The organism is Sphaerisporangium krabiense, from assembly GCF_014200435.1.
Classification (GTDB): domain Bacteria; phylum Actinomycetota; class Actinomycetes; order Streptosporangiales; family Streptosporangiaceae; genus Sphaerisporangium; species Sphaerisporangium krabiense.
The window spans coordinates 2,407,263-2,464,933 of sequence record NZ_JACHBR010000001.1; the positions used below are offsets into that span (position 1 = coordinate 2,407,263).

50 protein-coding genes and 1 tRNA gene (2 of these 51 cut by a window edge) are annotated in these 57,671 nt (G+C 70.6%); 33 read left to right on the forward strand and 18 right to left on the reverse strand.

Features of this window, described 5'->3' with window-relative positions; translation table 11 throughout:
- Positions 1 to 632: the 5' portion of a transglycosylase domain-containing protein gene (locus tag BJ981_RS10535; RefSeq protein ID WP_184610349.1), read on the reverse strand. 2,008 nt of this gene lie to the left of the window's left edge; the window shows 632 of its 2,640 coding nt (coding positions 1-632); the start codon lies at positions 630 to 632; its stop codon lies beyond the left edge, outside the window.
- A gap of 261 nt (positions 633 to 893) precedes the next feature.
- Positions 894 to 1,424 carry a DUF5318 family protein gene (locus BJ981_RS10540; protein ID WP_307837832.1) on the reverse strand — a complete coding sequence of 177 codons (531 nt, stop codon included), beginning with the start codon at positions 1,422 to 1,424 and terminating at the stop codon, positions 894 to 896.
- 23 nt (positions 1,425 to 1,447) lie between these two features.
- Between BJ981_RS10540 and BJ981_RS10545 the strand changes: the two genes are divergently transcribed.
- Together BJ981_RS10545 and BJ981_RS10550 are read left to right on the forward strand one after the other, a co-directional pair.
- Positions 1,448 to 2,104, forward strand: a complete 657-nt coding sequence (locus BJ981_RS10545) for a PadR family transcriptional regulator (protein WP_184610352.1) — start codon at positions 1,448 to 1,450, stop codon at positions 2,102 to 2,104.
- 13 nt (positions 2,105 to 2,117) lie between these two features.
- Positions 2,118 to 3,197, forward strand: a complete 1,080-nt coding sequence (locus tag BJ981_RS10550) for an inositol-3-phosphate synthase (protein WP_184610354.1) — start codon at positions 2,118 to 2,120, stop codon at positions 3,195 to 3,197.
- Positions 3,198 to 3,372: 175 nt separating this feature from the next.
- Here BJ981_RS10550 and idi read toward each other — a convergent pair whose 3' ends face one another.
- The gene (idi, locus tag BJ981_RS10555) at positions 3,373 to 3,963 is read right to left on the reverse strand and encodes an isopentenyl-diphosphate Delta-isomerase (RefSeq protein WP_239139354.1); all 591 of its coding nucleotides are present in this window, start codon (positions 3,961 to 3,963) and stop codon (positions 3,373 to 3,375) included.
- Between the two features lie 628 nt (positions 3,964 to 4,591).
- On the opposite strand from idi, the gene BJ981_RS10560 reads away from it, so the two are divergent.
- Positions 4,592 to 5,887: an MFS transporter gene (locus BJ981_RS10560; RefSeq protein WP_184610357.1), complete on the forward strand. Its 1,296-nt coding sequence runs from the start codon at positions 4,592 to 4,594 to the stop codon at positions 5,885 to 5,887.
- Positions 5,888 to 5,919: 32 nt separating this feature from the next.
- Here the strand turns inward: BJ981_RS10560 and BJ981_RS10565 are convergent, their stop codons facing one another.
- Positions 5,920 to 7,233 (reverse strand): adenosylmethionine--8-amino-7-oxononanoate transaminase, encoded by a 1,314-nt coding sequence (locus BJ981_RS10565; RefSeq protein ID WP_184610358.1) that lies wholly within the window; start codon positions 7,231 to 7,233, stop codon positions 5,920 to 5,922.
- A 110-nt stretch (positions 7,234 to 7,343) separates the two neighbouring features.
- Positions 7,344 to 8,780 (reverse strand): CCA tRNA nucleotidyltransferase, encoded by a 1,437-nt coding sequence (locus BJ981_RS10570; RefSeq protein ID WP_184610360.1) that lies wholly within the window; start codon positions 8,778 to 8,780, stop codon positions 7,344 to 7,346.
- Positions 8,781 to 8,923: 143 nt separating this feature from the next.
- On the opposite strand from BJ981_RS10570, the gene BJ981_RS10575 reads away from it, so the two are divergent.
- The 8 genes from BJ981_RS10575 to trxA all read left to right on the forward strand — a co-directional run bounded on the left by BJ981_RS10575 (position 8,924) and on the right by trxA (position 18,198).
- The gene (locus tag BJ981_RS10575) at positions 8,924 to 9,502 is read left to right on the forward strand and encodes an aminoacyl-tRNA deacylase (protein ID WP_184610361.1); all 579 of its coding nucleotides are present in this window, start codon (positions 8,924 to 8,926) and stop codon (positions 9,500 to 9,502) included.
- Between the two features lie 46 nt (positions 9,503 to 9,548).
- Positions 9,549 to 11,732, forward strand: coding sequence for a DUF6049 family protein (locus BJ981_RS10580; RefSeq protein WP_184610363.1), 2,184 nt, complete (start codon positions 9,549 to 9,551; stop codon positions 11,730 to 11,732).
- Positions 11,729 to 13,342 (forward strand): murein biosynthesis integral membrane protein MurJ, encoded by a 1,614-nt coding sequence (gene murJ / locus BJ981_RS10585; protein ID WP_184610365.1) that lies wholly within the window; start codon positions 11,729 to 11,731, stop codon positions 13,340 to 13,342. The genes BJ981_RS10580 and murJ overlap by 4 nt, the downstream gene beginning before the upstream one ends.
- Before the next feature lie 181 nt (positions 13,343 to 13,523).
- Positions 13,524 to 15,026 (forward strand): protein kinase family protein, encoded by a 1,503-nt coding sequence (locus BJ981_RS10590; RefSeq protein WP_184610367.1) that lies wholly within the window; start codon positions 13,524 to 13,526, stop codon positions 15,024 to 15,026.
- Positions 15,027 to 15,039: 13 nt separating this feature from the next.
- Positions 15,040 to 15,684: an RNA polymerase sigma factor SigM gene (gene sigM / locus BJ981_RS10595; protein ID WP_184610369.1), complete on the forward strand. Its 645-nt coding sequence runs from the start codon at positions 15,040 to 15,042 to the stop codon at positions 15,682 to 15,684.
- Positions 15,674 to 16,660, forward strand: a complete 987-nt coding sequence (locus tag BJ981_RS10600) for an anti-sigma factor family protein (RefSeq protein WP_184610371.1) — start codon at positions 15,674 to 15,676, stop codon at positions 16,658 to 16,660. Before sigM ends, BJ981_RS10600 begins: the two co-directional genes overlap by 11 nt.
- Before the next feature lie 261 nt (positions 16,661 to 16,921).
- Entirely contained in the window at positions 16,922 to 17,863 is a 942-nt protein-coding gene (trxB, locus tag BJ981_RS10605) for a thioredoxin-disulfide reductase (protein WP_184610373.1), read from the forward strand.
- Positions 17,864 to 17,874: 11 nt separating this feature from the next.
- On the forward strand, positions 17,875 to 18,198 hold the full coding sequence (gene trxA / locus BJ981_RS10610; RefSeq protein ID WP_221314684.1) for a thioredoxin: 324 nt from the start codon (positions 17,875 to 17,877) through the stop codon (positions 18,196 to 18,198).
- A gap of 129 nt (positions 18,199 to 18,327) precedes the next feature.
- Here trxA and BJ981_RS10615 read toward each other — a convergent pair whose 3' ends face one another.
- Positions 18,328 to 18,930 carry a GNAT family N-acetyltransferase gene (locus BJ981_RS10615; protein ID WP_239139355.1) on the reverse strand — a complete coding sequence of 201 codons (603 nt, stop codon included), beginning with the start codon at positions 18,928 to 18,930 and terminating at the stop codon, positions 18,328 to 18,330.
- A gap of 391 nt (positions 18,931 to 19,321) precedes the next feature.
- Here BJ981_RS10615 and BJ981_RS10620 point away from each other — a divergent pair, with 391 nt between their 5' ends.
- The 3 genes from BJ981_RS10620 (at position 19,322) to BJ981_RS10630 (ending at position 22,730) form a co-directional block, all read left to right on the forward strand.
- Positions 19,322 to 20,554 (forward strand): aminotransferase-like domain-containing protein, encoded by a 1,233-nt coding sequence (locus tag BJ981_RS10620; RefSeq protein ID WP_184615896.1) that lies wholly within the window; start codon positions 19,322 to 19,324, stop codon positions 20,552 to 20,554.
- Between the two features lie 107 nt (positions 20,555 to 20,661).
- On the forward strand, positions 20,662 to 21,618 hold the full coding sequence (locus BJ981_RS10625; protein WP_184610377.1) for a D-alanine--D-alanine ligase family protein: 957 nt from the start codon (positions 20,662 to 20,664) through the stop codon (positions 21,616 to 21,618).
- Between the two features lie 65 nt (positions 21,619 to 21,683).
- Positions 21,684 to 22,730, forward strand: coding sequence for a threonine aldolase family protein (locus BJ981_RS10630; RefSeq protein WP_184610379.1), 1,047 nt, complete (start codon positions 21,684 to 21,686; stop codon positions 22,728 to 22,730).
- Positions 22,731 to 22,781: 51 nt separating this feature from the next.
- On the opposite strand, the gene BJ981_RS10635 is transcribed toward BJ981_RS10630, so the two are convergent.
- From BJ981_RS10635 to rpmH, 8 genes are all read right to left on the reverse strand, one after another.
- A complete protein-coding gene (locus BJ981_RS10635) occupies positions 22,782 to 23,729 on the reverse strand; it encodes a ParB/RepB/Spo0J family partition protein (protein WP_184610380.1) in 948 nt (315 codons plus the stop codon).
- A gap of 139 nt (positions 23,730 to 23,868) precedes the next feature.
- The gene (locus BJ981_RS10640) at positions 23,869 to 24,684 is read right to left on the reverse strand and encodes a ParA family protein (protein ID WP_184610382.1); all 816 of its coding nucleotides are present in this window, start codon (positions 24,682 to 24,684) and stop codon (positions 23,869 to 23,871) included.
- A gap of 251 nt (positions 24,685 to 24,935) precedes the next feature.
- Positions 24,936 to 25,625, reverse strand: a complete 690-nt coding sequence (gene rsmG / locus BJ981_RS10645; protein ID WP_184610384.1) for a 16S rRNA (guanine(527)-N(7))-methyltransferase RsmG — start codon at positions 25,623 to 25,625, stop codon at positions 24,936 to 24,938.
- 331 nt (positions 25,626 to 25,956) lie between these two features.
- Complete coding sequence (locus tag BJ981_RS10650; RefSeq protein ID WP_204070364.1) at positions 25,957 to 26,469, reverse strand: Jag family protein; 513 nt, start codon at positions 26,467 to 26,469, stop codon at positions 25,957 to 25,959.
- A gap of 24 nt (positions 26,470 to 26,493) precedes the next feature.
- A complete protein-coding gene (gene yidC / locus BJ981_RS10655; RefSeq protein ID WP_184610386.1) occupies positions 26,494 to 27,462 on the reverse strand; it encodes a membrane protein insertase YidC in 969 nt (322 codons plus the stop codon).
- A 4-nt stretch (positions 27,463 to 27,466) separates the two neighbouring features.
- On the reverse strand, positions 27,467 to 27,724 hold the full coding sequence (yidD, locus tag BJ981_RS10660; protein WP_239139369.1) for a membrane protein insertion efficiency factor YidD: 258 nt from the start codon (positions 27,722 to 27,724) through the stop codon (positions 27,467 to 27,469).
- 95 nt (positions 27,725 to 27,819) lie between these two features.
- Positions 27,820 to 28,191, reverse strand: coding sequence for a ribonuclease P protein component (gene rnpA, locus BJ981_RS10665; protein ID WP_221315014.1), 372 nt, complete (start codon positions 28,189 to 28,191; stop codon positions 27,820 to 27,822).
- Positions 28,192 to 28,311: 120 nt separating this feature from the next.
- The gene (gene rpmH, locus BJ981_RS10670) at positions 28,312 to 28,449 is read right to left on the reverse strand and encodes a 50S ribosomal protein L34 (protein WP_012895733.1); all 138 of its coding nucleotides are present in this window, start codon (positions 28,447 to 28,449) and stop codon (positions 28,312 to 28,314) included.
- Between the two features lie 548 nt (positions 28,450 to 28,997).
- On the opposite strand from rpmH, the gene dnaA reads away from it, so the two are divergent.
- From dnaA to BJ981_RS10720, 10 genes are all read left to right on the forward strand, one after another.
- Positions 28,998 to 30,959 (forward strand): chromosomal replication initiator protein DnaA, encoded by a 1,962-nt coding sequence (gene dnaA / locus BJ981_RS10675; RefSeq protein WP_184610392.1) that lies wholly within the window; start codon positions 28,998 to 29,000, stop codon positions 30,957 to 30,959.
- Between the two features lie 603 nt (positions 30,960 to 31,562).
- Positions 31,563 to 32,696 carry a DNA polymerase III subunit beta gene (dnaN, locus tag BJ981_RS10680; RefSeq protein WP_184610394.1) on the forward strand — a complete coding sequence of 378 codons (1,134 nt, stop codon included), beginning with the start codon at positions 31,563 to 31,565 and terminating at the stop codon, positions 32,694 to 32,696.
- A 19-nt stretch (positions 32,697 to 32,715) separates the two neighbouring features.
- Positions 32,716 to 33,738: a phosphogluconate dehydrogenase (NAD(+)-dependent, decarboxylating) gene (gene gnd, locus BJ981_RS10685; protein WP_275422306.1), complete on the forward strand. Its 1,023-nt coding sequence runs from the start codon at positions 32,716 to 32,718 to the stop codon at positions 33,736 to 33,738.
- A gap of 190 nt (positions 33,739 to 33,928) precedes the next feature.
- Positions 33,929 to 35,176 (forward strand): DNA replication/repair protein RecF, encoded by a 1,248-nt coding sequence (gene recF / locus BJ981_RS10690; protein ID WP_184610397.1) that lies wholly within the window; start codon positions 33,929 to 33,931, stop codon positions 35,174 to 35,176.
- Positions 35,166 to 35,705, forward strand: coding sequence for a DciA family protein (locus tag BJ981_RS10695; RefSeq protein ID WP_239139356.1), 540 nt, complete (start codon positions 35,166 to 35,168; stop codon positions 35,703 to 35,705). The genes recF and BJ981_RS10695 overlap by 11 nt, the downstream gene beginning before the upstream one ends.
- 346 nt (positions 35,706 to 36,051) lie before the next feature.
- Entirely contained in the window at positions 36,052 to 37,995 is a 1,944-nt protein-coding gene (gene gyrB, locus BJ981_RS10700) for a DNA topoisomerase (ATP-hydrolyzing) subunit B (protein WP_443729007.1), read from the forward strand.
- Between the two features lie 51 nt (positions 37,996 to 38,046).
- Complete coding sequence (gene gyrA / locus BJ981_RS10705; RefSeq protein WP_184610401.1) at positions 38,047 to 40,557, forward strand: DNA gyrase subunit A; 2,511 nt, start codon at positions 38,047 to 38,049, stop codon at positions 40,555 to 40,557.
- A 200-nt stretch (positions 40,558 to 40,757) separates the two neighbouring features.
- Positions 40,758 to 41,585 carry a DUF3566 domain-containing protein gene (locus BJ981_RS37925; RefSeq protein WP_239139357.1) on the forward strand — a complete coding sequence of 276 codons (828 nt, stop codon included), beginning with the start codon at positions 40,758 to 40,760 and terminating at the stop codon, positions 41,583 to 41,585.
- Between the two features lie 197 nt (positions 41,586 to 41,782).
- Positions 41,783 to 41,859, forward strand: a tRNA-Ile gene (locus BJ981_RS10715).
- A gap of 156 nt (positions 41,860 to 42,015) precedes the next feature.
- Positions 42,016 to 42,291, forward strand: coding sequence for a hypothetical protein (locus tag BJ981_RS10720; RefSeq protein ID WP_184610403.1), 276 nt, complete (start codon positions 42,016 to 42,018; stop codon positions 42,289 to 42,291).
- A gap of 163 nt (positions 42,292 to 42,454) precedes the next feature.
- On the opposite strand, the gene BJ981_RS10725 is transcribed toward BJ981_RS10720, so the two are convergent.
- Positions 42,455 to 43,048: a hypothetical protein gene (locus BJ981_RS10725; protein ID WP_184610405.1), complete on the reverse strand. Its 594-nt coding sequence runs from the start codon at positions 43,046 to 43,048 to the stop codon at positions 42,455 to 42,457.
- 308 nt (positions 43,049 to 43,356) lie between these two features.
- Between BJ981_RS10725 and BJ981_RS10730 the strand changes: the two genes are divergently transcribed.
- The 6 genes from BJ981_RS10730 to BJ981_RS10755 all read left to right on the forward strand — a co-directional run bounded on the left by BJ981_RS10730 (position 43,357) and on the right by BJ981_RS10755 (position 49,447).
- Positions 43,357 to 44,154, forward strand: a complete 798-nt coding sequence (locus tag BJ981_RS10730; protein WP_184610407.1) for a nucleotidyltransferase domain-containing protein — start codon at positions 43,357 to 43,359, stop codon at positions 44,152 to 44,154.
- Positions 44,155 to 44,367: 213 nt separating this feature from the next.
- Positions 44,368 to 45,288 (forward strand): STM4015 family protein, encoded by a 921-nt coding sequence (locus BJ981_RS10735; protein WP_184610409.1) that lies wholly within the window; start codon positions 44,368 to 44,370, stop codon positions 45,286 to 45,288.
- On the forward strand, positions 45,285 to 46,400 hold the full coding sequence (locus BJ981_RS10740) for an STM4014 family protein (RefSeq protein ID WP_372436935.1): 1,116 nt from the start codon (positions 45,285 to 45,287) through the stop codon (positions 46,398 to 46,400). Before BJ981_RS10735 ends, BJ981_RS10740 begins: the two co-directional genes overlap by 4 nt.
- On the forward strand, positions 46,397 to 47,203 hold the full coding sequence (locus BJ981_RS10745; protein WP_443729008.1) for an STM4013/SEN3800 family hydrolase: 807 nt from the start codon (positions 46,397 to 46,399) through the stop codon (positions 47,201 to 47,203). Before BJ981_RS10740 ends, BJ981_RS10745 begins: the two co-directional genes overlap by 4 nt.
- Positions 47,200 to 48,483, forward strand: coding sequence for an STM4012 family radical SAM protein (locus BJ981_RS10750; RefSeq protein ID WP_239139358.1), 1,284 nt, complete (start codon positions 47,200 to 47,202; stop codon positions 48,481 to 48,483). The genes BJ981_RS10745 and BJ981_RS10750 overlap by 4 nt, the downstream gene beginning before the upstream one ends.
- 103 nt (positions 48,484 to 48,586) lie before the next feature.
- The gene (locus BJ981_RS10755) at positions 48,587 to 49,447 is read left to right on the forward strand and encodes an STM4011 family radical SAM protein (RefSeq protein ID WP_239139359.1); all 861 of its coding nucleotides are present in this window, start codon (positions 48,587 to 48,589) and stop codon (positions 49,445 to 49,447) included.
- Positions 49,448 to 49,518: 71 nt separating this feature from the next.
- Here BJ981_RS10755 and BJ981_RS10760 read toward each other — a convergent pair whose 3' ends face one another.
- From BJ981_RS10760 to BJ981_RS39085, 3 genes are all read right to left on the reverse strand, one after another.
- Positions 49,519 to 50,703, reverse strand: coding sequence for a DUF6745 domain-containing protein (locus tag BJ981_RS10760; protein WP_239139360.1), 1,185 nt, complete (start codon positions 50,701 to 50,703; stop codon positions 49,519 to 49,521).
- Positions 50,704 to 50,758: 55 nt separating this feature from the next.
- Positions 50,759 to 51,079 carry a DUF8820 family protein gene (locus tag BJ981_RS10765; protein ID WP_184610417.1) on the reverse strand — a complete coding sequence of 107 codons (321 nt, stop codon included), beginning with the start codon at positions 51,077 to 51,079 and terminating at the stop codon, positions 50,759 to 50,761.
- A gap of 164 nt (positions 51,080 to 51,243) precedes the next feature.
- The gene (locus tag BJ981_RS39085) at positions 51,244 to 51,780 is read right to left on the reverse strand and encodes a PLDc N-terminal domain-containing protein (RefSeq protein ID WP_239139361.1); all 537 of its coding nucleotides are present in this window, start codon (positions 51,778 to 51,780) and stop codon (positions 51,244 to 51,246) included.
- 151 nt (positions 51,781 to 51,931) lie between these two features.
- Between BJ981_RS39085 and argG the strand changes: the two genes are divergently transcribed.
- The 3 genes from argG to BJ981_RS10785 form a co-directional block, all read left to right on the forward strand.
- Positions 51,932 to 53,380, forward strand: a complete 1,449-nt coding sequence (gene argG, locus BJ981_RS10775; RefSeq protein WP_184610418.1) for an argininosuccinate synthase — start codon at positions 51,932 to 51,934, stop codon at positions 53,378 to 53,380.
- A gap of 97 nt (positions 53,381 to 53,477) precedes the next feature.
- Positions 53,478 to 54,164 carry a flavin reductase family protein gene (locus BJ981_RS10780; protein ID WP_184610420.1) on the forward strand — a complete coding sequence of 229 codons (687 nt, stop codon included), beginning with the start codon at positions 53,478 to 53,480 and terminating at the stop codon, positions 54,162 to 54,164.
- 139 nt (positions 54,165 to 54,303) lie between these two features.
- Positions 54,304 to 57,671, forward strand: the 5' portion of a protein-coding gene (locus BJ981_RS10785) for an NIDO-like domain-containing protein (protein WP_184610422.1). 148 nt of this gene lie beyond the right edge of the window; only the first 3,368 of its 3,516 coding nucleotides appear in the window; it begins with the start codon at positions 54,304 to 54,306; the stop codon falls past the right edge of the window.

Below are 57,671 nucleotides of genomic sequence, written 5' to 3' on the forward strand. Positions count from 1 at the left end.
GAGTAGTAGAAGACGCTGCCCTGGGCGACGGCCTGGTCCTGGGCCTCCTTGTCGGTCGGGAGGTCGGTGTTGGCGTAGGCGACGGCGATCATGCCGAACACGCCCGCGGCCAGCACGGCGAACCCGACCATCACGATCTTCCAGTTGGGGAGGAAGCGCCGCCAGCCCGTGCGGCGGCGCGGCGGCTCGTCGTCGCCCTTCGACCGCCGCCTGCCCGGACCGCCCGACCCGTCGCCGGGACCACGCCCGCCCGGTCCGTCCCCGGGGCCACGTCCGCCCGGCCCGCCAGGGCCCGCGGGCGGAGGGCCGCTTCTGCCTCTGCGGCTCGGGCCGCCCAAGTCACGGCTGACCACCGTGTCGGCGCTCTCCCGGCGGGGGGCCGGCTGGGGACGCGACGGGACCTGGCCCATCGACTGGGTGTCCTCGAAGGCGGCCTCCGGCCGGCGCCGGGCGTCGGCGGGACGCGGCTCGGCGCCCCGCGGCCTCGGCCGTCCCTGCGGGCGGGAGTCCGCGGCGCGCGGGTCGCCCATGGCGGGACGGGGGCGTGGGTCGCCGGGCCGTGCCGGAGCGGTGCGGCCGGACGGCGTCCCCCACTGCCCGTCGTCGTCGGACGGGGCGGGACGCCGGGGCATGTGCTCCGGGGCCGATGCGGAAGGCGGTGCCGGGTATCCGCCGGTGGGCGCGCCCCCTTCGGGCGAGCGACGGCGCCGCCCGGGACGAGCCGATCCGCCGGGGCCCTCACCCGAGGTGGGCCGGTCGGACGGCTCGGGGCCATAGCTGCTGTAACTCACGCGTCCTCGTTGGGTCATCTGGCGATCTGGAGGGTTCTTCGACGTCCGTGCGCGACGGCGCGCGGGAGGGCGTGCCGTCCCGGGCGGGAAGCCGACCACGGCCTAGGTCTCGGGGATCCGCCCGTCCACGCCGGAGCCGCCTGGTGGCCCGCCGTTGCCTAGGACGAAGGAAACCGTCAGGTGATTCCATGAACAACCTTGGCAGACCTCGACAACGTAGACCCGGAATTCCTCGTATTCATGGGCCATCTGAACAAGGTCTGACGTGGCTTTTACACGTCCTGTGCCACGACCTAGCTGGTCGCCGTACACATATGTGACATGGGTCACGTTCCGGTGCTCGCAGATGGGGCAGACGCGTTTCGTGGGCTCCCCGTGGTACCGCGCGGCGCGCAGGAGGTACGGATGAGCGTCGCAGACATCACGCCTGGTCATGCGACCGGAGCGCAGCGACTGGAGGGTCGCTCGCTTCGCGAGGCCGTAATCAACGACCCCTCGCTGTGACCACATGAGCGTCAGACTACGACTTTTTTCACTATTCCGCCCATCTGGTTGACGGTTTGCTCGATTGCAGACTATGCCAGCCAGACGTATCCTCAGGATGTATCGAGTCGATACATCAGCAAGACACATCGGTGCGAGAGGGGGCGGTTCCAGTGGCGATCGGCAGAGGCGGGGTCCTGGAACTGGCCGTTCTCGGCTCGCTTCACGAAACACCCTTGCATGGCTATGAGCTGCGCAAACGGCTCAACGCCCTGCTCGGTATGTTCCGGGCGTTCTCCTACGGTTCTCTCTATCCGTGCCTGCGGCAGCTCCTGGCCGCGGGGCTCATCGCGGAGGAGCCGCCGGACGGGCACGCCTCCGGCCCGGCGGCTCAGGCCACGCGGGAGACGACTTCTCCGCTCGCCGGCCGCCGGTCGAAGATCGTGTACAAGCTCACCGCCGAAGGCAAGGAGCGCCTGCAGGAGTTGCTCACCCAGGCGGGCCCCTCCTCCTGGGAGGACGAGAGCTTCGGTGTCCACTTCGCCTTCTTCCGCCACACCGAGGCGGAGGTACGGCTGCGCATCCTCGAAGGGCGCAGGAGCCGCCTGGAGGAACGGTTGGAGGGGGTTCGCACGGCCCTGGCCCGCACGCGCGAGCGGCTCGACAGCTACACGCTGGAGCTGCAGCGCCACGGCCTGGAGTCCGTCGAACGCGAGGTCCGCTGGCTCAACGAGCTGATCGATACCGAACGGGCGCAGGCCGTCCGGGCGAAAGAGAACAGGGCACAGGCACCGGACGCCGGGCCCGTTCCCGATAAGACGAATGAGTAAAGGAGCGAGTGCGATGGGTTCCGTGCGCGTAGCCATCGTCGGTGTCGGTAACTGTGCCGCGGCGCTGGTGCAAGGGGTGCATTTCTATAGGGACGCCGATCCGGCCACCCGGGTACCGGGCCTGATGCACGTCCGGTTCGGCGACTACCACGTGGGCGACGTCGAGTTCGTCGCCGCATTCGACGTCGACGCCAAGAAGGTCGGCCGCGACCTCTCCGAGGCCATCGTCGCCTCGGAGAACAACACGATCAAGATCTGCGACGTGCCGCCCACCGGCGTCACCGTGCAGCGGGGCCCGACCTACGACGGGCTCGGAGAGTACTACCTCCAGATGATCGAGGAGTCCGACGAGTCGCCGGTCGACGTGGTCGCCGCGCTCAAGGAGTCCAAGGCCGACGTCCTGGTCTCCTACCTTCCCGTGGGCTCGGAGGAGGCCGACCGCTTCTACGCCCAGTGCGCCATCGACGCGGGCGTCGCCTTCGTCAACGCGCTCCCCGTCTTCATCGCCTCCGACCCGGTCTGGGCGCAGAAGTTCACCGACGCCGGGGTGCCCATCGTCGGCGACGACATCAAGTCCCAGGTCGGCGCGACCATCACCCACCGGGTCATGGCCAAGCTCTTCGAGGACCGCGGGGTCGAGCTGCTGCGCACCTACCAGCTCAACTTCGGCGGCAACATGGACTTCATGAACATGCTGGAGCGCCAGCGCCTCCAGTCCAAGAAGATCTCCAAGACGCAGTCCGTCACCTCGCAGATCCCGCACGAGATGGGCAAGGCCGACGTCCACATCGGCCCGTCCGACCACGTGCCGTGGCTCGACGACCGCAAGTGGGCCTATGTCCGCCTGGAGGGCAAGTCCTTCGGCGACACCCCGCTGAACCTGGAGTACAAGCTGGAGGTCTGGGACTCGCCGAACTCCGCGGGCGTCATCATCGACGCGATCCGCGCCGCGAAGATCGCCATGGACCGCGGCATCGGAGGCCCGATCCTCTCGGCGTCCTCCTACTTCATGAAGTCGCCGCCGGAGCAGTACTCCGACGACGAGGCCCGCGACGCCGTGGAGAAGTTCATCCGCGGCGAGATCGAGCGCTGACCGGCTCTCCTGGCGCCTTCGCCGCGCGCCGGCCCGTGACCCGCACGGCCTGACACGCGGCCCCGCCAAGCCCCGAAGCGCCCGGTTCCACGTGAAACCGGGCGCTTCACCATCTCCACCTCGGCGCCGCTCCAGCGCGGCGACCTGCGTGGAACCTCTGGCCGCCGGACGGTTTCTAGCGCGTGACCCTCGCGGCGGGCGGAAGGCCGGCCGGGTCGGCTTCGGGCCAGGTGGACGGGTCCGGGCCGAGGGCGGCGAGCAGGGGAACCTGCTCCGCGCACCACGGCGAGATGGCCAGCAACCCGCTCATGACGTCGTCGGCGAACTCCTTCCACGGCATCCAGCGGACGTCGCCGACCTCGTCCGGATTGGGCCGTGGCGCCTCGGTGACCAACACCCGGTAGACGGGGCACATCTCATGCTCGACCGTGCCGTCGCTCATCTCGGCGCGGTAGGCGAAGCCCGGCAGCACGAGCACGACGCTCGCCGCGGTGATCCCCAGCTCGTACGCCAGCCTGCGCGCCACGGCGTCCGCGGGCTTCTCCCCCGGCAGGGGATGGCCGCAGCAACTGTTGGTCCACACACCCGGCCAGGTGCGCTTGTGGGACGCCCGCCGGGTCAGCAGCACACGCCCCTCGCCGTCGAACACATAGCTGGAGAACGCCAGATGGAGCGGCGTGTCGGCTCCGTGCACGCTGCTCTTGGGCGCGGTGCCGATCGCCTCGCCCGCGGCGTCCACGAGGACGACATGTTCGTCATGGGTCACCTGATCGAGGTTACGTGGTGAGGACGGCCGGGCCTGCTCGGACGACTCGCCGCCGCCGCCAAACGTCGCAGAAGCCTCCGCCACAGGCATGCAAAACCCAACCCCGATACCCCAAGCATCCACCTGCCGAAACTCCACAGCACCACCCCCCCGGTCACTCCCGGTACACCAAGCCCTCCGCCGACCCGCCTCGGGTGAACAAATCCCCAACTCACCAACCCCCATTCAGCCGAGCCGAGCGTCTCCGCCGTGTCGACGCGCGGATCCCCCGGCCGACCGGGCGCGGACTCCGCGACGGCCTTAGCTCAGGAGAGAACGGGCCATAACGGCCCGCAACGAGGAGTCCGTAACGGCTCCGAGTCGAGGGAGCAGGGGACCTGACGACCTGCTCAGAGAACGGCGGTCCGTGATCGGGCTTGCCACCGATCCGTGACGGTCCGACCTCGGGGAACAGGGCCCATGACGGCCGTGGCGTGGGAGCGGAAGACAGGGTTGTCCGGTGCCGTTCCAATGACGGGGCGTGGTGGCATAACCGGGTGCTATGGCCGCTTTGGGATCATCGGCCCCTGAGGGGTATCGGGGATGTTCCCGATGTGGGCGCGGGGACGCGGCCATTAGGCTGACGCGCGTGTCATTCGTCTCCGACCTCCGTGCCGTCCTTCGAGGCCGGGACTTCCGACGTCTCTTCGCCACGCGGCTGGTCTCCCAGTTCTCCGACGGCGTCTTCCAGTTCGCCGTGGCCGGCTACGCCTTCTTCACGCCCGAGAAGCAGACGACCGCCGCCGAGGCCGCGGTGGCGATGGCCGTCCTGTTCCTGCCCTATTCGATCCTCGGCCCGTTCGCCGGGGTGTTCATCGACCGCTGGTCGCGCCGTCAGATCCTGGTGATCGCGCCCATCGTCCGCGGGACGCTGCTGGGCGTGGCGGCCGTGCTCGTCGCGGCCAAGGCCCCGGACTGGTGCTTCTACACGGCCGCGCTGGCGGTGCTGGGCGTCAACCGCTTCTTCCTCTCCGCGCTCAGCGCGTCCCTGCCGCATGTGGTGGACTCCGAGCGCCTGCTCGTCGCCAACGCCGTCACCCCGACCTCGGGCACGGTCGTCACGTTCATCGGCGCCGGAGCGGGTTACCTGCTGCGCCTGGCCTTCGGGGCCGGGCAGGGCGGGACGGCCCTGTTGCTGGTCAGCTCCGGGCTGATCTTCGGAATGAGCGCGTTCATCGCCGCGACCATGGCGAGGTCCCTGCTCGGGCCGTCGTTCGACCCGAGCCTGCCACAGGCGCGCGAGGCCCTGCGCAACGTGATCACCGGCCTCGTGGACGGCGTGCGGCACATCGTCCACATGCGGGCGCCCGCCGCCGCGCTCGGCAGCATGGCCGCTCACCGTTTCTTCTACGGCATGACCTTCGTCATGACCGTGATGCTGTACCGCTTCTACTTCACCACCGACGCCGAGGCCGGCCTGAGCCATCTCACCGGGGTGCTCGCCACCTCGGGCATCGGCTTCTTCATGGCCGCCGTGATCACCCCGTGGGCCACCGAGCGTTTCCGCCCGGAGTCCTGGATCCCGATCATGCTGGCCACGGCCGGCGTGCTCGGGCTGGTGCTGTGCCTGCCCTTCCGGCAGCTCGGCTTCCTGGTCGCGGGCTTCGTCCTCGGGGTGGCGGGCCAGAGCGTCAAGATCTGCACGGACACGATCGTGCAGCGCGACGTGGAGGACGCCTACCTCGGCCGGGTCTTCGCCATCTACGACATGCTCTTCAACGGCGTGTTCGTCATCGCCGCCGGCGTCGCGGCGCTGATGCTCCCCGCCAACGGCAAGTCCTACCCCGTCCTCGTGGTCGCCGCCATCGGCTACCTCCTCAGCGCCCTGGCCTACCGCCTGATCACCGCCCCCAGAACCCGCACCGCCCAAGAAGTCCCCCAGTAACCTCCGGCTCCCCACCGCACGTGACGGGATGGTCAGGCGGGGAGGGCGTGGGCGGCGGCGAGCATGGCCTGGGTGATCCTGGCCAGGTCGTCGGGCAGGGTGCCGTAGGGCGGCATCGTATATATGAGGTGTCCGAAGGGGCGGAGCCAGACGCCGTGCTCCATGACGATGTCCTGGACCTTGGCCACGTCGACGGGAGCGCGGGTCTCGATGACGCCGATCGCCCCGAGGACCCGGACGTCCTTCACCCCGGGAGCGCGGGCGGCCTCGGCGAGCCCCTCGGCCAGGCCGTCCTCGATACGGCCCACCTCGTGCCGCCAGGGCCGTTCGCCGAGCAGCGTCAGGGAGGCGTCGGCCACCGCGGCGGCCAGCGGGTTCCCCATGAAGGTGGGGCCGTGCATCAGCACGCCCACGCGCTCGGCGACCTCGGCCGTGCACAACGTGGCCGCCATCGTGAGATAGCCGCCGGTGAGCGCCTTGCCCACGCACATGATGTCGGGGGTGACGCCCGCGTGGTCGCAGCCGAACAGCTCGCCCGTGCGGCCGAAGCCGGTGGCGATCTCGTCGGCGATCAGCAGCAGGCCGTGCGCGTCGGCCAGCTCGCGCAGCCGCCTCAGATAGGCGGGGTGGTAGAAACGCATGCCCCCGGCCCCCTGGACGACGGGCTCGACGATCACGGCGGCCAGCTCGCCGGCGTGCCGCGCCACCAGCTCGTCCAGATGCCGGAGGTATGCCTCGTCGACCGGCCACGCGCCGCCGCCGGCCCCCTCGTCAGGGCTCTGGCCTGAGGAGCCGAGGGGACGGCCGTAGCCACCCGGCGGGCGGTCGGCGAAGACGTGCCGCGGCAGCACGCCGGTGAACATGTGGTGCATGCCGTTGACCGGGTCGCACACGGCCATGGCGCCGAACGTGTCGCCGTGGTAGCCGCCCCGGACGGTGAGCAGGCGGCTCCGGCCCGTCGCCTGGACGGCCATCTTTATCGCCACCTCGACCGCCACCGAGCCGGAGTCGGCGAGGAAGACGCGCTCCATGCCGGTCATGGCGGCCAGGCGGCGCGCGACCCGCACGGCCGGCTCGTGGGTGAGCCCGCCGAACATGACGTGGGCCATGGTCCCGACCTGGTCGCGGACGGCGGCGTTCAGGCGCGGGTGGTTGTGGCCGTGAATGGCCGCCCACCAGGACGACATGCCGTCGATCACCTCACGACCGTCCGACAGCCGCAGCCGCACCCCCTCGGCCCCGGCCACCGGATGGGCGGGCGTGGCAGGGGCGGCGGGGGCGTAGGGATGCCACAGGTGCCTGCGGTCGAGCTCACGTATCGTTTCGGCGTCCACGCGGGAAACCATAGCCGGGCGCGCTCAGGCCGTTCCGGACCTCACCCGCGCCTGTGGACGACCCGCCGAATCCGCGCCCGCCCTGTGGACAACCCGCCGCCACGACGAAGGCGGGCGAGGCGTCACCCGGTCAGGCCCTGCTCCCGCGCCCATTCCAGCAGGGCCTCGCGGGCGGCGTCCTTGCCCAGCACGCCCTTGTCCAGGCGCAGGTCCAGCAGGAACTTCCACGCCTTGCCGACGACGGGCCCCGGACCGATGCCGAGGGCCTCCTGGATCTCGTTGCCGTCGAGCTCCGGCCGCATCTTGGCCAGCTCCTCCTCGTCGGCGAGGCGGGCGATGCGCTGCTCCAGCTCGTCGTAGGTGCGCGAGAGGGCCTGGGCCTTGCGCCGGTTCCTGGTGGTGCAGTCGGCGCGGGTCAGCTTGTGCAGGCGGTCGAGCAGGTGCCCGCCGTCGCGGACGTACCGGCGCACGGCCGAATCGGTCCACTCGCCGGTGCCGTAGCCGTGGAAGCGCAGGTGCAGCTCGACCAGGCGGGCGACGTCGGACACGACGTCCTTGGGGAAGCGCAGCTCGGTCAGCCGCTTCTTGGCCATCTGGGCCCCGACCACCTCGTGGTGGTGGAAGGAGACCCGGCCCCCCTCCTCGTACCGGCGTGTCTTGGGCTTGCCGATGTCGTGCAGCAGCGCCGCCCAGCGCAGCACGCGGTCGGGTCCTGCGGCCTCCTGGGCGATGGCCTGCTCGAGGACGATCAGCGAGTGCTCGTAGACGTCCTTGTGCCGGTGGTGCTCGTCGATCTCCAGGCGGAGCTTGGGCAGCTCGGGCAGCACGTGGGCGGCGAGACCGGTGTCGACGAGCAGGCCGAGGCCCTCGCGCGGCCCGGCGCCGCAGATCATCTTGTCCAGCTCGTCGCGGATGCGTTCCGCGGAGACGATCTCGATGCGCCCGGCCATCGCCGTCATGGCCGCGACCGCGGCGGGGTCGACGGTGAAGCCGAGCTGGGAGGCGAAGCGCGCCGCGCGCAGCATGCGCAGCGGATCGTCCTCGAACGACTGCTCGGGGGTGCCGGGCGTGCGCAGCACCTTGGCGTCGAGGTCGGCCAGCCCGCCGTACGGGTCGACGAACTCATGGCCGGGAAGCCGCACGGCCATCGCGTTCACGGCGAAGTCGCGGCGCGCGAGGTCGGATTCCAGGGTGTCCCCGTAGACGACCTCGGGCTTCCTGGACTTGGCGTCGTACGCCTCGCTGCGGTAGGTGGTGATCTCCAGCAGCCAGCCGCCCTTGCGCACGCCGACGGTGCCGAAGTCGATGCCGATGGTCCAGATGGAGTCGGCCCAGCCGCCGACGATCTCCAGCACCCTCTCGGGACGCGCGTCGGTGGTCAGGTCGAGGTCGTTGCCGATGCGGCCGAGGAAGACGTCACGGACCGACCCGCCGACCACGGCGAGCTCGTGCCCGTGCCCGGCGAACAACGCGCCGAGCTCATCGGCGATCGGGGCGATTCGCCGGAACAGGTCGATCACGGCCCTCTGCTGACTAACGCTCAGATTTGAGACGGACAAGCTGGGTAGGTCCTTCGGTTACGAAACAGAATCTCCGCGCTGGCCCTGGTGTGACCCGCCGGGGACGAAAACCAAGCGATCACCAGGTGACGGTCGGTCGCGGATCTGTCGGGGGCACCCGGACATGACAAGGAGCACGAGAGATGAAAGACGCCCTCGCGATCCACCGCTGGCTCCTGTCCCACCAGATCCACCATGAGATCGTACGGCTTCCGCGCGCGTTGACGTGCGTCGACGATCTCCCGGACATCCTCAGGGCGGACCCTTCCGCGTGCATCCGGGTCACGGTCTTCGAGGTCACGACCCGCAGTTCCCGCGCGCCGGTCGCCGTGGTGACCACGGTCGCCCGGCCGCCGCGGCCGGGCGCCGTCGGCGCGGTCCTCGGCGCCAGAAGGGTACGTCCCGCGCCCGCGTTCCTGGTCAATTCGGCCACCGACTACGCGGCCACATCGGTGTCGCCGCTCCTTCTTCCGGAAGATTTGACCGTGCTGATCGACGAGTGCCTGACCGAGCGGGAGACGCCCGACAGGCTCGTCTACACGGCCACCGGGGAGCGGCGTACGGCGCTGCGCCTGCGCGTCCTGGACCTGCTCGGACTCATGCGCGGCAGGTACGCCGACCTCCAGGGGTCCCGCCATCGGACGGTGCGGGTGCCCGGGGCCCGCGAGCCCCGCCCGGTGATGGGGCTGCCGAGGTGCGACTCGCCGCCCGCCCTGCTTTAGGCCATACCATTCAGGGCGTGCGCCGAACTCCACCCCTGGCCGGCACGTGACCCGCGGAGCCGCCCTGATCTCCGTCCTGACCGCCGCCTTCCTCCTCGTCCCGGCGGCGGTCGCCGGTGCCGCGCGCACGACGGAGACACAGGCGGAGCCGGCGACGATCGCCGCCAAGAGCCGTCAGGACGCGCAGATCGTGGTGAGCTCCATCACCCCGCAGGTGCCGCGTGACCCGTCCACCCCGGTCAAGATCTCCGGCACCGTGACGAACACGAGCTCCGCGCCGATGTCGTGGGTCTCCGTCCACCTGCGCTTCTCGCGCCAGCCCTTCGCCGACCGCGCGTCGATGCAGGCGTTCGCCGACGGCGGCCAGATCCTCGACTCGATCCGGCGCAGCGTGCCGGTGACCCAGCTCCCGCCCTCGGGCAAGGTGCCGTGGGAGTTCACGGTGACCCCCGCCGAGCTGCAGATGTTCCGCTTCGGCGTCTACCCGATCACGGTCGTGCTGGCGAACGGCGCGGGCCAGCAGATCGCCGCGCAGCGCGGCTTCCTGCCGTACGCGCCGGGCGACCAGAACGTCGTCCGCACCAAGATCGCCTGGGCGCTGCCCGTCGTCGACCAGCCGCACCGCGGCGACGACGCCACCTTCGTGGACGAGGGCCTGAAGCAGGCGCTCGCCGACAACGGCCGCCTCGGCAAGATCCTCAAGATCGCCGAGACGCCGGCCAAGGGGGTCACCTGGTTCGTCGACCCCGCCCTGCTCGACGACGCCCGCGCCATGTCGCAGGGCTACTCCCTGATGAGTCCCAAGGCCACGGCCAAGTCCCTGGCCGAGGGCACGGCCACGTCCAAGAAGCCGGCCGACCAGAACGCGGCGCAGTGGCTGCGGCGCCTCCGCGCGGCCCTGACCGACGTCCCCGTCTCGGCCACCCCGTACGCCGATCCGGACGTGGCGGCCGTCAGCCACCAGGGGCTCGACTCGATCACCCGCACGGCCCTGGACACGGGCACCGCCGTCGCCACCGAGCTGCTCGGCAAGGACGTCACCACCGGCGTGAACTGGCCGGTCGGCGGCGTCATCGACCACGACGGCCTGGACGCCCTGTCGGTCGGCGACGTCCGCACCGTCCTGCTGTCGTCGGCGGCGCTCCCGCCGAACCCGCCGGTCGCCCACACCCCCGACGCGGCGGCCACTCTGGAGACCGTGGACGGCACGGTCGGCGTCGTCATGGCCGACGACGTGCTGAGCCGGCTCCTCACGGCCAACCCCGCCGACGCCGGCGGTCCGGCCCTGCTCACGCAGCGTTTCCTCGCCGAGACCGTCATGATCGGGGCCGAGCGGCCGCAGGAGGCCCGCACGGTCGTCGCCGCGCCGCCCCGGCGCTGGAACCCCGACCCCGCCCTGGTCACGAGCCTGCTCAAGGCCGTCGGCTCCGCCCCGTGGCTGAAGCCGGTCACGCTCGACTCGGTCAAGCCGGCCAAGGTCGCGCTCCCCCGCGCCGATCTCGCCTACACCGACAAGGACAGGCAGGCCGAGCTCGGCAAGCCCTACCTCTCCGGCGTCAGGAAGCTGAGCAGGCGCGCCGACCTGACGGCCGTCGTCACCGGCGACCGGCGGCGGGTCTTCGACACGGCGCTGCTGCGGCTCGCCTCGGCGGCCTGGCGCGGCCACACCGGCGAGGCCGCGCCGCTGGTCAAGCAGGTCGACGCGGCGGTGACCACGCGCACGAACGCCATCTCGGTGACCACCGGCGAGCAGGAACGCATGCTGGCGGGCAAGAACGGCGTCGTGCCGATCAGCATCCGCAACGACCTCCCCGACCAGGAGGTCACCGTCGGCGTGAAGATCACCTCGGGGGACCGCAAGCTGCTCACCATCGGCTCCTACGAGTCCCCGGTGACGATCAGCCCCGGCAAGACGCGCCCCATCGACATCCCCCTGATCGCCAACGGCGGCGGCCAGGCGACCATCAAGGTCCAGCTCACCAGCGAGAACGGCGTGCGCTACGGCGCGCCCGTCGCGGTCACCGTTCGCACGACCGGCTACACCGGCATCGCCCTGGTGATCGTCGGCGCCGCCCTGGCCGTCATGCTGGCCGCCGTCACATTGCGCTTCGTGCGCCGGCGGCAGGCCCGGCGCCCGTCCGGCCGGCGCAGAGGCGCGGGCCCGCCGCCCGAGGCCGTCCCCGAACCCGTCCGGCCGGAAGCCGCCCAGCACCGAGAGGGGCCCGCATGAGCCGCGTGTTGCGCGCGAGCGCGATCATGGCCGCCGGCACGATGGTCTCCCGGGTGACCGGTTTCGTCCGGACGGCCGTGCTCGCCTCCACCATCGGCGTGCTGGCCCTGGGCGACGCCTACAACGTGGCGTTCATGATCCCGATGATGCTGTTCGACTTCCTCATCGGGGGCGTCCTCAGCAGCGTCGTGGTCCCGATGATCGTCCGGGCCCAGAAGAGCGACGCCGACGGCGGGCGGGCGTACGAGCAGCGGCTGATGACCGTCGCCACCCTCGCGCTGATCGTGATCGCCGCGCTCGGCGTGCTGTTCGCCCCGCTGCTGGTGGACGTCATCACCACCGACCTGGACCCGGTGAAGACCCACGTCACGGTCACGCTGACGCGGTACATCCTCCCCCAGATCGCGTTCTTCGGCATCGGGGCGATCGCCGGCGCCATCCTCAACACCCGCGACCGGTTCGGGGCGCCGATGTGGGCGCCGGTGCTCAACAACATCGTGGTCATCGCGGTCGGCGTCGCCTACCACGTCGTGAGCGGCGCGGGCGCGAACATCCGTGAGGTGACCTCCTCCGACCTCGCCCTGCTCGGCCTCGGCACCACCGCGGGCATCGTCGCCCAGTCGATCATCCTCATCATCGCCGTGCACCGGGTGGGGTTCCGGTTCGTGCCGCGGTTCGACCTGCGCAACGCCCGGCTGGGCGAGATCGGCAGGATGGGCGCCTGGACGCTGGCGTTCGTGGCGTTCAACCAGATCGGCCTCACCATCACGACCAACCTCGCCACCGGCGCCACCGCCAAGGCGGGCGCCGCGCACGTCGCCGGCATCGCCTCCTACAGCTACGCCTACCAGTTCTTCCAGCTCCCGTACGGCATCATCGCCGTCTCGGTGATCACGGCGATGCTGCCCCGCATGAGCCGGTACGCCCACGAAGGGCAGTTCGGCGCCATCCGGCAGGAGTTCGTGTCCGGGGTCCGGCTCGTCTCGGCGGCCATCGTGCCCGCGGGCCTGATGCTCATGGTGCTCGGCCCTGCAGTGGCCGTGCTGGTCTTCGCGCACGGCAGCACGTCGGTGGACGACGCGCTGAACATCGGCACCGTGCTGCAGGTGTTCGGGCTCGCGCTGGTGCCCTTCTCGATCTACCAGTTGCTGCTGCGGGTGTTCTACAGCTTCGGCGACACCAGGAGCCCCGCGCTGATCGCCCTGGGCAACGTCGTCGTGAACGCCTCGGTGGGGTTCGTCCTCTATCTCACGCTGCCGCCGCACCTCATCGTCATGGGGCTCGCGCTGTCGTTCACGCTCGCCTACGTCCTCGGCGGGGTGGTGGCCTGGCGGCTGGCGGCGGCCAAGGTCGTGGGCGGGCTCGGCGGCAGGGACGTCGGCGTGGCCCTGTCGCGCATGTACCTGGCCTCGATCCCGGCGGCGGCCCTCGCGCTGGCCGTCCTGTGGGCCACCAAGCAGTTCGCGGGCATCACGCCCCTGAGCTCGGCGATCATGCTGGCGGTCGGCGGCGGCGCGGGGGCGCTGATCTACCTGTTCACCTCGCAGCGGATGCGCATCGCCGAGATCACTTCGATCATTGGACTTGTGGCCGGCCGGGTAGGCCGCTAGGCATAGGAACCTGGAAAGTCCGGTTCGCCCTTGTTCCAAGGGCAACACGGGCGGGACCCGCTCCGGACTACCATGGTGCCGGTGCGCGGTGGAGACCCGGGCACGGGCCGGCTACAGGGAGCAGGAGGGGCGTGGGGGTTTTCGCACGGACATCACCCACGGCCGAGGAGAGGAACGCCGTATGAGCGCCCCTGCCGTGGAGCCCGGCGGCCGACTGGCCGACCGGTTCCGCCTGGAGGACCGTGTCAACGAGTCCGGTGGCGCCACCTTGTGGAAGGCCATCGACGAGGTGCTGGCGCGGCCCGTCTGCGTCCTCACGCTCGCCGAGGACTTCGAGCGCGTCGCCGAGGTCGTGACCGCGGCCCGGGGCGCCAGCCGTCTCACCGACCCCCGTCTCACCCAGGTCTTCGACGCCGCGGAGGAGGACGGCCAGGCGTACGTCGTGAGCGAGTGGGTCACCGGCGAGACGCTCACCGACATGGTCTCCGGCGGCCCCATGGCGCCCGAGCGCGCGGCGGCGCTGGTGGCGGAGGCCGCCGAGGCCGTCGCCCACGCCCACCAGGCCGGCCTCGCCCACCTGTGCCTCACCCCCGACCGCCTGATCTGGACGGCCGGCAACACCGTCAAGCTGCTCGGCCTGGCCGTGGACGCCTCGCTCGCCGCGATCGAGAGCGAGGACCCCGCGCGCGAGGACGCCGAGGGGCTCGGCCGGCTGCTCTACACCGCGCTGACCGGCCACTGGCCCGGCCAGGGCGACGTCGGCCTGCCGCCCGCCCCGCTCGACGACGGCAAGGTGTGCACGCCGCGCCAGGTCACGGCCGGCGTGCCCGGGTTCCTGGACGCCATCACCTGCCGCGCCCTGCTGCAGGAGCCGCGCCGGGGCCTGCCCGCGCTCACCACCCCCGCCGAGGTGGCCGAGGCCCTCGCCGAGGTCCCGCGCCCCGCGCCGGTGCCGGTCGCGGCGATGCCGCCGGCCGTCGGGCTGCGCGCGGAGGCCCCCGACGACCTCGACCAGGGCAGGCCGGTCCGTCAGCACGAGCCGTTCCATCCGCCGGCGCAGCCTCCGCCGTCCGGGTCCCGCGGCGTGGCGGGACGGGTCCTGGTGACCGTGGTGATCCTCCTGGTGATCGCCGCGGTGGGCATCGGCGCGTGGATGCTCGGCCAGAGCCTCGGCAAGCAGGCGCCGGAGGCCAAGCCGTCGGTGACGGCCTCCCAGGCCCCCGCGGCGAAGATCGTCGCGGTGAAGCCCGCGAGCGCCACCGGCTTCGACCCCCTCGGAGACGACCTCACCGAGCATCCCGAGCTCGCCAACCTCGCGATCGACGGCAAGGCGTCCACCGAGTGGCACACGCTGAGCTATTCGAGCCCTGAGCTCGGGCGCCTGAAGGAGGGCGTCGGCCTGCTGCTGGACATGGGCAAGGCGACGCCCGTGTCGGACGTCGTGGTGTCGCTGGGCGACGCGCCGGGCGCCGGCATCCAGCTGAAGGTGGGCGACAGCCCGGAGCTGCGGGCGCTGAGGACGGCCGCCAAGCAGGAGAACGTCTCCGGCACGGTGACCCTGACACCGGAGAAGGCGACCACTGGTCGGTACGTTTTGATCTGGTTTACGCGCCTTCCAGCCTTCGGGCCGAAGTTTCGTGGCACCATCTATGAGGTAGTGGTGAACTCTCCCGGATCGGCCTAACAGGACACGCGTTGTGAACCTTCCCCCCGATAGCCCACCGGCGGCACAGCAGGCCGCAGGGTCCGCGTCGTCCGACGCCGACCTGCTGACCCGCCATATCGGCGGTGATCCACACGCATTCAGCGAGATCGTCCGCCGCCACCGAGACCGCATGTGGGCCGTGGCCCTGCGCACTCTCGGTGACCCGGACGAGGCGGCCGACGCCGTGCAGGACGCCTTCGTCTCCGCCTACCGCAAGGCCGAGAGCTTCCGCGGCGAGGCGGCGGTCACCACCTGGCTGCACCGCATCGTCGTCAACGCCTGCCTCGACCGCATGCGCCGCAAGTCGATCCGCCCGGTCGCCGACGACGAGCTCGTCGAGGCCGCCGAGCGGGACACCCCGATCCCCGACCACACGGGCGACCGCGACGTGTCCATGGAGGTCACGGCGGCGCTGAAGCTCCTGCCCGCCGACCAGCGGGCCGCCCTGGTGCTCGTCGACATGATGGGCTACTCCGTGGAGGACGCCGCCCAGGTGCTCGACGTGCCGACCGGCACCATCAAGAGCCGCTGCGCGCGGGGCCGCGCCAAACTTGCCCCGATTCTTTCGCATCTGCGGAACCGTTCCGACCTAACTCGCGTCTCATCCGCGAAGGGAGCAGAACTTCGTGACGGGTGATACGCACTACGACTTCGAGGTCCTCGCCGAACTGGCAGAGGGTCTCCTCGACGTCGACACAGCCGCGCGGGTCCGCGAGCATCTCGCGGTATGCGACCCCTGCGGGGAGAGCCTCGCCGAGCTGGCCGCGGTCCGCGAGTTGCTCGCGGCCATGCCGGTGCCGGCGATGCCCATGGGTGTGGCGCTTCGCATCGACAAGGCCCTGAACGCCGAGGCGGAGTCCCGGCGGGAAGGCGGCCTGAAGCTCGACGAGGCGCCCGACTGGGACCGCATCATGGCGGGTTCCCCCTGGGAGACCCCTGCGGCGCCGCCCGAGGTGGCGCCCGCGGCCGTGGAGAGCACCGAAGAGGTCGTCCCGCTCGGCGTCGTCGCCGACGACGGCACGATCGTCCCGGCCAGGCGCAGGCGCGCGTCCCGGCGGCGTCCGTGGGCCATGCCCGTGGCGGCCAGCGTCGCCGCCGCCGTCGTGATCGGAGGGGCGGGGCTGACCTCCAGCCTGCTGTCCGCCTCCGGTGGCGAGCGAGGGTCGGGCGGCTCGACCGTCGCCCTGCCGGAGCCGACGGCCCAGACGCCCACCAGGCAGGCGACCAGAGGAGTGACCGGCCCGGGCTCGACCAGCCCCGGTTCGACCCAGCCGCGTGGCTACGTGGTCGGCAAGAGCGACTACAACTACTCCAGCAGCGTCCTGGACGGCCCGCTGGTCACGTACTTCGGCGCGACGGGACCGATCGTGGAGGGCTCGGCGTCCGCCGACCCCACCGTCGACCGCTGCGTGTCGAAGATCTCCGCGCGCGTGGGCAAGCGGCTCCACACCAAGCCGCCCACGCCCATCGGCGTCGACCAGGGGTTCTACGAGGGCAACGAGGCCACGGTCATGGCCTTCTGGAAGGACCGTTTCCGCAACGCCGTCTGGGTGTACGTCGTCAACGACGACTGCGCCAACGTGCGGCCGCCCGCGGTGAGCCGCTGGCAGTAGTACCGGTAACCAAGGGAAACCAAGGAATACAGGGCGCCCTGCCCGCCGACACGTGATCGAAGTCCCCCGGGGAAGTACCCTCGGGGGACTTCGTCGTGTCGGCGGGCGGTGCCTGGGGGGCCGGGAATGGCCGGCGCCTAGGATCTGTTGAGGCGACTGGCACCGACGACGAGGCGGCAACGACCGGCGGGTGCGGCGGCGCAGGGGTCCCGGACCTGCGGTCGAGCCAGTGACCATCCACGGGCAGGAGAGGCTGGAAGCGTGAGCGACGTCCGTAATGTCATCATCATCGGATCGGGGCCCGCCGGTTACACGGCTGCGGTCTACGCCGCGCGCGCGGACCTCAATCCGCTCGTGTTCGAGGGCTCGGTCACCGCGGGTGGCGCGCTCATGAACACCACGGATGTGGAGAACTACCCCGGCTTCCCCGACGGCATCCTGGGCCCGGAGCTGATGGACAACTTCCGCAAGCAGGCGGAGCGCTTCGGCGCCGAGCTCGTGGCCGACGACGTCGTCGAGGTCGACCTCACGCAGAGCCCCAAGGTGGTCAAGACCCACACCGACACCTACCTGGCCAGGACGGTGATCGTCGCGACCGGGTCCGGCTACCGCGAGCTCGGCCTGGAGAACGAGAAGCGGCTGTCCGGGCGCGGCGTCTCCTGGTGTGCCACCTGTGACGGCTTCTTCTTCCGCGACCAGGACATCGTGGTGGTCGGCGGTGGCGACACCGCGATGGAGGAGGCCACCTTCCTGAGCCGGTTCGCCCGCTCGGTGACGGTGATCCACCGCCGCGACTCGCTCCGCGCCAGCAAGATCATGCAGGACCGCGCGTTCGCCAACGAGAAGATCGGCTTCGTCTGGGACAGCGTGGTGACCGACGTGCTCGGCGACACCCGTGTCACCGGCGTGAAGGTGCAGAACCTCAGGACCGGTGAGGAGACCGAGCTCCCGGTGTCGGGCGTCTTCATCGCGATCGGGCACGACCCGCGCAGCGAGCTCTTCAAGGGCCAGCTCGACCTGGACGACGAGGGCTACGTCGTCGTGGACGCCCCCACCACCAAGACCAACATCGATGGCGTCTTCGCCGCCGGCGATGTCGTCGACCACACCTACCGCCAGGCGATCACGGCCGCGGGCACCGGCTGTTCTGCGTCGATCGACGCCGAGCGCTGGCTCGCCGACCACGCCACCGCACACAGTTAAGGGAGAGAACCTTGGGCGAGATCAAGTCCGTGACCGACGCCACGTTCGAGGCCGAAGTCCTCAAGAGCGACAAGCCGGTGCTCGTGGACTTCTGGGCCGAATGGTGCGGTCCGTGCCGCCAGGTCGCGCCGATCCTGCAGGAGATCGCGACCGAGCACGCCGACAAGCTCAGCATCGTCAAGATCAACATTGACGAGAATCCCGAGACTCCGCGGGACTACGGCGTACTCCAGATTCCGACCCTGAACGTCTACAAGGGTGGAGAGGTCGTGAAGCAGATCATCGGCGCCAAGCCGAAGGCCATGCTGCTCCGCGAGCTCGACGGCGTCATCTGACGCCCCTGCGGCCCGGTAAGAGCCGTACCACCGCTCTCTGAGCGGCACCCACTCAGGAGCCCTCCGTGCCAGACGGCGCGGGGGGCTCTGCGTATGTCCGGATGTCCGCGACGAAGGGCTGAGATCCCCTCAGACCGGGCGAAGGGCGCGTTCCGGGGTCATGGAGCCCAGGAGCCGTTCCAGGGCCACCTCGACGTCCTCACGCCATGAGGCGGCGGTCTTCAGCTCCAGCCGCAGGCGGGGAAAGCGCAAATGCGGCCTGACGGTCTTGAAACCCACCGCGAGCAGGTATTCGGCGGGGAGAACGCAGCCCGGCTGTTCCCATTTCAGGTCGCCGAACGCCTCGATCGCCCGCACGCCGCGCCGCGTGAGGTCTTTGGCCACGCCCTGGATCAGCATGCGGCCGAGGCCGCCGCCGGAGAACTCGGGCACGATGTGGGCGGTCATCAACAGGACGGCGTCGGCGCTCACCGGCGAGGTGGGGAAGGCGACGGAGCGCGGCACGTACAACGGGGGCGCGTACAGGACGAATCCGGCGGAAACCCCGTCGACGTAGCAGATCTTTCCGCAGCTTCCCCATTCGAGCAGGGTGGCGGAGATCCACGCCTCCTTTTCCAGTCCGGGGTCGCCGGCGAGTTGGGCGCGTTCTCCGCTCACGGGGTCGAGTTCCCAGAAGACGCAGCGCCGGCAGCGACGCGGCAGATCGTCGAGATTGTCGAGTGTGATGTTCACGAGCCGGCGCGACACCTCAGGACCCCCAATCCTTGCGAGACGAGCGCGAGTCATGGCGGAAAAGCCCATGAATTACGGCGTCTCCAGTCTGGCATGGTAGCCGAGTGAAAGCGGAATACGGCGATCTCGCCCTCCGACCCGCATGACCGGCCGCCGCGCCCCGCGATGAAGCGGGTAATTTGTACGCTTCGCGGCAGATGTCCGCTTAGTGGGGCAAATTCATGGGACACGACGGGCCGCTGCCGTACCCTGGTGTCTCCGGCGGGAAACCTGGCCGGCGACAACGAGGAGGTGGACCGTGACGCAAGAGCAGGATCACGGTCGGAGCACGGCGGCCCACGGGTCGCGCATCGACGCCTACATCGACCGGTACGCCGCACGCGCGGCCGGGATGGTGGCCTCCGAGGTCCGAGCTCTTTTCGCCGTCGCGTCGAGGCCCGAGGTGGTCTCGCTGGCCGGCGGCATGCCGTACGTCACGGCCCTCCCCCTCGACAGCGTCGGCGAGCTCGTCGCCGACCTCGTGGCACGGCGCGGCACGGTCGCGCTCCAGTACGGCTCCGGCCAGGGCGACGCGCACCTGCGCGAGCAGATCTGCGAGGTCATGCGCCTGGAGGGCATCGAGGCGGGCGCGGACGACGTCGTCGTCACCGTCGGCTCCCAGCAGGCGCTCGACCTGATCACCCGCATCTTCATCGACCCGGGCGACGTGATCCTTGCCGAGGGCCCGTCCTACGTCGGCGCGCTCGGCACGTTCGCGGCCTACGAGGCGTCCGTTCTCCACGTCGCCATGGACGACCACGGGCTCGTCCCCGAGGCGCTCGCCGAGACGATCGCCTCGCTGGCGCGCCAGGGCCGCCGCATCAAGTTCCTCTACACCATCCCGAACTTCCAGAACCCCGCCGGCGTCACGCTCAGCGTGGCCCGCCGCCGCCAGGTGCTGGAGATCTGCCGCCGGGCCGGCGTGCTCGTCGTGGAGGACAACCCTTACGGGCTCCTCGGCTTCGACGGCGAGCCGATGCGGGCGTTACGAGCGGACGACCCGGAAGGGGTCGTGTACCTGGGGTCGTTCTCCAAGACGCTCGCGCCGGGCTTCCGGGTCGGCTGGGCGCTCGCCCCGCACGCCGTCAGGGACAAGCTGGTGCTGGCGATGGAGTCGGCCGTGCTGTCGCACTCCAGCTTCTCCCAGCTCGCCGTCGGGCAGTACCTGGCCACCCAGCCATGGCGTGAGCAGATCAAGACGTTCCGCGAGCTGTACCGCGAGCGCCGTGACACCATGCTCACCGCGCTGGAGGCGCTCATGCCGTCCGGGTGCTCCTGGACCCGCCCCGCGGGCGGGTTCTTCGTGTGGATGACGCTCCCCGAGGGGCTGGACTCCAAGGCCATCCTGCCGCGGGCGGTCGCCGAGCGGGTGGCGTTCGTGCCCGGCACCGGCTTCTACGCCGACGGGTCCGGCGCCCGCAACATGCGCCTGTCGTACTGCTACCCCGAGCCGCACCGCATCCGCGAGGGCGTGCGGCGCCTGGCGGGCGTGATCGAGCAGGAACTGGTGATCCGCGACACGTTCGGCACCGGCTCGGCGCCCACGCACGCCGGGGTCGACACCCCCGGGCCCGACGTAGCCTGAAGTCGACGCGCGGCGCCCCTCCTGCCGGCGGGGCGCCGCGGCACGTCCTCCGGTCCTCTCGTCTGAGGACCGGTCTGTCTCATCTGCGGAAACGAGAAAGGTGCTCGATGAGCGATCTCGGCCATGTGCTGGTGCTGGCGGGCGGGTTGTCCTACGAGCGCGAGGTCTCGCTGCGCTCGGGCCGCCGGGTGAGCGAGGTGCTCCGCGCCGCCGGCATCGACGTCGAGACGCGCGACACCGACGCCTCCCTGGTGCCCTCCGTCCTCGCCGACCCGCCGGACGCGGTGTTCGTGACCCTGCACGGCGGCAGCGGAGAGGACGGCGCGATCCGCTCGGTGCTGGAGCTGCTCTCGGTCCCGTACGTGGGCGCGGCGCCGGACGCCTGCCGGATCGCCTTCGACAAGCCGACCGCCAAGACCGTCGTACGATCGGTCGGGGTGCGCACGCCCGAGGCGGTCGTCCTGCCCAAGGAGACCTTCCACGACCTCGGCGCCACGGCCGTGCTGGCCCGCATCATCGACCGCCTGGGGCTGCCGCTGTTCGTCAAGCCGTCGCGCGGCGGGTCGGCGCTCGGGGCGTCCATCGTCCGCAAGGCGGACGAGCTGCCGGCCGCGATGGTCGGCTGCTTCGCGTACGGGGACACCGCGCTGGTCGAGCGGTACATCGAGGGCGTGGAGGTCGCGGTGTCCGTCATCGACGCCGGCGACGGCCCCGCGGCGCTGCCGCCCGTCGAGATCGTCGCGGACGAGGGCGTGTACGACTACTCCGCCCGTTACACCGCCGGGCACACCGAGTTCTTCGCCCCCGCGCGGCTGCGCCCGGAGGTCGCCGAGGCGTGCGCCCAGATGGCGATCACCGCGCACACGGCCCTCGGCCTGCGCGACCTGTCACGCACCGACATCATCGTCGACGCCTCCGGTCAGCCCTACTTCCTGGAGGTCAACGTGGCGCCCGGCATGACGGAGACCTCGCTGCTGCCCATGGCGGCGGAGGCCGCCGGGCAGGATCTGTCGCAGATCTGCGCGTCCCTGCTGCGCGCCGCGGTCCGCCGCGCCGCCGCCTAGTGTCCCGGGGCGGGTCCTCGCATCCGCCCCCTCTGACGCCGACCCACGCGGCATAGCCTTGCGGCGTGATCGAAACCCTTTACCCCAAGAGCTTCGCCAGTGACAACCACGCGGGCGCGCATCCCTCCGTGGTGGCCGCCGCCGTCGCCGCCAACGAGGGGGACGCGCCCGCCTACGGGGACGACCGGTGGACGGACGTGCTCGCCGGGCAAATCCGTGCCGAGTTCGGGGACGCGGCCGCCAGCCTGGTCGTCCTGAACGGCACCGGGGCCAACATGCTCAGCCTCAGCCTCCTGCTGGGGCGGCGGTACGAGGCGGTCATCTGCCCGGACACCGCGCACATCGCCACGCACGAGACGGGCGCGGCCGAGCGTGTCCTCGGCGTCAAGCTGATCACGGTGCCGACGCCCGACGGGAAGCTCACGCCCGGGGACGTGACCGCCCGCCTGGGCGGGCGCGGCAACATCAGCGAGGTGCAGCCGAGCGTCGTCTCCATCTCACAGGTGACGGAGCTCGGCACCTGCTACACGCCGGACGAGGTCGCCGCGCTGGCCGACGCGGCGCACGCCCACGGCATGGCGCTGCACGTGGACGGCGCCCGCCTGGCCAACGCGGCCGCCTTCCTCGGGTGCTCGCTGCGCGAGCTGACGACCGACGCCGGCGTGGACGTGGTGAGCTTCGGCGCCAGCAAGAACGGCGCGATGGTCGGCGAGGCGGTGGTGGTGCTGCGCCGCGAACTCGCGCAGGCGGGTCCGTTCCTGCGTCGCCAGACGCTGCAGCTCGCCTCCAAGATGCGCTTCGTCTCGGCGCAGATCTCCGCGCTGCTCACCGACGGGCTCTGGCGCCGGAACGCCGATCAGGCCAACGCCATGGCCCGCCGGCTCGCCGACGGCGTGGCCGGCCTTACCGGGCTGGCGATCCGCTGGCCGGTCGAGTCGAACGCCGTCTTCGCCTCGCTGCCCATGGCGGCGGTCGACGAGCTGCGCGCCCGCTTCGCCTTCCACGTGTGGGACGAGAACACCGGCACCGTCCGCTGGATGACCGCCTTCGACACCACGCCGGAGGACGTGGACACGTTCGTGGCGGCGATCCGCCAGGTGCTCAAGAGCTGACTCCGCTGGGGCGCGTGTTTCACGTGAAACGGCGCCCCAGGACGGCCCGCATCAGTCCTCCAGCGCCGCTCCGGGAGCCATGGCGCTGATGATGCGCTCAAGGTCGTCCATCGAGGCGAACTCCACGACGATACGTCCCTTGCGCCGGCCGAGATCGACCTTCACGCGGGTCTCGAAGTGGTCGGAGAGCCGGTGGGCGAGGTGGGCCAGCGTCGGGTCGGGGGCGTCCTTGGCACGACGGGCGCGCGGCGCCGGCGCGGCGGTCGCCTCCCCCATCGAGACGATCTCTTCCACGGTGCGGACGGACAGGCCCTCGGCGACGATGCGGGAGGCGAGGTGTTCCTGCGCCGCCGGATCGCTGAGCGTGAGGAGCGCCCGGGCATGGCCCGCGCTGATCGTGCCGGCCGCGACGCGAAGCTGGACGTTGCCCGGCAGGTTCAGCAGGCGGAGCGTGTTGGTGATGTGCGAGCGGGACCGTCCGACGCGCTGGGCGAGCTGCTCGTGGGTGGCGCCGAAGTCGTCCAGGAGCTGCCGGTAGGCCGCCGCTTCTTCCAGCGCGTTGAGCTGCTCCCGCTGCAGGTTCTCGATCAGGGCGTCGCGCAGCATCGCGTCGTCCTGGGTGTTCCTGACGATGGCGGGGATCTCGTCGAGCCCGAGGAGCTTGGACGCCCGCCAGCGCCGCTCCCCCATGATCAGCTCGTAGTTTCCCTCACCGAGGGAACGCACGACGATCGGCTGGAGGAGACCGACCTCGCGGATGGAGTCGGCCAGCTCGGTGATGGCGTCCTCGTCGAAGATCTCACGGGGCTGCCGCGGGTTCCTCGTGATCGACTTGACGGGGATCTCCATGAAATAGGCGCCCGCAACGGGCTTCGGCCCGTCGTCCACCGGAGCGGCCTCGGGAACCGTGCCCGTACCGCCCGCCGCCTCGACGATCGGCCCGGTGGGGATCAGGGCGCCGAGTCCCTTCCCCAATCCACCACGCCTCTGCTGAGCCACGACTTCCTCCTCGCCCAACGGCCCGCTCGCACGGGACGGCCGTCCTCGTCGCCGCCGCCGCGTCTTCGACTTGATCCTGACGTACCGCTCGGGCCCGGCGCGTGCCCTTCTCCGCAGAAGGCCCCGCCACCGGGCCGGGTCAGCCTTCCGCCACCGTGGCCCCCCGGTAGGCGAGTTCGCGGGCGGCGTCCATGTAGGCCATGGCGCCGCTGGAGCCGGCGTCGTAGGTGAGCACGGACTGCCCGTAGCTCGGCGCCTCCGACACCCGGACGCTGCGCGGGATCACCGTGTTCAGCACCGTGTCCCCGAAGTGCGAGCGCACCTCGTCGGCGACCTGGGACGCCAGCCGTGTACGGCCGTCGTACATGGTGAGCAGGATCGTGGAGACCTTCAGCACCTGGTTCAGGTGTACGCGGACCAGCTCGACGTTCTGGAGGAGCTGGCTGACCCCTTCGAGCGCGTAGTACTCGCACTGGATGGGAATCATGACCTCTTCCGCCGCGACCATGGCGTTCACGGTGAGCAGGCCGAGCGAGGGCGGGCAGTCGATGAGGATGTAGTCGAGCTCGACGGCGTCGTAGGCCTCGAGGGCGCGCTTGAGCCGGGCCTCGCGCGCCACCAGCGACACCAGCTCGATCTCGGCGCCGGCCAGCCCGATCGTCGCGGGCGCGCAGTAGAGGTTGGGCATGTCCGGCACCGGCCTGACGATCTCGGCGAGCGCCATGTCCTCGACCAGCACCTGATAGACGGACGGGATGTCGCCGCGGTGCTCGACGGACAAGGCCGTCGAGGCGTTGCCCTGGGGGTCGAGGTCCACGACCAGGACGCGCTGGCCGTGCATCGACAGCCCCGCGGCCAGGTTCACCGCCGTGGTGGTCTTGCCCACGCCGCCCTTCTGGTTGGCGATGGTGATGACGCGACGCTTGGGAGGACGGGGCCAGTCGCCCTCACGCATACCTGAGGAGTAGCCGATCGAAGCGGCGGCCACGGGAGCTGACGGGGCTGTTTCACGTGAAACCACTGAGCTGAGCGCCTCTCGGACCAGCGGCGAATCGCCGGAGTTACGGGGGGACTGTGACACGGCCGTCGTCCTTTCAACCGGCACGGCGTGGGTTGACGGCCAACCGAGGCCGGACGGCCTCCCGCTTGTGGCGGAGACATGACTACCCGGCCAGCCAAGGCCGCCTGCCGTGTCCGGCATAACCGTCACCTCTTCCGTCGGCGCCGCGTGGCTTGCGCGCTTCGAGCTGGCGAGCGTCCGGCGACCACCCGGACAAGAGTCGCGGGCGGATCGACCTTACCGCGCCCGACCGTGACAAGTTCGGCGGTCTCCGCCCCATAGGAGCGCAATTGTTGTGTCGCGGCGTCCAACTCCTCCGCGGCGCGCTCCCCCTTCATCGCCAGGAGCAGGCCGCCGGGCCGGAGAAGGGGCATGGACCACGAGAGCAGACGGTCCAGGGGCGCCACCGCGCGGGCGGAGGCCACGTCGAAGGTGCGCTTGCCGGCGAGCTCCTCGGCACGCCCGCGCAGCACCTCGACGTTGTCGAGCTTCAGCCCCTCCACGCACTCCTCCAGGAAGGTGGTCCTGCGCAGCAGAGGTTCCAGAAGAGTGACGTGGACGTCGGGTCGCACGATGGCCAGCACCAAACCGGGGAGGCCCGCGCCCGAGCCGATGTCGACGAGGTGCGCCGCCTGCGGCACCGCCTCGGCCACCACGGCGCAGTTCAGCAGATGTCGATCCCAGACGCGCGGGATCTCTCTCGGCCCGAGAAGCCCCCGCACGACACCGGGACCGGCCAGCATCTCCGCGAACGCCTGGGCCCGGGGCCATGCTTCGCCGGTGAAAACCTCGCGCGCCACAGCGGGCGCGTCGGGCAGCTCGTCGCTTTCCGCCATCACTCACTCAACTAGAACGGTCACAGCATCCCCGCGTAAGGGTAGCCGTCCCGGCGGTCTTCATCGCTCCGACGCGGCGGTGGTGTGGACGACGCGCACGCGCGGCATGGGCCGCCGGCCAGGGGGTCGGGGGTCATCGCCGGTCCAAGAGCCGGTCAAAGATCGCGATGACGGGGGAGGGGCGGCCGGAATCCGTCCGGCCGGGAGGTTACAACATAAACGACGCATCGGATGCCCGGCTCCTCCTCGCCGGAAAGAGCCTGGAAAACCGACAGGCCGCCGGTCCCTCTCGGGACCGGCGGCCTGCGTCGTTCGGGGCCCGGCTGACGCGTCAGGCGGGCAGGACGACGACGTAGCGGTCGGGCTCCTCGCCCTCGGACTCGCTGCGCAGCCCGGCGGCCGCCACGGCGTCGTGCACGATCTTGCGCTCGAACGGCGTCATCGGCTGGAGGGACTTGGCCTCGCCGGAACGCTTGACGTCCTCGGCCGCCTTCGCGCCGAGCTTGCTCAGCTCGGCGCGCCTGCCCTGGCGGTAGCCGCCCACGTCGAGCATGAGCCGGGAGCGCTCGCCCGTGCGGCGGTGGACCGCCAGGCGGGTCAGTTCCTGCAGGGCCTCCAGGACCTCACCGTTGGGGCCGACGAGATGCCCGCCCTTGATGTCGACGATGGAGACCAGGGCGCGGTCGCCTTCGACGTCCATGTCGATGTCGCCGTCGAGGTCGGCGATGTCCAGCAGCCCTTCGAGGTAGTCGGCCGCGATCTCGCCCTCCTGCTCCAGGGCGGCGACGTCAGGGGCGGCCTTCACGGCGGCCTGCTGCGCCTGTTCCTCGTTGACCTCTGTCACGTCCGGACTCCTTTAGACAACCGGCTACGACTTCTTGGTACCTGTGCGCTTGCTGCGCGGCTGCCTGCTGGGCTGCTGGCGGATGATCTTCTGCTCGGGCGCGGGCGGCGCGTCCTCAGGCGCGTCCGCCTGCTTGGCGGCGGTCTTGCCCGGAAGGATCCTGCTCAGCAGCCCTGGCTTGGGCTCAGGCTGCACCACGTTGCCCTTGGCGTCGACGACCGGCATCGGGTGACGGCTGTAGAACCAATGCTGCTGACCGAGCGTCCACAGGTTGGTGGTGACCCAGTAAAGGATAAGCCCGAGCGCGAAGTTCAGGCTGAACACCGCGAACAGTGGCGAGATGTACATCAAGATCTTCTGCTGCTGGGCCATCGGGTTGTCCGCCATCTGCGCCATGGAGCGCCTGACGCTCTGCCGGACGGTCAGGAAGGTGGTGGTGGAGCTGATGGCCACGAAGACGCCGAGCACGATCTTCGTGACGATCGGATCGGCTCCGAAGGCCTGGATGTCGTGGGCGCTGGTGAAGAACGTCGCCGGCACCGGCGCGCCGAAGATGTGCGCGGCACGGGCGCTGTCGACCATCTCCTGGGTCATGCCGTGCGCGGCCTTGTCCTCGGCGATGGAGCGCAGCACGGTGAAGACCGAGATGAAGATCGGGAACTGTGCCACGATCGGCAGGCAGCCCCCGAGGGGGTTGGCGCCGGCCGTCTGGTACAGCTTCATGACCTCCTGGTTCATGCGCTGCTTGTCGTTCTTGTACTTCTTGCGCAGCTCTTGGACCTTGGGGGCCAGCTCCTGCATCTTCTTGGAGGAGCGCATCTGCTTCAGGAAGAGCGGGAAGATCAGCAATCGCATCAGCACGGTGAGCGTGATGATGGTCAAGGCCCAGTTCAACCCGTTGTCGGGCGGGATGATGACGCTGTAGGCCCCGTGGATCCAGGCGATCACCGTAGCGACCGCCTTGTACAGCGGCTCCAGGAATGTCAGCTCCACCGAGCTAGCTCCCTTGCGTTTCGTCGTGGGACCGGACCGGGCGCGGAGGCACCGGGTCGTAACCTCCCGGGTGGAAGGGGTGGCAACGCCCGATTCGCCGGACGGTCATCCACAGCCCCCGCGCCGCGCCGTGGACGGCGATCGCTTCGAGGCCATAGGCACTGCAGGATGGTTCGAAGCGGCATCGCGGCCCGAGGAGGGGGCTGATGAAGGCTCGATAGAACCGGATCGGGCCCAGCAGGACCCGCGCCGCCGGAGAGATCGCCGCCGAGGGCGGCGTCGGGCTCGGGACGGCGCCCGGCAGCGTGAAGCGCACCGGGGTGGCAGCCCGTGTCCCGGCCTCCGTGTCTCGGCTTGTCATGATCGTCCATCCGTCGCGGCCGGACGACCCTGCCGCCTTTCAGGCGACCGCCGCCCGATCAGTCGATCCAGCGCGACGTCGAGCTCGGCGGCGAGGTGCTCGCTTCGCGCGGACGCCGCCTGTGGATTGGCGCGTACAACAAGCAGGCTACCTCTCGGTAGAGAGTGGAGGCGGTGCCGCATGAGGTGACGCAGGCGACGCTTGACGCGGTTCCTGACGACCGCGCCGCCGACGGCCTTGGAGACCACGAAGCCGACCAGGGGCGGGGCCTGGGGATCGCCCCGATCGCTCAGGTGGGCGACAAGGGTGGGGCGTCCGGCGCGTCTTCCTCCCCGGATCGCGTTCGCGAACTCCTCACCCCGGCGCATGCGGGAGGCGGACGGCAACACGAGCGGACCTGCTTTCAGGCCGGCACGGGTCCGGGCACGGCTATCGCCCGCCGGTCAGTTCCGACGGGCGAACGAACACGCACCGGACGCTCCGCGCCGTCAGGCGGAGAGCTCCACGCGGCCCTTGCGACGGCGGGCGGCGAGGATCGCGCGGCCGGCCCGCGTGCGCATGCGCAGCCGGAAGCCGTGGGTCTTCGCGCGGCGACGGTTGTTCGGCTGGAAAGTACGCTTGCTCACGAGTGGGCTCCAGGCTTGAGTTCACCCGCACGCGGTGCGGGTGAGTGACACACAGGGCAAGGCCTGTCGGATGCGCGGGCACGCCGAAGCGCCGTCGCGCGACAAGCCGACCGTCGTACGTTACGGGCCACACGGGTCGTAGGTCAAACCGGGCGCGCTGGCCTCGTGCCGCGCCGCAGGTTATCCACTGTTCCACAGCCCCTTTTTTCACCGGCGCCACGTCATCCACAGGATGTGCATCATGGCTCCCCCGGCCAGCCACTAGGCTGTGGACAACGTCTTGAACAGGGGTGTGCACAGCGCTACTGTCGGCCCTCCGGAACCTTCCCTCCCGCTCGTCGAAGTGCATGGAAGCGCGTCCGAGGGTTGTGGAAAGAATGTGGACCCAGTGTGGACCATGTGTGGACCACCGAGAGGAGCCTGCGGACAACGCTGTGGGGACAGCCGCGAGGCCCGGCACCGGCGGAGTTCGCTCCGGCGGGAGTCCATGTGGATAACGAATCGCGGCGAGCGTGCGGGGGCCGCGTCAAGGGAGGAGGGGCCGACCAATGGATGGCGTCGACCTCGGCACGTTGTGGGCCCGGGCGCTGGAGAGCTTCGCGGAAGGCAGTGTCCCGCCCCAGCACCGTGCCTGGCTGACCATGACGCAGCCCATCGGGCTCACCAATGGCACGATCCTCCTCGCCGCGCCCAACGACTTCGCCAAGGACGTCCTGGAGACCAAGCTCCTGCCGATGCTCGCGCACGCGCTGTCCCAGGGGTACGGCCGCCCGCTGCGCCTGGCCGTCATCGTCGACCCGACGGCCGGGGCCGGCGACGCCCGGCCTCCGCACGCGGACGGTTATCCCCAGGGAGCGGCGCCCAGGAACGACGGTTATCCCCAAGGTGGACAACCGCAGCAGGGCTACGGAAAGCCTGGTGGGCAAGGGTCTTTGCCGCAGGTCCCGTCGCGCGAGCCCGGGATATCCACCGGCTATCCACAGGCGAGGCCACAGGATCGGCCGTTCTCCTACGGCTATGGGGGAAACTCCGAGGGCTCCTACGACGACGCGCCCGGAGGGGCGTCCCAGGGATATCCACAGGACGGCTACCAGGGGCAGGATTCCTTCGGCGACCGCCGGGACAAGGGCCCCGACCAGGCGTCCTCGCCCGACGCGCCCGCGGCCGAGCAGTCGTACCCGCGTGAGGACGACGGCCGGCGCTTTCCCCACGGCGACGCGCCGCAGCCGTTCCCCCGGGGGGACTCCTTTCCCCGTGGCGAGGCTCCGCAGCGTTTTCCCCGCGATGACCAGCAGTTCTCCCGGGGTGAGGGCGACCGGCCGTACGCCTCCTCGTCCACGGGCGGGTACGCCGTCCAGCCGTCGTATCCGGGCAGGCCGGAGGCACAGCCGCCGCGCCCGCGCCAGGACGCGGATGGTTTCGACCGTCCTGTGCAGAACCGCTGGGACAGCCGGGGCGGGAAACCGAGCGAGCCCGCCCGGCTCAACCCCAAGTACACCTTCGAGACGTTCGTCATCGGCGCGTCGAACCGGTTCGCGCACGCGGCCGCGGTCGCGGTGGCCGAGGCGCCGGCGAAGGCGTACAACCCCCTGTTCATCTACGGCGATTCGGGGCTGGGGAAAACCCACCTGCTCCATGCGATCGGGCATTACGCCCAACGGCTCTACGACGGCGCCCGGGTGAGGTACGTGAGCTCGGAAGAGTTCACCAACGACTTCATCAACTCGATCCGCGACCACAAGGCGGACGGTTTCCGCGCCCGGTACCGGGCTGTGGACATCCTGCTCGTGGACGACATCCAGTTCCTGGAGGGCAAGGAGCAGACGCAGGAGGAGTTCTTCCACACCTTCAACACCCTCCACAACGCCAACAAGCAGATCGTGATCTCCAGCGACCGCGCGCCCAAGCAGCTCGTCACCCTGGAGGATCGTCTGCGCAACCGGTTCGAGTGGGGGCTGATCACGGACGTGCAGCCGCCGGAGCTGGAGACGCGCATCGCGATCCTGCGCAAGAAGGCGATCCAGGAAGGGCTCGCCGCCCCTGGTGACGTGCTCGAATACATCGCGAGCAAGATCTCGACCAACATCCGCGAGCTGGAGGGCGCGCTGATCCGCGTCACGGCGTTCGCCAGCCTGAACCGCCAGTCGGTCGACCTTCAACTCGCCGAGGTCGTGCTGAAGGACCTCATCACCGAGGACTCCAGCACCGAGATCACCATCGCCACGATCATGGCGCAGACCGCCGCGTACTTCGGGCTGTCCATCGACGACCTGTGCGGAAGCTCGCGGTCGCGGGTGCTGGTCACCGCACGCCAGATCGCCATGTACCTGGCGCGCGAGCTCACCGACCTCTCGCTCCCCAAGATCGGCCAGCAGTTCGGCGGGCGGGACCACACCACCGTCATGCACGCGGAACGCAAGATCAGGTCGCTGATGGCGGAGCGCAGGTCGATGTACAACCAGGTCACGGAGCTGACGAACCGCATCAAACAGAACAGCCGCAGCGCCTGATGATCCACAGCCTGTGGATAACCCTGTGGATCAGGGCACAGTATCGGTGAATACGGCGAAACCGGCGCCAGAGACGCGAACAAGCAAGCGATCGGCCAAGAAAATGAACGTCAGCGCCTGGGGACAACTCTGGGGACATCCTGGGGAAGACCTGGGGACATCCTGGGGACGAGCTGGGGACGCCCTGTGGGTAGTGCCACAGGACCCTCCGAAGCTGGAGCCCTACCCCGTGGATAACCGGTGGAAACCTCGTGGATATCTCGTGGATGAAGACCCCCGAATCTGGGGACGGCCTGTGCGTAACCTTCGGTCATCCCCAGGCCGGGCCGCGATACCCACCGGTCATCCCCAGGCCCGGTGGACAACTAAGGGCCTCTGAGCTGGGAAGACACTAGACTTCCACAGTATCCACGGCCCCTAATGAGATGACCTGTATCTCTCTCTATCTAGAACTCAAGACCCATAGAAGGGTTCCGGCGGTGCTCCGGCGCGCGAGGGTGAAAACTTGCACCGACGGCGCGGAGCGCCCGGGCCGGGAGGAAGCTCCCCGCCGGCGCCCAGCTACCGACAGGCTCACAGCCCATCAACAGGAGGCGGATCCACGTGATGTTCCGGGTCGACCGAGACGTGCTCGCAGAGGCTGTGGCGTGGACCGCCCGCAGCCTGCCCGCGAGGCCGTCCGTGCCGGTGCTCGCCGGCATGCGGCTTGAGGTCACCGACCAGCAGCAGCTCAAGCTCTCCGGGTTCGACTACGAGGTGTCCGCCGAGGTGACCCTGGAGTTGCAGACCGGCGACCCCGGCGTGGTGCTCGTCTCCGGCAGGCTCCTCGCCGAGATCACCCGCGCGCTTCCCGCACAGCCTGTGGATTTCGTGGTGGAAGGCGCGAAAGCGGTGGTCACCTGCGGCAGCGCCAGATTCACCCTGTTGACGATGCCTGTGGAGGACTACCCCTCCCTGCCCGCGATGCCCCCTGCGGCGGGCCGCGTCGGCAGCGACGTGTTCTCCTCCGCCGTCGCCCAGGTCGCCGTCGCCGCCGGCAAGGACGACACGCTGCCCATGCTCACCGGCGTGCGCATGGAGATCGAGGGCGACACCGTCACCCTCGCCGCGACCGACCGCTACCGCCTCGCCGTGCGCGAGCTCAAGTGGCAGCCGGACCAGCCCGACTTCTCGGCGATCGCGATGATCCCGGGCCGCACGCTCGCCGACACCGCCAAGTCGCTCACCACCGGCGCCGAGGTCGAGATCGCGCTCAGCTCCACCGGCGGCACCGGCGAGGGCATGATCGGCTTCTCCAGCGCCGGGCGCCGCACCACCACCCGCCTGCTGGACCCGGAGTTCCCCAAGTACCGCTCGCTGCTGCCCACCGAGTTCTCCGCCCACGCCGACCTGGCGACCTCCGCGTTCGTCGAGGCCGTCAAGCGCGTCGCGCTGGTCGCCGAGCGCAACACCCCGGTGCGGCTGGCGTTCCACGGTGGCGAGGTCGTGCTGGAGGCGGGCAGCGGCGACGAGGCGCAGGCGGTCGAGGTCCTGCCGGTCGACTTCGACGGCGACGAGATCAACATCGCCTTCAACCACCAGTTCCTGCTGGAGGGCCTCGGCGCGATCGACTCCGACGTCGCCCGGCTGCAGTTCACCACGTCCACCAAGCCGGCGATCCTCACCGGGAAACCGGTAGATGACGGGATGACGCCCGACTACCGTTACCTCATCATGCCGATCCGCCTCTCCAGCTAGGATCCCGGTCGCTCGCCCGATTGGACGGGAAAAGGCCGGGTACGGCGCGAACGGGCGTCGTGAACGAGGAAGACCTTCATCGAGGGGTGTGGCGGACATGCAGATCGGCATGATCGGGCTCGGCAAGATGGGCGGCAACATGGCCGAGCGGCTGCGGCGCGCCGGTCATGACGTGGTCGGGTACGACCGCGACCCCAAGGTCAGCGACGTCGGCGGCCTGAGCGAGCTGGTCGAGCGCCTGAACACCCCTCGGGCGGTCTGGGTGATGGTCCCCGCGGGCGACCCGACCAGGGCGACGATCGGGGAGCTGGGCGAGCTGCTCTCGCCCGGCGACATCGTCATCGACGGAGGCAACTCGCACTACCTCGACGACCAGAAGCACGCCGAGGAGCTCGCCGCCAAGGGCATCTCGTTCGTGGACGTCGGCGTCAGCGGCGGCGTGTGGGGCCTGCGCAACGGCTACGCCCTCATGGTCGGCGGCGAGGCGGACGCCGTCCACACGCTGATGCCCGTCTTCGAGACGCTCAAGCCCGAGGGCGAAGACGGTTTCGTCCACGCCGGCAAGGTCGGCGCGGGGCATTTCGCCAAGATGGTCCACAACGGCATCGAGTACGGCGTCATGCAGGCGTTCGCCGAGGGCTGGGAGCTCCTGGAGGCCACGGACCTCGTCACCGACGTCCCCGCCACCTTCAAGAGCTGGCGCACCGGCACGGTGATCCGCTCCTGGCTGCTCGACCTGCTGGTCCGCGCCCTGGAGGAGGACGCCGACCTGTCGGAGCTGAAGGGCTACGCCGAGGACTCCGGCGAGGGCCGCTGGACGGTCCAGGCCGCCGTCGACCACGCCGTCCCGCTCCCGGCGATCACCGCCGCGCTGTACGCCCGTTTCGCCTCCCGTCAGGAGGACTCCCCGGCGATGAAGATGGTCGCGGCGCTGCGCAACCAGTTCGGCGGCCACGCCGTCTCCTCGGCCGAGGGGCAGCACGCCAAGGGCGCGGACTCCCCGGGCGCCGACGTCACCCCGCCCGTGGAGGCCCAGGGCTGAACCCATCGAGGGGCACACCTCCGCCTGTACGGCCGCACAAGGCCCTCAGGAGCCCCGTTGCGCCCCTTTGGCATCTCCTTCATCACCCGGCGGGCAAGCGGGCCCCCAGGCGCCGTACATCGCCACGGGAAACCGTCGCGGGGGGCGAGACGGGCCCATGTTGTCGTAGGGGCCCACTAACCTTCGTGAGGTGCATGTCGCCCATCTGTCGCTGACCGACTTCCGGTCCTACTCCGCCGTGGAGCTGGCCCTGGAGCCGGGGGTGACGGCGTTCGTGGGGCCCAACGGCCAGGGCAAGACCAACCTGGTCGAGGCGCTCGGCTACGTCGCGACGCTGGGCAGCTTCAGGGTGGCCACCGACGCCCCCCTCGTGCGGCAGGGGGCCGCGCGGGCGATCATCCGTTCCGTCGTGGTCCGCGACGAGCGCCGCGCCCTGGTCGAGCTGGAGATCAACCCGGGCCGCGCCAACCGGGCCCGGCTCAACCGCTCCCCCGTGTCGCGGCCCCGCGACGTCCTCGGCCTGCTGCGCGTGGTGCTCTTCGCGCCCGAGGACCTCACGCTGGTGAAGGGCGACCCCTCCGACCGCCGCCGTTTCCTGGACGATCTGCTGGTCGCCCGCGCGCCGCGCTTCGCCGGCGTCCGCGCCGACTACGACCGCGTCCTCAAGCAGCGCGGCGCCCTGCTGCGCAGCGCCATGCAGTCCAGGCAGGGCCGGCGCCAGAGCCCGCGCCGCCAGGAGGCCGAGTCGGGCTTCTCGGCGGCCGGCGCGGGCGACGCCCTGTCCACCCTGGAGGTGTGGGACGTCCACCTCGCGCGCCACGGCGCCGAGCTGCTGGCCGCGCGGCTGGAGCTGGTCGAGGCGCTGCGCCCGTACGTGGCGCGGGCGTACGCGCTGCTCGCCCCCGCCTCCGCGCCCGCCGGCATCGCCTACCGCGGCACGTTGTCCACGGAATCCACGGCCTCCGCCGGGGATGGCGGCCTGGTGGCGGCCGAGGACGGTCCGCCGTCCACAGGCGCGGGCGTCCTTGTGACCGACCGCGCGGCCCTGGAGGCGGCCCTGCGGGCGGCGCTGCTGGAGGCCCGCCCGGCCGAGCTGGAACGCGGCGTCACGCTGGTCGGCCCGCACCGCGACGATCTCTTCCTCAGCCTCGGCGAGCTTCCCGCGCGCGGCTACGCCAGCCACGGCGAGTCCTGGTCGTTCGCGCTCGCCCTGCGGCTGGCCGCCTATGACCTGCTCAGGGCCGAGGGCGGCGACCCTGTCCTGATCCTCGACGACGTCTTCGCCGAGCTCGACAGCCGCAGGCGCCGCAGCCTCGCCGACATCGTGGCCTCCGCCGAGCAGGTGCTGATCACGGCCGCGGTGCCGGAGGACGTCCCCGCGCAGCTCGCCGGTGCCCGTTTCGACGTCGCGGAAGGGAGCGTCACCCGTGTCCGGTGATCCGGCCGTCGAGAAGACGGCGACGGGAGTGCAGTCGTCCGAGGGTCTGGCCGCGCGGGGGGCGGCGCTGGCGCGCGAGAAGCTGGCGCAGGCGAAGGCGGACGCCGCCAAGCGCGGCCGCCTGCCGCGGCGCGAGCCCCGGCGCAGGTCGGCGGCGGCGCGGCGCGAGTCCGGCGACCCTCAGCTCTTCGGCCGCGCCATCCGCGACCTGCTCGCCGACCGCGGGTGGGAGCAGCCGGTCGCCGTGGGAGGCGTGTTCGGCCGCTGGCACGAGATCGTCGGCCCCGACCTCGCCGCCCACACCAAGCCCGAGACCTTCGCCGACGGAGAGGTGCTGGTCGTCGCCGACTCCACCGCCTGGGCGACACAGGTGCGCCTGCTGGCGTCCACGCTGGTCAGACGGCTGAACGAGGAGCTCGGCGACGGTACTGTGCAGAGGGTGAAGGTGCGCGGGCCGCAGAACGGCCCCAGGCCCACGGGTGGCCTGCGCGTTACCGGAAGCAGGGGACCCGGCGACACCTACGGCTGAGCGCCCTGGCCCGGGCGCGGGTCCAACCCGCCGGAGCGAGGCGGTCACCCCCCGGAAACCGATCAGAATCCCGTTGGCGGTGATGACCCCCATCCCCGGTGGGGGGATGCCGAAGAGGGTATTCAACGCCCGACAGGCCACCACAGCCGTCGTCAATGCCACCTGATGCGCTTCTGACCGGTAGAATGAAGACGGATTCCGGACACGTCCGCATGCGAGACACCCCCGGCCACGGGTCGGTACCCCCGGGTGGTCGCATCGAGGCACTCACGACGGTGACGGGCACGGCAGGGTCGGCTTCATCATGCCTGACCTGCCGCGTGTCCGCGGCAGGAGGATTTGGCACTTGTCCTACGACGCTAGCTCTATCACCGTTCTCGAAGGTCTTGAGGCGGTTCGAAAGCGCCCCGGCATGTACATCGGGTCGACGGGAGAACGCGGCCTCCACCACCTGGTCTACGAGATCGTGGACAACTCGGTCGACGAGGCCCTCGCCGGGTACGCCGACCACATCGAGGTCACCCTCCTCGCCGACAACGGCGTGCGCGTCGTGGACAACGGCCGAGGCATACCGGTCGGCATCGTCCCCGGCGAGCAGCGCCCGGCCGTCGAGGTCGTCCTCACCGTGCTCCACGCGGGCGGCAAGTTCGACAGCAAGTCGTACGCCGTCTCCGGTGGTCTGCACGGCGTCGGCGCCGCGGTCGTGAACGCCCTGTCCTCGCGCCTGGAGGTCGAGGTCAAGACGGACGGCTACATCTGGCGCCAGTCCTACACCCGAGGCGTGCCCAACGCCCCCCTGGACCGCGGCGAGGCGACCGCGGAGACGGGCACCACGACCAGGTTCTGGGCCGACGACTCGATCTTCGAGACGACGTCCTGGAGCTTCGAGACCTTGTCGCGCCGCTTCCAGGAGATGGCGTTCCTCAACAAGGGCCTGACGATGGTCCTGCGCGACGAGCGGCCCGACCACGTCAACGGCGAGCCGCACGCCGTCACCTACCACTACGAGGGCGGCATCGCCGACTTCGTCCGGCACATCAACTCGAAGAAGGAAGCGGTCCACCAGTCGGTCATCGACTTCGAGGCCGACGGCGACGGCATCTCCGTCGAGATCGCCATGCAGTGGAACTCCTCGTACACCGAGTCGGTCTACACCTTCGCGAACACGATCAACACCGCCGAGGGCGGCACCCACGAGGAGGGCTTCCGCGCGGCGCTGACCAGCATCGTCAACCGCTACGCGCGCGAGCAGAAGATCCTCAAGGAAGGCAAGGACGACAACCTCACCGGCGAGGACATCCGCGAGGGCCTCACGGCGATCATCTCGGTCAAGCTGGCCGACCCTCAGTTCGAGGGTCAGACCAAGACCAAGCTGGGCAACACCGAGGCCAAGTCGTTCGTGCAGAAGGCCTGCAACGACTCCATCCGCGACTGGTTCGAGCGCAACCCGGGCGAGGCCAAGGAGATCCTCAACAAGTCCCTCCAGGCGTCCCGCGCCCGCATCGCCGCCCGCCAGGCCCGCGACCTCACCCGCCGCAAGTCCCTGCTGGAGGCCGGCTCCGGGCTGCCCGGCAAGCTGGCGGACTGCCAGTGGACCGAGCCGGAGAAGTGCGAGCTGTACATCGTCGAGGGCGATTCGGCGGGCGGCTCGGCCAAGGGCGGTCGCGATCCGAAGTACCAGGCGATCCTCCCCATCCGCGGCAAGATCCTCAACGTCGAGAAGGCCCGCATCGACAGGGTCCTGAAGAACGCCGAGGTCCAGGCCCTGATCACCGCGCTCGGCACCGGCGTGCACGCGGAGTTCGACATCACGAAGCTCCGCTACCACAAGCTCATCCTCATGGCGGACGCCGACGTCGACGGCCAGCACATCACCACCCTGCTGCTGACCTTGCTGTTCCGCTTCATGCGGCCGCTGATCGAGGCCGGGCACGTCTACCTGTCCCAGCCTCCCCTCTACAAGATCAAGTGGGACCGCAAGGGCGAGGACGCCAGCTACGCCTACTCCGACCGCGAGCGCGACGCCATCATCGAGGCCGGCGTCGCCCAGGGGCGGCGCGACCCGCGCCTGCACGACGGCATCCAGCGCTTCAAGGGTCTGGGCGAGATGAACGCCTCCCAGCTCTGGGAGACCACCATGAACCCGGCCACCCGGGTCCTCCTCCAGGTCACCCTCGACGACGCCGCCCAGGCCGACGAGATGTTCACCGTCCTCATGGGCGAGGACGTCGAGGCACGCAGGTCGTTCATCATTAGAAACGCACGGGATGTCCGATTCCTGGACGTGTAGCGGCAGCCGTACGGACCTATCTGGCTCATCTCGTAAAAGGACACATCACCCGTGACTGAAGTCAACGTCCCGCCGGGGACCCCCGCTGACCGCATCGAGCCCGTGGACATCCAGTCCGAGATGCAGCGCAGCTACATGGACTACGCGATGTCCGTCATCGTGTCCCGGGCTCTTCCCGACGTCCGTGACGGTCTCAAGCCCGTGCACCGGCGTGTTCTCTACGCCATGTACGACGGCGGGTACCGCCCCGACCGCGGATATTTCAAGTGCTCCCGCGTCGTCGGCGACGTGATGGGTTCCTACCACCCGCACGGCGACGCGTCGATCTACGACACCGTCGTGCGGCTCGCCCAGCCCTGGGCGCTGCGCTACACGCTGGTCGACGGCCAGGGGAACTTCGGCTCCCCCGGCAACGACCCGGCGGCCGCCATGCGGTACACCGAGTGCCGGCTCGCGCCGATCGCCATGGAGATGCTCCGTGACATCGACAAGGAGACCGTCGACTTCCAGCCCAACTACGACGGGCGCTCCCAGGAGCCGGTCGTCCTGCCGTCCCGCTTCCCGAACCTCCTGGTCAACGGCGCGGCCGGCATCGCGGTCGGCATGGCGACCAACATCCCGCCGCACAACCTGCGCGAGGTGGCGGAGGGCGTCCGCTGGTGCCTGGACCACCCGGACTCCTCCGACGAGGAGCTCCTGGAAGCGCTGATCGCCCGCATCAAGGGCCCCGACTTCCCGACCGGCGCGCTCATCGTCGGCCGCCGCGGCATCGACGACGCCTACCGCACCGGCCGCGGCTCGATCACGATGCGCGCCATCGTCGAGGTCGAGGAGGACGCCAAGGGCCGCCAGTGCCTGGTCGTCACCGCCCTGCCGTACCAGGTGAACCCCGACAACCTCGCGCTCACCATCGCCGAGCTGGTCAAGGACGGCAAGGTCTCCGGCATCGCCGACGTCCGCGACGAGACCTCCTCGCGCACCGGCCAGCGCCTGGTCATCGTCCTCAAGCGCGACGCGGTCGCCAAGGTCGTGCTGAACAACCTGTACAAGCACACCCAGCTCCAGACCACGTTCGGCGCGAACATGCTGGCCCTGGTCGACGGCGTCCCGAGGACCCTCCGTCTCGACCAGTTCGTCAAGCACTACGTCGCCCACCAGATCGAGGTCGTCGTCCGGCGCACCCGCTACCTGCTGCGCAAGGCACAGGAGCGCGCCCACATCCTCAGCGGCCTCCTCAAGGCCCTGGACCGCATGGACGAGGTCATCGCCCTGATCCGCCGGTCGCCCTCGGCGGCCCAGGCGGTCGGCGGCCTGGTCGAGCTGCTCGAGATCGACGAGATCCAGGCGCAGGCCATCCTCGACATGCAGCTGCGCAAGCTGGCCGCCCTGGAGCGCCAGCAGATCATCGACGAGTACGAGAGCCTCATCACGCAGATCGCCGACTACCAGGAGATCCTGGCGTCGGAGTCCCGGCAGCGGCAGATCGTCTCCGACGAGCTCGGCGAGATCGTCAGCCGGTACGGCGACGAGCGCAAGACCGAGATCATCGCCTACGACGGCGACATGTCCATCGAGGACCTGATCGCCGAAGAGGACATGGTCGTCACGATCACCCGCGGCGGCTACGCCAAGCGCACCCGCACCGACCAGTACCGCGCCCAGAAGCGCGGCGGCAAGGGCGTGCGCGGCGCGCAGCTCCGCCAGGACGACATCGTCGAGCACTTCTTCGTCACCACCACGCACCACTGGCTGCTCTTCTTCACCAACAAGGGCCGCGTCTACCGGATCAAGGCGTACGAACTGCCCGACGCCGGCCGTGACGCCCGTGGCCAGCACCTGGCGAACCTTCTCGCCATGCAGCCCGACGAACATGTCATGGAAGTCCTCGATCTCCGCGACTACGAGGTGTCGCCGTACCTCGTGCTCGCCACCCGCAGCGGCCTGGTGAAGAAGACCCGGCTCGCCGAGTACGACTCCCCGAGGTCCGGCGGCCTCATCGCCATCAACCTCCGCGACGACGACGAGGTGATCGCCGCGCGGCTGGTCTCCGAGGACGACGATCTGCTGCTCGTCTCGCGCGGCGCCAAGTCGATCAGGTTCACCGCCTCCGACGACGCCCTGCGCCCCATGGGCCGGGCCACGAGCGGCGTGATCGGCATGCGGTTCATCGACGGCGACGAACTTCTGGCGATGAACGTCGTCAGCGACGGCGCCGACGTGCTTATCGCGACCGAAGGAGGGTATGCGAAGCGGACACCCGCGGATCAATATCCCGTACAAGGCAGAGGCGGGCAGGGTGTACTGACTGCGAAGATTGTCAGTGCCCGTGGCAAGCTGGTCGGAGCAGTCATGGTGAGTCCCGAAGACGAGGTGTTCGCGATCACCTCTGCCGGCGGGGTGATCCGTACGAGCGCGGGCGAGATCAAGCAGTCCGGCCGTCAAACCATGGGAGTGCGCCTGATGAACTTGTCCGAGGGGGATAGCGTGGTCGCCCTCGCCCGCAACGCCGAGTCGCTGGACACCGAGGAAAACGGGGACAACGGGGGAGATGACGCCGAATGAGCCCACAGTCCAACTCCGGTGGCTCCGCCAAACCTCCGGGAACCCAGAACCGCAAGCGCACCACCGCGACCAAGGGCGCCAGACCCGCGTCCTCGGTCAACTCATCGACGCGCAACCAGGTAACAGAAAGCGTGAACAGCCCGGATGCTCCCGGTAAAGTCCGCGCGGCGTCCGACCAGGCGGATGAAACAGTTGTGGTCGTGACCAGTGACGACGCCGCGGCGGCCTCCGCCGGCGACGGCCAGGCCGGCGGCAAGGGCGGCCCCGCCGAGAACGAGAGCCGGGACACCATGCGCATCCGGTCGTCCTCCATGCCCGACAACTCGTGGCCGTCCACCCCCGACGGGCCGGGCGGCGGTCCGACGCGGCCCTCCCAGAAGCCTCCGTCCACGCCTCTGCCACCCACGGGCTCCTCGCCCGCCGGTCCCCGCCCCGCCGCGGGCGGCCCCGGCGGTCGTGGCCCCGGAGCGCCCGGCCCCGGCGGCCCCGCGTCCGGTCCCGGCGGCCGTCCGGCCACCACGGCCAGGCCGGCCACCGGCCCCGCGGACGGCGGCAAGCCGCACGGCCTCGGCAACGTCTCGGCCCTGGCCACCCCGGACCCGATCGTCGGACGCTCGGAGCAGCGCGACGGCAAGCCCGCGCCGCTGAAGGCCCCGCGCAAGGCCCACCTGGTGCTGCGCAGGATCGAGCCGTGGTCGGCGATGAAGTTCAGCTTCGTCGTCTCGCTGGTCTGCTTCGTGGTCCTGTTCGTGGCCGTCGCCGTCCTGTACGGCGTGCTGTCCGCGCTCGGCGTCTTCGACTCGATCGTGAACACCGTCACGCAGCTCACCGTCCCCGACGGCAAGACCAGCAGCGGCATCGACATCAAGTCGTGGTTCGAGCCGGTCCGCATCCTCGGCTACACCGCCCTGCTCGGCGCCGTGAACGTCGTCCTGATCACCGCACTCTCCACCCTCGGCGCGGTCATCTACAACGTCGCCTCCGACCTGGTCGGCGGCGTAGAGGTGACCTTCAGCGAGGCCGAATAACCACCGCCCAAGGATGTCGTCGGGTGCCCAGCACACCACCCCCCACACCCGACGACATCCCAGCCCGCGCCTCCACCCCCCGACAACGACTCTCGCCCCATCGGCCCACGCACCCCCAGAGCACGGTAAGCTTTCCCGTGTCAGAGAGACGATTCGCCTCCGCCCAGCGAAGACGATAGTCTTCTCGTCACCCACACGGGGCTATAGCTCAGACGGTTAGAGCGCTTCCCTGATAAGGAAGAGGTCCCAGGTTCAAGTCCTGGTAGCCCCACCAAAGGTCACAGGCCGTTTTCCGATCTTCGGAGAGCGGCCTTTTCTATGTCCACGTGTCCAACTGCGTGGCCCGCCGAGCCCGTAGGCCGGCCGGTCATTCTTCGCGATGGGTCGAGGGCAGACGAGAGATCGGTCGGGAGCTGCATACGCTTCTCGCGTGGACGGAAAGCCGATCACGATCACGCTGTCAGCTGATCAAGCTCTTGTCCTGTCGGACTGGCTGGAGCGCTTGGAGGCCGACACCGCGCTGCGGCGAGTTGTCGATGACCCAGCCGTTTGGTCCGCGCTCCACACCATCGGCGGGACCCTGGACAAGTCGCTCACCTTGATATTCAGCGCCGACTACACCGATCGTCTGGCATCTGCGCGGGAGCGACTCATCGAAGCCCTCGGAGGTTTCGATCCTGATACCGGTGAAGGGTCGCAGGTGTGAGTCCTGGCAGGTTCGCCACTATGGGGGAGGCCGCTCCCCGACGGGAAGCGGCCTGATCAGTTGAGTGACTATCTCGCTCGTTCGCGGGCGGGAGGCGGTGCATGTCGTTCGCCGGGAACGGGGAGTGCGTTGTTCATGGCAGGGGCAGTGAGGCGTTTCTGGTTCATGGGGCCAGGGTGATGCTGAGGGCTTGGTCGTTGTAGTAGCTGCCTACGTAGGCGGCCTGTGCCCAGGCGCGGGAGGGGTAGGAGTTGTAGCCGTTGAGGGAGCCCAGGGCGCTGTCCGACTGGTTGTTCTCGAAGGCGCTGACCCGGTAGGCCCACCCGATCGGCTCCAGGTTGTACGTGCCGTAGTTGTAGAGGCCGAGCATCGCGCCGCCCTCGCGGTCCCAGAACGCGTGCTCGTAGGCGCAGTACCAGCCGTAGTCGCAGGTGATCCTGGCGTAGGTGGAGACGACGCCGTGGTTGGTCGGCAGCGGGAATGTCATGACCACCTTTCCGCCCTTTCCGCCGCCCGTGGACCTGTCTCCGGTGGACTCCCAGACGATCTGGTTCTTGCCCTGCTGTCGTCCCCCGTGGGCGGCGATGTGCTTGTCGATCTTGCGCTGGAGGTCGGCGTCGTCGGTGGACGCGAAGGACTCCGCGTTTCCGGCCGGGGCCGGAGACGGCGTGGGCGGTGCGGCGTGGGCGGGTGGCGTGAGCGCCAGGAGCGACGCGGCGGCCGTTCCGGCGAGTAACGCGACCTTGATCCCTCTCATGTGATCCCCCGGTTGCTTGAGTGCGGTGACGGGCGGATGCCCGTCACCTTGATCCTGACAGTGCGCCGCCGTCGCGAACAATTGCGAAAGCAGCCAGATATCGCCGGATTACTGCCAGCTTCGCGGCTATGGCGGTGCGGTTTTACGGGCGGTGTGGGGGAAAAGTCGCTTGACGGTGATCCTGCCGGCGTGGTGAATTCTTGCCGGTGCGTGTCCGGGACCCGGCGGGGGCCAAGGCCGGCCATGGACGTGCGGCACGGACGAATTCGCGTACGTCGACATGGGGAACGAATAGCGAGGATGGGGCCGTGAGCTGGGTCAAGCATTCCAGGCCGGAGTTTCGGGCCATCGCCGACGAGCTGACCATTCTGCGCTGTCAGGTCGGCTCCGGAGTGCACGGCACCGCCATCGCCGGCACCGACGACCGCGACGAGATGGGCATCTGCCTGGAGCCGCCGGACTACGTGATCGGCCTGCGCCGTTTCGACCAGTACGTCTTCCGCACGCAGCCGGAGGGCGTGCGGTCCGGGCCCGGCGACCTGGACCTCACCGTCTACTCGCTCCGTAAGTGGATGCGTCTGGCCGTCGCCGGCAACCCGACGGTGTTGCTGCCGCTCTTCGTCCCGGAGGCCGAGATCGTCTCCGTGACCGGCCTCGGCCGCCGGCTGCGTGCCGACCCCGGCCTCGTCCTGTCCCGGCACGCCGGCCACCGGTTCCTGGGCTATCTCCGCTCCCAGCGTGATCGCATGATGCAGTATCCCGACGGCAAGCGAACCAACCGCCCGGAACTGATCGCCCGGTTCGGCTATGACACCAAGTTCGCCGGGCACATGATCCGTCTCGGTGTGCAGGGCGTGGAATTGCTGGAGACCGGGCGGATCACGCTGCCGATGCCCGAGCCGTGGCGGTCCTTCATCGTCGAGGTCCGCCAAGGCGGGCACTCGAAGGAGGAAGTGCTGGGAATCGCCGCCGAGCTGGAGGAAAAGCTCCAGCGGCTCATACCGGTGTGCGATCTGCCCGACGAGCCGGACATGAGGCGGGTCGACCAATGGCTCGTCGCCGCGTACCAGACCGCTTGGGACGCCGGCGAGCGGGCGAGGAATTAGATTCGCCCGCCCGTGATGTGACGCACGATTGAATTCTCTTTCAGCCGTCCACGTCGAATTCGCATGAGGCCGAGCGGGTTCATGTGCTGAGGTCGGCGGGTGGGTCTTCTTCACGCGCGATGACGTGGCCATGTCCGGTGCCCGCCGCCGGAGTTCGGGTCTGTCGGTGGCGGCTGCTAGACATGGACTCCCCCGCCTTGCTGAGGAGTCCACGTGATCCACGAGCATCTCACCGAGTTCCACGGCCTGCCCGTCCGCTACGTCGGTGAGGAGAACGCACCCACCGCCGCGCAGGCCGCCTGGCGCGTCTCCGGAGATCCCTATGGAGACGACGAGGACATCGCCACGAGCATTCAGCGGTTGCTCGACGAGGTCGACTGTGGCGCGGTGCGGGCGATCGTCGTGGGGACGTGGGGGTGGGCGCACGACGACGACCGGGCCGACGTGCCGGTCCGGTTGCTCGTCGAGGCCGCTCCCCGTCTCCCCGCGCTGGAGGCGATCTTCCTCGGTGACTACGTCAGCGAGGAGTCCGAGATCTCCTGGATCGGCCAGAGTGACGTGACGCCCCTTTTGACCGCCTATCCCCGCTTGAAGCGGCTCGACGTGCGCGGCGGCGACGGCCTTGAGCTCCAGCCCGTCGAGCACGCCGCCTTGGAGACGCTTCGCTTCGAGTCGGGCGGGTTGCCGGCCGCGGTGGTGCGCGCCGTGGGCGCCTCCTCCCTGCCCGCGCTGCGCCGCCTCGAGCTCTGGCTCGGCGAGGAGCATTACAACGGCGACTCCGGGCCCGAGGACTGGGCGGCCATCGTCGCGGGCGCCGGCCTTCCCGCGCTGAAGCATTTGGGGTTGCAGGACAGCTCGCGGCAGGACGAGGTGGCCGCCGCCGTCGCGACCGCGCCGATCGTGGCCCGGCTGGAGTCCCTCGACCTGTCCATGGGCATCCTGACGGACGAGGGCGCCGAGTCCCTGCTCTCCGGCCAGCCGCTCACCCACCTCAAGCGGCTCAACCTGCGCCACCACTTCCTGAGCGTCGAGATGTCCGCCAAGCTCCAGGACGCGTTCCCCGGCGTCGAGGTCGACCTGTCCGACCGGCAGGAGCGCGACGGCGAGTGGCGCTACATCGAGGTGTCGGAGTGACCGTGCCCGGCGCCGATCGGCCAGGGCCGTTCGTGGTCGTCGGCACGCCGGGCGATCGGCGGGTGACCATGTTCGCGTCGGCCCTGCGCGCCCGCGGCCTGCCCGAGCCGTCCGTCGTCGCCTGGCGCGACGTGCTCGCCGGGGCCGAGCCTCACCTGCCCGAAGGGGCGCTGGTCCGCGTCGACTCGCCGGGGGAGGACGCCGAGGCCGACCGTCTGCTGCGCGGCCCCGGCGCGCCCACCCGCGTCGGCGGCGGCGCGGCCTGGCACGCCGCGTTCGTCCGTGGCCTGCAGCGCGTGCGCCGGGCGGTGGACGGCACGCCGGGGGCGCGGCTGCTGGGGGACGCCGGCGAGATCGCCGTGATGTTCGACAAGCGGCGCTGCCACGCCCGTCTGCTGGCCGCGGGCGTGCCCGTCGCGGCGGCGCTGCCCGTGCCCGTCACCGGTTACGCCCACCTGCGCGCGCTCATGGCCGACTCGGGCTGGAACCGGGTGTTCGTCAAGCCCGCGCACGGCTCGTCCGCCTCGGGCGTCCTGGCCCTCCAGGCGCGGGGGGCGCGGGTCAGCGCCGTCACGTCCGTCGAGCTGGTCCGCGGCGCCGCCCTTGAGCTGCACAATTCGCTTCGCGTGCGCGCCTACGCCGACGAGGCCGACGTGGCCGCGATCGTCGACGCGCTCGCGCCCGACGGGCTGCACGTGGAGCGGTGGTTCCCCAAGGCGTCCATGGACGGGCAGGTCTTCGATCTCCGTGTCGTCGTGGTCGGTGGCCGGCCGACGCACGCCGTCGTGCGCTCCAGCCGTACGCCGATGACGAACCTGCACCTCGGCGGCGCCCGCGGCGACCTCGACCAGGTGCGGGCCCGGCTCGGCGCGGCCGGGTGGCGGCAGGCGCTGGGCGTCTGCGCGCGGGCGGCGGCCTGCTTCCCCGGCTCGGTCATGGTCGGGGTCGATCTCATGATCGGCATCACATGGCGGCGTTTCGCGGTCGCCGAGGTCAACGCGTTCGGCGACCTGCTCCCCCGGCTCACCGGCCTGCCCGAGAGCGGCGCCGGCGGGCTCGACACCTACGCCGCGCAGGTCGCGCACGTCCTCGCGCCCCGGGCCGCGGCATGAGGGACATGGGCGAGATCGTCGGCACGCACGATCTCCTGCTGGTCACCCTCGACACCCTGCGCTACGACGTCGCGGCCGAGCAGCTCGGACAAGGAGCGCTGCCCACGCTGGCCCGCGTGCTGCCCGGCGGCGCGTGGGAGCGGCGGCACGCGCCGGGCAGCTTCACCTACGCCGCGCACGCGGCGATGCTGGCCGGGTTCCTGCCCACGCCCGCCGGGCCGGGGCGGCACCCGAGGCTGTTCGCCGCCGCGTTCCCGGGCAGCGAGACCACCGCCGCGGGCACCTGGGTCTTCGACGCCGCCGACCTGCCCGGCGGGCTGGCCAAGGCGGGCTATCACACGGTGTGCGTGGGCGGGGTGGGCTTCTTCAACAAGCTGACGCCCCTGGGGTCGGCGCTGCCGTCGCTGTTCGCCGAGTCGCACTGGGCGCCGTCGTTCGGGGTCACCTCCCCCACGTCCTTCGAGGACCAGATCGCCTGCGCCGAGCGGGCGGTGCGAGACCGTGACGAGCCGGTGTTCCTGTTCGTCAACGTGTCGGCGCTGCACCAGCCGAACCACTTCTACCTGCCGGGGGCGACCGGCGACTCGCGCGCGTCGCACGCCGCCGCGCTGCGGTACGTCGATCGGCACATCGGCCGTCTGTTCGCCCTCATGTGCGCGCGGCGGCCGTGCCTGGCGATCGTCTGCTCCGACCACGGCACCGCCTACGGCGAAGACGGATATGTCGGTCATCGCATTGGTCATGAGGTGGTCTGGACGGTTCCCTACGGCGAATTCGTGCTCCGGACGGGGGAGTGGACGTGAGGCCGTACGAGGGGTACGTCTACGCCTATCCGCACAAGACGGCCTATCGCCCGCTCGACCCGCGCCCGCCCCTGCGGGACGTCTGGGAGGGCGAGTGCGCCGATGCCCTCTTCCTCTACCTGCACGTGCCGTTCTGCGAGATGCGGTGCGGCTTCTGCAACCTCTTCACCAGGACCGGCGCGCCCGCCGAGCTGGTGGCCGCCTACCTCGACGCGCTCCGGCGGCAGGCCGAGGCCACCCGCGAGGCCCTGCCGGCCGCGCGGTTCGCCACCGCGGCCATCGGAGGCGGCACGCCGACCTACCTGGAGGCCGCGGAGCTCACCCGGCTGCTCGACCTCGCCGAGACGACCATGGGCGTCGACTTCGCGTCCGTCCCGCTCGGCATCGAGACCTCCCCCGCCACCGCCACGCCCGACCGCCTGGCCGTGCTCGCCGAGCGCGGCGCCACACGCGTGTCGATCGGCGTGCAGAGCTTCGTGGACGCCGAGGCCAGGGCCGCCATCCGCCCCCAGCGCCGTGCCGAGGTCGAGGCCGCGCTGGCCGCCATCCGCGCGGCCGGGTTCCCTGCGCTGAACATCGACCTGATCTACGGCATCGACGGCCAGACCCCCGCCACCTGGCGCCACTCCCTCGACGCCGCCCTGGCCTGGCGCCCCGAAGAGATCTACCTCTACCCGTTGTACGTCCGCCCGCTCACCGGCCTGGGGCTCCGCGCCCACGACTGGGACGACCAACGGCTCGGCCTCTACCGTCAAGGACGCGACCACCTGCTCGCCGCCGGGTACGAACAGGTCTCTATGCGCATGTTCCGGCTCCCGGGCGGCGCGTCGGGCACCGAGTACTGCTGCCAGACCGACGGCATGGTCGGCCTCGGCTGTGGCGCGCGGTCCTACACCTCCCGGCTGCACTACTCCTTCGAGTACGCCGTGGGCGTGCGCCACGTCCGCGCGATCATCGACGAGTTCGTGCGGCTGCCGCGCGACGCGTTCACCGTCGCCAACGTCGGCTTCACCCTCGACGACCCCGAACGCCGCCGCCGCCATCTCATCCAGTCCCTGCTGCAGGCCGAAGGGCTGGACCGCGCCCTCTACAAAACGCGTTTCGGTGCCGACGTCCTCGACGACTTCCCTCTTGACGAGTTCGCCGGGCGCGGCTGGGTGGAGGAGGACTCGGCGCATGTCAGGCTGACCCCCGAAGGGCTCGCCCACTCCGACGCCATCGGCCCCGCCCTCTTCTCCCCCGCGGTCCGTGCGCTGATGGGGTCCTATGACCTGCGCTGACGGGCGCGCGGACGCCTCCGGGGCGTCGCGCGGGTCCGGGCGGGAGCCGTTGTCGATCTGGGACATCACGCCTCGGCACGTGGCGGCGCGGCCTGTGGGCGATGTGCGGAAACCTCCCGAGCTGACCATCCTGTACCGGGGGCCGCTGGCGAGCTGCGACTACGACTGCGCGTACTGCCCCTTCGCGAAGCGCCGCGACAGTCCCGCCCGGCTGCGCGCCGACCGGGACGCCCTGGCCCGCTTCACCACCTGGGTCGCCGCGCAGGACTTCCCGATCTCGGTGCTGTTCACGCCGTGGGGCGAAGGGCTCGTCAGGTCCTGGTACCGCACGGCGATGGTGGAGCTGAGCCGCCTGGCCCACGTGCGCCGGGTCGCCGTCCAGACCAACCTGAGCACTCGCCTGGCCTGGCTCGCCGACGCCGATCTCGGCACGCTGGCCCTCTGGGCCACCTATCACCCCGGCCAGGTGGCGCACGACCGGTTCCTCGCCAAGTGCCGCGAGCTGCACGCCCGCGGCGTGCGCTTCAGCGTGGGCGTGGTCGGCCTCCCCGGCCATCTCGCGCCGGCCAGGCGCCTGCGGGCCGAGCTGCTCTCCGAGGTCTACCTGTGGGTCAACGCCGCCGAAGGGCACGTCTACACCGACGACGAGGCCGCCGTCTGGGCGGAGATCGACCCGCTGTTCGGCTACAGCAGGACGCCGCACCGGAGCCTCGGGCTGCCCTGCCGGACCGGCCACACCGTGGTGTCGGTGGACGGGGACGGCACGGTGCGGCGCTGCCACTTCGTCACCGAGACCATCGGCAACCTGTACGACGGGTCCGCCCTACGCGCGCTCCGGCCCCGCCCGTGCCCGCTCCCCGTGTGCGACTGCCATATCGGGTATGTCCACCTGGAACCGCTCGACCTGTACCGCACCTTCGCGGGAGGCCTGTTGGAACGCGTGCCCGCCGCCTGGCCACGGTGACCGGCGGATAACACCCGAGGTCCGGCCGTGGTGACCGGCCCGGAACCCTGGTCGGCCGTCGAAGTCGGTGATCAGGTCTGCTGGTGGGGCTGGTACTGGGCTGCCTGCATGCCGAAGGTCCAGGCGACGCCCTCGCGTGCGGTGGTCACCCACGGCGGCACCCGGAGGAAGTAGGTGCGGTAGGTGCCGTCCGGCTCGGGGGTCGAGTTCACCACCTCGACCATGGTGAGGGGCTCGTCGTCGGCGAGATCCGCCTTCCACAGCACCCCGGTGTCGTCCTTGTGGACGGCGTCGGCCCCGGACTCCCGCAGGTAGCGGTCCAGCCCGTAGTGCTCCAGCATCACGCGGCGCAGCTCGGCGTTGTCCTGCCGCCGGATGGCCGCGGGGGACAGGTCGGCCATGGTGGCCCCGAACTCCGCGGGGACGGGCATGCCGTGCCAGGCGTGCAGGCCGAAGCCGTCCGGGAAGGCCAGCGCGGGACCCACGGCGTGGTGCAGGCGGCCGAGATCGTCGCGGTGCAGCTCGGCCGGCCGCTCGCAGATCAGCACGACGTGCTCGAACGGCCACCACCAGCCCGCCTCCCGCGACACCCGCAGCACGCCGTCGAGCGGGGCCAGGTCGATCAGGGAGGCCCGCGCGAGGCCGTCGAAGAACGCGAGCCAGGGAGCGTCGTGCTGGCCGAGCACGGCGTCCAGCGTGGCGCGGCGCAGCAGGCCCTCGACCGGGTCGGTCGGCTCATGCGGCTCGCGGGACGTGGCGGTGCGTACGCGGGCGGGGCGGGTCTGGTCGGCGGCGAGCCGGCCGATGCCGCGCCTGATCTCGCCCACCAGCCGGTTGACCTGCGGCCAGAAGCCCCCGCCGACGAACTCCCAGGCTGCCGCCCAGGCCGTGGGAGTGAGGGCGGAGGCGGCCTGGGCGCGGACCTGCTCCCACGGGGCGGACCTGACGGGGTCGCGGACGAGCGGGCCGGCGTTCAGATCGAGGAGCGCGGGTGGCAGGAGCCCGAACCCGCGCACGGCGGCGCGTGCCTCAGCGTCGCCGGAGAGGACGACGGCGGCCGTCGCGGCCTGCGCGGGGGAGGCGAACCAGATGATCTGCCGCGGCTCCCGCAGCCCGGCCGCGTGGTACGCGGCGCGGACGCCTTCCTCGGCGGCGGACCGGTCCGCCGGGCCGGTGGCGTGCGCGGCGAGATCCCATTCGGCCGCGGCGTCGGCGAGGTGCGCGGCCAGACGGGGGTGCAGGACGGGGGTGCTCATGGGCTTCCTTGGCTGTCGTGGGGGAGAGACGGCGGGCCTGGCGAACCGGACGCCCTCAGTCGGCGACGTAGCGGTGGTAGGCGCCGGGCACGTACTCGCGCTGCCGCACGACGCGGAACCAGCCCTTCGGCAGCGAGATGGTGGCATGCTCCTCGTGCACCAGCCGCCCGCCGTCGGGCAGATGGAGGAACTCGGGAAGCCGGGAATCGCGGCTCAGGAGCAACGTGCCGGGGCCCGGGACGGCGTGCGCGTGGCCCGTCGCCTCGCCGAGCGCCAGCACGAGCCGGCCGCGCGCGTCACGGGGCGCGGCCTCAAGACGCGCGGGCACCGACTCGGCGGTGACCTGCAGGATCAGGATGTCTCCCTGACGGTACATGCGACCTCCTCGTCAACGCTTGAGAAGGTAGACCACCCGACCGACAGTTCCGGGCGGCCCGGCGCGGCGCCGTGACCACAGGAGCGCGGGGCGGCGCGGCGGCTTGGTCGCCAGGACGATCCGCCTGCTCATGGTCCGCTCCTCGCGACGCCGCCGGCGGCCGGTCAGCGACGGCGTCCCAGGGTGAGGTACGCGATCGGCCCGACCGGCTGTACGAAGACGGCGAGCCACCACAACGCCTTGCGCCCGCGTACCTGTTCGGCGGGGCGTGCCCACAGGTCCACCACCGCGGTGGAGGTGAGCGCCAGTTCGACGGACGCGAGCGCGAGGATCGCGGCACGCTGCCGCGGGGAGAAGTCCTTCCACCGCCTGTCGCCCTTGATGTCCATCTCGTCCTCCTGTCCCGGCGGGTGTTCCCTTCGCCGTACCCCCAGCGTGCCCGTTGATCCGGTCGGCTCCCAGGGACTTATGGCCCCCGCGGCCCCGCCCATGGTCGTCCGGCGTCGCCGGGGCCAGTTGGCGGGGGACTGGTCGGGGGTGGTCAGATCGGGGCGGTTGGCGAGGAGGAGGCCTCCGCCGATCCGGCGGGCAGGGCCGCCGAGGATGGCGAACGCGGGAACCGTCACGATCGCCCAGCTTTCCGCGATGAAGGGCCACCACCGCAGCGGTCCTCGCCACCGGCGGGCGAAGGCCGGCTTCACGCTGATCCGTCCACCACACAGATCGCCGGGGCGCGCTTCCTGTCGTAGAAGACCGTGCGCAGCGATCGTCCGGGCGCGGGACGCCGGCCTCGGCCGCTGATCTCACCGAGGGGGTGCATGTTCATGCATGGCTATGTATATACTTTGGGTCGTGTCTAAGGTGCTCACTTCTCTGCCCGTCAACCAGCGAGTCGGTCTGGCCTTCAGTGGAGGGCTCGACACCTCGGTAGCGGTCGCGTGGATGCGCGAGAAGGGCGCGGTGCCCTGCACCTACACCGCCGATATCGGCCAGTACGACGAGCCCGACATCTCCTCGGTGCCCGGCCGCGCCAAGGCGTACGGCGCGGAGATCGCGCGGCTGGTCGACTGCCGCGCGGCCCTCGTCGAGGAGGGGCTCACCGCCCTGGCCTGCGGCGCCTTCCACATCCGGTCCGGTGGGCGCGTCTACTTCAACACCACCCCGCTCGGGCGGGCCGTCACCGGCACGCTGCTGGTCCGCGCGATGCTCGAAGACGGCGTGCAGGTCTGGGGAGACGGCTCGACGTTCAAGGGCAACGACATCGAGCGGTTCTACCGCTACGGCCTGCTCGCCAACCCGGCCCTGCGCATCTACAAGCCGTGGCTGGACGCCGACTTCGTCAGCGAGCTCGGCGGTCGCAAGGAGATGTCGGAGTGGTTGTCGGCCCGCGACCTGCCCTACCGGGACAGCACGGAGAAGGCGTACTCCACCGACGCGAACATCTGGGGCGCGACGCACGAGGCCAAGGCGCTGGAACACCTCGACGCGGGCATCGAGCTCGTCGATCCGATCATGGGCGTGCGGTTCTGGGACCCCGCCGTCGAGATAGCCGCCGAGGACGTCACGATCGGCTTCGCCCAGGGGCGCCCGGTCACGATCAACGGTAAGGAGTTCCCCTCCGCCGTCGACCTGGTCCTGGAGGCCAACGCCATCGGCGGCAGGCACGGCATGGGAATGTCCGACCAGATCGAGAACCGCGTCATCGAGGCCAAGAGCCGGGGCATCTACGAGGCGCCGGGTATGGCGTTGCTGTACGCGGCCTACGAACGGCTGGTCAACGCGATCCACAACGAGGACACCCTGGTCGCCTACCACACCGAGGGACGTCGCCTCGGCAGGCTGCTGTACGAGGGCCGCTGGCTGGACCCGCAGGCGTTCATGCTGCGCGAGTCGCTGCAGCGCTGGGTCGGGATGGCGGTCACCGGCGAGGTGACGCTGCGCCTGCGGCGCGGCGAGGACTACTCCATCCTGGACACCTCCGGACCGGCCTTCAGCTACCATCCCGACAAGCTGTCCATGGAGCGCACCGAGGATTCCGCGTTCGGCCCGGTCGACCGCATCGGCCAGCTCACCATGCGCAACCTCGACATCGCCGACTCGCGGGCCAAGCTCGAACAGTACGCCCGGCTCGGCATGGTCGGCAGTGGGCACCCGATGCTGGCCGGCGCGGGGCAGGCGGCCTCGGTCGAGCTCATCGGCACCCTGCCCGAGGGCGGCGCCGAGGCGATCGCCTCACGCGGCGAGGTGCCCCAGCACGAGGAACTGCTCGACAACGCCGCGATGGAGTCCGGCACCGACTGACGGCCCGGACGCCGGCCGGGGCGGATGACCGCGGGGAGGAACGCGAGGTCCGTTCTCCGCCGGTGTGGTGTGGTGGGACGGTGTGAGACTGCGGGGCATGGCGGATTCCTTACATGTGCCGATCGAGCCCGGCATCCTCTACTTCGGCACGCCGGTGGTCCTCATCTCCACGGCGAACGAGGACGGTTCGGCCAACCTGGCGCCGATGTCGTCGGCGTTCTGGCTGAGCTGGCGGGCGATGCTGGGCCTCGGGGCCCGCTCGAAGACGGCGCAGAACATGCTGAGAACCCGCGAGTGCGTTCTGAACCTTCCCTCGGACGCGCTCGCGGCGGCGGTGGACCGGCTGGCGCTGACCACGGGCTCCGATCCCGTCCCGCCGGGCAAGGGGAAGCGGGGCTACCGGTTCGTGGCCGACAAGTTCGGCCGCGCGGGCCTCACTCCGGCGCCGTCGGAGACCGTGGCCCCGCCGAGGGTGGCGGAGTGCCCGGTGAGCATGGAGGCGGTCGTGGAGGCCGTGCATCGGATGGCCGAGGACGACGAGGCCCAGCGCGGCGGCGTCGTGGTCTTCGAGGTGCGCGTGCAGCGGGTGTACGTGCACGAGGAGATCAGGACGCCGGGAACGGAGAACCACGTCGACCCCGACGCGTGGCGGCCGTTGATCATGAGCTTTCAGAAACTGTACGGTCTGGGTCCGCAAGTGCACCCGTCCAGGCTGGCGACGATTCCCGAGCGCCTCTACCGGGGCCCGGACATCGAACGCGCCCGCCGGGTTCCGGCGCGGTGAGACTTATCGCACTATGGCGGCTCCAACCATTGCAAAGCACACAAGATCTATTCACGATTCTCCACGTGGGCTGTAAAGATCGCCTGATGCCCACGCCACTCTCCCAGGCGGCTCGCCCGCCCGGCGTGAAGGAGAACGTGTGTCCAGCACACCCCGGCACTGGCGAACGGTTCTGACAGGGGCGCTCGCCACCCTTGCGCTGATGCTCCCCCACGGTGCGGCCCAGGCCGCGCCGGAACCCGACAAGATCGATAAAGCCGTCATGGCCGATCTGGCCGCCGACGGCAAGGCCACCTTCTGGGTACGCCTGAAGAGCGACGCCGACCTCAGCGCCGCCCGCAAGGCCAGGACCAAGACCCAGAAGGCCGCCCAGGTCTTCAAGGCCAAGACCGAGCACGCCACCACGTCCCAGGCGGGCCTGCGCCGGCTCCTCACCGCCGAGTCCGCCGAGTTCACCCCGTACTGGATCTCCAACACCGTCCGGGTGACCGGCGACACCAAGCTGGCCGACGAGATCGCCCGGCTGCCCGAGGTGCGCCGCATCGACCCCACCCGCGTCACCAAGCTCCCCGACCCCCTGCCGGGCAAGGAGGTCGCCAAGGTCAACGCGGTGGAGTGGAACATCGACCGCGTCCGGGCCCCGCAGGTCTGGAGCGAGCTCGGCACGCGCGGCGAGGGCGTCGTCGTGGCCAGCATCGACAGCGGCGTCGACTACACGCACCCCGCGCTGGCCGCCCAGTACCGCGGCAGGCTGCCCGGCGGCGGCGTGGACCACAACTACAACTGGTACGACCCGTCCGGGTCCTGCCCGAGCGCGGCGCCGTGCGACGAGAACGGCCACGGCACCCACACCATGGGCACCATGGTCGGCGACGACGGCGGCGCCAACGCGATCGGCGTCGCCCCCGGCGCCAGGTGGATCGCCGCCCGGGGATGCGAGACCGACGAGTGCTCGGACGCCTCGCTGCTGGCCGCGGGCCAATGGATGCTCGCCCCCACCGATCTGAACGGCCGCAACCCGCGCCCCGACCTGGCGCCGGACATCGTGAACAACTCGTGGGGCGGCTCGGGCTTCGACCCCTGGTACAAGGAGATCGTCGAGGCGTGGGTCGCGGCCGGGATCTTCCCGGCCTTCGCCAACGGCAACCTGACCGGCGCGGGATGCGACTCCAGCCACTCCCCCGGCCAGTACGTCTCCAGCTACAGCGCGGGCGCCTTCGACGTCAACAACGCGATCGCGGGCTTCTCCACGCGCGGCGCCGGCGAGAACGGCGAGTTCAAGCCCAACATCGCCGCGCCGGGCGTGAACGTGCGCTCCTCCATCCCCGGCGGGTACGCCTCCGGCTCCGGGACCTCCATGGCGTCCCCGCACCTGGCGGCGACCGTGGCGCTGATCTGGTCGGCCTCCCCCGCCGTGCGCGGCGACATCGCGGCCACCCGCACCCTCCTCGACGACACCGCGATCGACGTCGACGACACCCGCTGCGGCGGCACCGCCGACGACAACAACGTCTGGGGCGAGGGCCGCCTGGACGCGTACGCCGCGGTGCGTGCCGCGCCGGCCGGTGACCTCGGCGGGGTGCGGGGCACCGTCACCGCGGGCGGCTCGCCGGTCGCGGCCGCGACCCTGAGCGTGAGCGGCCCGGTCACCCGGACCGCCACCACCGCCGAGGACGGCTCCTACGCCCTCCCCCGCCTGATCGCGGGCGAGTACCAGGTGACGGTGGCCAAGTTCGGGTACCAGGACGCCGCCGCCGCCGTCACCGTCGTCGCCGACCAGACCGTGGTCAAGGACATCACCCTGACGCCGCTGCCCTCCGGGACGGTGTCGGGCACGGTGACCGCCGCGGGCGCGCCGGAGCAGGGGGCCACGGTCGCCGTCACGGGCACCCCGGTCAGCGCCGTCACCGACGCCGCGGGCCGCTACCGGCTCACCGTGCCCAACGGCTCCTACGAGCTGAACGTCACCCCCGTCTCCCGCTGCGCGGACGCCCTCACCACGCCGATCACCGTGAACGGGGACCTGGCCAAGGACGTCGAGCTGCCGCGTCGCATGGACACCTTCGGCTACACCTGCGCCGAGACCGCGGGCACGTTCGTCGCGGGCGCCGAGAAGCACGCGCTGACCGGCGACGACGCGGCGCTGCCCGTCACGCTGCCGTTCACGTTCCCGTTCTACGGCGCCGGCTACACCGGCGGCTGGATCAGCACCAACGGCTTCCTCAGCTTCACCGCGAGCAGCACCGCGGCGAGCAACGGAACCCTGCCCTCCACCGCCGCGCCCAACGCGGCCCTCTACCCGTACTGGGACGACCTGGTGCTGGACGAGCAGTCTGGCGTCTACACCGCCACCCTCGGCACCGCCCCGAAGCGCACGTTCGTCGTGGAATGGCGCAACGCCCGCTTCTACTCCGAGGCCTCCCAGCGGGTCACGTTCTCCGCGCTGATCGGCGAGGACGGCTCGATCGGCTACCGGTACCGCGACATCGCCACCGAGCGCGCCGCGGGTACCAGCGCCACGATCGGCATCGAGGGCCCCGGCGGCGCCGACGCGCTGCAGTACTCCTACAACAGCGCCGTCCTCAGGGACGGCCGGGCGCTGACGTTCACCGCGAGCCGCCACGGCCTGCTGTCCGGCGCCGTGACCGACGCCAACGACGGCAGGCCGCTGGCCGGGGCGACGGTCAAGGTCGGGGACGTGGCCACCTACACCACCGGCGAGTCCGGGACCTGGCTCGGGCAGATCCCGGTCGGGGACTACCGGCTTGAGGTGTCCAAGGAGAACTACGGCACCGTCACCCAGGAGGTCACCGTCACGCCGGGGACGCTCACCCGGGTCGACACCGCGCTGGCGACCGGCCGGGTGACCGCGTCGACCGCCGAGCTCACGCTGGTCATGCCCGCCGAGACCACCAGGAACGGGACGGTCCAGCTCATCAACCTCGGCGCCGCCACCGCCTACACCGTGGTCACCGAGCCCGCGCAGGGCTGGCTCACCGTGACCCCCGCCTCGGGGCAGCTCGCCAAGGGCGGCACGGTCGCGCTGAAGGTGACCGCCTCCAGCGCCGGAGTCCCGCCGGGCACGGTCAGGAGCGGCAGGCTGCTGGTGCGCTCGGCGAGCGGGCGCGACCCGCAGATCGCGGTCGCCGTGAACGTCGTGGTGCCCAAGTACCAGGTCGCCATCGACGCCGGCGGCGGCAAGGACCTCACGGACGCCGTCGGCGACCGCTGGACCGCCGACCGCAAGTACACCGCGGGCGGCTCCGGCTACGTCGGCTCCGGCACCAAGGCGAGCACGTCGAACAGGACGATCGCCGGCACCGGCGAGCAGGAGCTGTTCCGGCGGGCCCGCGAGGGCATGCTGGAGTACCGCTTCGACCGCGTGCCGAACGGCACCTACACGGTCGAACTGGACTTCGCCGAGATCAAGGACACCCGCCCGGGCCGGCGCGTGTTCGACGTCATCGTCGAGGGCCAGCTCGCGATCCCCGCCCTGGACCTGGCCCT

Coding starts and splice junctions, on each gene's coding strand:
- BJ981_RS10540 (WP_307837832.1), bottom strand. CDS start 1,424: ATGTGTCTTGCTGATGTATCGACTCGATACATCCTGAGGATACGTCTG.
- BJ981_RS10550 (WP_184610354.1), top strand. CDS start 2,118: ATGGGTTCCGTGCGCGTAGCCATCGTCGGTGTCGGTAACTGTGCCGCG.
- BJ981_RS10565 (WP_184610358.1), bottom strand. CDS start 7,233: ATGGTTTCCCGCGTGGACGCCGAAACGATACGTGAGCTCGACCGCAGG.
- BJ981_RS10575 (WP_184610361.1), top strand. CDS start 8,924: ATGAAAGACGCCCTCGCGATCCACCGCTGGCTCCTGTCCCACCAGATC.
- murJ (WP_184610365.1), top strand. CDS start 11,729: ATGAGCCGCGTGTTGCGCGCGAGCGCGATCATGGCCGCCGGCACGATG.
- BJ981_RS10590 (WP_184610367.1), top strand. CDS start 13,524: ATGAGCGCCCCTGCCGTGGAGCCCGGCGGCCGACTGGCCGACCGGTTC.
- BJ981_RS10620 (WP_184615896.1), top strand. CDS start 19,322: ATGGTGGCCTCCGAGGTCCGAGCTCTTTTCGCCGTCGCGTCGAGGCCC.
- BJ981_RS10625 (WP_184610377.1), top strand. CDS start 20,662: ATGAGCGATCTCGGCCATGTGCTGGTGCTGGCGGGCGGGTTGTCCTAC.
- BJ981_RS10640 (WP_184610382.1), bottom strand. CDS start 24,684: ATGCGTGAGGGCGACTGGCCCCGTCCTCCCAAGCGTCGCGTCATCACC.
- rsmG (WP_184610384.1), bottom strand. CDS start 25,625: ATGGCGGAAAGCGACGAGCTGCCCGACGCGCCCGCTGTGGCGCGCGAG.
- rnpA (WP_221315014.1), bottom strand. CDS start 28,191: ATGCGCCGGGGTGAGGAGTTCGCGAACGCGATCCGGGGAGGAAGACGC.
- dnaA (WP_184610392.1), top strand. CDS start 28,998: ATGGATGGCGTCGACCTCGGCACGTTGTGGGCCCGGGCGCTGGAGAGC.
- BJ981_RS10725 (WP_184610405.1), bottom strand. CDS start 43,048: ATGAGAGGGATCAAGGTCGCGTTACTCGCCGGAACGGCCGCCGCGTCG.
- BJ981_RS10745 (WP_443729008.1), top strand. CDS start 46,397: ATGAGGGACATGGGCGAGATCGTCGGCACGCACGATCTCCTGCTGGTC.
- BJ981_RS10760 (WP_239139360.1), bottom strand. CDS start 50,703: ATGAGCACCCCCGTCCTGCACCCCCGTCTGGCCGCGCACCTCGCCGAC.
- BJ981_RS10765 (WP_184610417.1), bottom strand. CDS start 51,079: ATGTACCGTCAGGGAGACATCCTGATCCTGCAGGTCACCGCCGAGTCG.
- BJ981_RS10780 (WP_184610420.1), top strand. CDS start 53,478: ATGGCGGATTCCTTACATGTGCCGATCGAGCCCGGCATCCTCTACTTC.